Source organism: Streptomyces sp. NPDC104202 (assembly GCF_055584185.1).
Genome location: NZ_JBVJMN010000028.1, coordinates 55,730 through 96,490 on the forward strand (window position 1 = coordinate 55,730; position 40,761 = coordinate 96,490).

General features: G+C 75.0%; 36 protein-coding genes and 2 pseudogenes (1 of these 38 running past the window's edge). 24 read left to right on the forward strand and 14 right to left on the reverse strand.

The annotated features are described in order from the left end of the window. The 3 genes from ACZ60W_RS19535 to ACZ60W_RS19545 all read right to left on the reverse strand — a co-directional run. On the reverse strand, positions 1–1,126 hold the 5' portion of the coding sequence (locus ACZ60W_RS19535; protein ID WP_469756565.1) for a M4 family metallopeptidase. It extends 473 nt beyond the left edge of the window; 1,126 of the gene's 1,599 nt are visible here — the first part of the coding sequence; its start codon is at positions 1,124–1,126; the stop codon falls past the left edge of the window. Positions 1,127–1,279: 153 nt separating this feature from the next. After that, positions 1,280–2,260, reverse strand: a complete 981-nt coding sequence (locus ACZ60W_RS19540) for a LysR family transcriptional regulator (RefSeq protein ID WP_469756566.1) — start codon at positions 2,258–2,260, stop codon at positions 1,280–1,282. A 221-nt stretch (positions 2,261–2,481) separates the two neighbouring features. Next, positions 2,482–3,672, reverse strand: a complete 1,191-nt coding sequence (locus ACZ60W_RS19545) for a serine hydrolase domain-containing protein (RefSeq protein ID WP_469756567.1) — start codon at positions 3,670–3,672, stop codon at positions 2,482–2,484. Positions 3,673–3,901: 229 nt separating this feature from the next. Between ACZ60W_RS19545 and ACZ60W_RS19550 the strand changes: the two genes are divergently transcribed. From ACZ60W_RS19550 to ACZ60W_RS19560, 3 genes and pseudogenes are all read left to right on the forward strand, one after another. Then, positions 3,902–4,693: a class E sortase gene (locus ACZ60W_RS19550; RefSeq protein ID WP_469756568.1), complete on the forward strand. Its 792-nt coding sequence runs from the start codon at positions 3,902–3,904 to the stop codon at positions 4,691–4,693. A gap of 328 nt (positions 4,694–5,021) precedes the next feature. Beyond that, the gene (locus ACZ60W_RS19555; RefSeq protein WP_469756569.1) at positions 5,022–8,396 is read left to right on the forward strand and encodes a pyruvate carboxylase; all 3,375 of its coding nucleotides are present in this window, start codon (positions 5,022–5,024) and stop codon (positions 8,394–8,396) included. Between the two features lie 7 nt (positions 8,397–8,403). After that, a pseudogene (locus tag ACZ60W_RS19560) lies at positions 8,404–8,769 on the forward strand (rhodanese-like domain-containing protein); the annotation flags it as partial. A gap of 79 nt (positions 8,770–8,848) precedes the next feature. Here the strand turns inward: ACZ60W_RS19560 and ACZ60W_RS19565 are convergent. Beyond that, on the reverse strand, positions 8,849–10,252 hold the full coding sequence (locus tag ACZ60W_RS19565; RefSeq protein ID WP_469756570.1) for a sulfatase family protein: 1,404 nt from the start codon (positions 10,250–10,252) through the stop codon (positions 8,849–8,851). 429 nt (positions 10,253–10,681) lie between these two features. On the opposite strand from ACZ60W_RS19565, the gene ACZ60W_RS19570 reads away from it, so the two are divergent. From ACZ60W_RS19570 to ACZ60W_RS19590, 5 genes are all read left to right on the forward strand, one after another. Continuing rightward, entirely contained in the window at positions 10,682–11,299 is a 618-nt protein-coding gene (locus ACZ60W_RS19570) for a hypothetical protein (protein ID WP_469756571.1), read from the forward strand. Positions 11,300–11,388: 89 nt separating this feature from the next. Further along, positions 11,389–11,772 carry a VOC family protein gene (locus ACZ60W_RS19575; protein WP_469756572.1) on the forward strand — a complete coding sequence of 128 codons (384 nt, stop codon included), beginning with the start codon at positions 11,389–11,391 and terminating at the stop codon, positions 11,770–11,772. Positions 11,773–11,984: 212 nt separating this feature from the next. After that, complete coding sequence (locus tag ACZ60W_RS19580; protein ID WP_469756573.1) at positions 11,985–12,347, forward strand: hypothetical protein; 363 nt, start codon at positions 11,985–11,987, stop codon at positions 12,345–12,347. Continuing rightward, positions 12,344–14,179 carry a GMC family oxidoreductase gene (locus ACZ60W_RS19585; RefSeq protein WP_469756574.1) on the forward strand — a complete coding sequence of 612 codons (1,836 nt, stop codon included), beginning with the start codon at positions 12,344–12,346 and terminating at the stop codon, positions 14,177–14,179. Before ACZ60W_RS19580 ends, ACZ60W_RS19585 begins: the two co-directional genes overlap by 4 nt. Positions 14,180–14,184: 5 nt before the next feature. Continuing rightward, positions 14,185–15,042, forward strand: a complete 858-nt coding sequence (locus ACZ60W_RS19590) for a hypothetical protein (protein ID WP_469756602.1) — start codon at positions 14,185–14,187, stop codon at positions 15,040–15,042. A 44-nt stretch (positions 15,043–15,086) separates the two neighbouring features. Here ACZ60W_RS19590 and ACZ60W_RS19595 read toward each other — a convergent pair whose 3' ends face one another. Together ACZ60W_RS19595 and ACZ60W_RS19600 are read right to left on the reverse strand one after the other, a co-directional pair. Beyond that, on the reverse strand, positions 15,087–16,289 hold the full coding sequence (locus ACZ60W_RS19595; protein ID WP_469756575.1) for an amino acid aminotransferase: 1,203 nt from the start codon (positions 16,287–16,289) through the stop codon (positions 15,087–15,089). Further along, positions 16,282–17,289, reverse strand: a complete 1,008-nt coding sequence (locus tag ACZ60W_RS19600) for a DMT family transporter (protein ID WP_469756576.1) — start codon at positions 17,287–17,289, stop codon at positions 16,282–16,284. The genes ACZ60W_RS19595 and ACZ60W_RS19600 overlap by 8 nt, the downstream gene beginning before the upstream one ends. Positions 17,290–17,445: 156 nt before the next feature. Here ACZ60W_RS19600 and ACZ60W_RS19605 point away from each other — a divergent pair, with 156 nt between their 5' ends. Then, positions 17,446–17,946, forward strand: a complete 501-nt coding sequence (locus ACZ60W_RS19605) for an Lrp/AsnC family transcriptional regulator (RefSeq protein WP_469756577.1) — start codon at positions 17,446–17,448, stop codon at positions 17,944–17,946. A gap of 269 nt (positions 17,947–18,215) precedes the next feature. Next, a complete protein-coding gene (locus ACZ60W_RS19610; RefSeq protein WP_469756578.1) occupies positions 18,216–19,646 on the forward strand; it encodes a CBM96 family carbohydrate-binding protein in 1,431 nt (476 codons plus the stop codon). A 34-nt stretch (positions 19,647–19,680) separates the two neighbouring features. Here the strand turns inward: ACZ60W_RS19610 and ACZ60W_RS19615 are convergent, their stop codons facing one another. Continuing rightward, positions 19,681–20,181, reverse strand: coding sequence for a carboxymuconolactone decarboxylase family protein (locus ACZ60W_RS19615; RefSeq protein WP_469756579.1), 501 nt, complete (start codon positions 20,179–20,181; stop codon positions 19,681–19,683). A gap of 85 nt (positions 20,182–20,266) precedes the next feature. Here ACZ60W_RS19615 and ACZ60W_RS19620 point away from each other — a divergent pair, with 85 nt between their 5' ends. The 4 genes from ACZ60W_RS19620 (at position 20,267) to ACZ60W_RS19635 (ending at position 23,317) form a co-directional block, all read left to right on the forward strand. Next, a complete protein-coding gene (locus ACZ60W_RS19620) occupies positions 20,267–21,190 on the forward strand; it encodes a pirin family protein (protein ID WP_469756580.1) in 924 nt (307 codons plus the stop codon). Between the two features lie 75 nt (positions 21,191–21,265). Further along, the gene (locus tag ACZ60W_RS19625; RefSeq protein ID WP_469756581.1) at positions 21,266–21,619 is read left to right on the forward strand and encodes a GNAT family N-acetyltransferase; all 354 of its coding nucleotides are present in this window, start codon (positions 21,266–21,268) and stop codon (positions 21,617–21,619) included. Between the two features lie 111 nt (positions 21,620–21,730). Next, positions 21,731–22,303, forward strand: a complete 573-nt coding sequence (locus tag ACZ60W_RS19630) for an antibiotic biosynthesis monooxygenase (protein ID WP_469756582.1) — start codon at positions 21,731–21,733, stop codon at positions 22,301–22,303. Positions 22,304–22,342: 39 nt separating this feature from the next. Next, positions 22,343–23,317, forward strand: coding sequence for a Rieske (2Fe-2S) protein (locus tag ACZ60W_RS19635; protein WP_469756583.1), 975 nt, complete (start codon positions 22,343–22,345; stop codon positions 23,315–23,317). 15 nt (positions 23,318–23,332) lie between these two features. Here ACZ60W_RS19635 and ACZ60W_RS19640 read toward each other — a convergent pair whose 3' ends face one another. Further along, complete coding sequence (locus ACZ60W_RS19640; protein ID WP_469756584.1) at positions 23,333–24,256, reverse strand: UbiA family prenyltransferase; 924 nt, start codon at positions 24,254–24,256, stop codon at positions 23,333–23,335. A 78-nt stretch (positions 24,257–24,334) separates the two neighbouring features. Between ACZ60W_RS19640 and ACZ60W_RS19645 the strand changes: the two genes are divergently transcribed. From ACZ60W_RS19645 to ACZ60W_RS19655, 3 genes are read left to right on the forward strand one after another with little or no spacing between them, the layout of a single operon-like run. After that, entirely contained in the window at positions 24,335–25,405 is a 1,071-nt protein-coding gene (locus ACZ60W_RS19645; protein WP_469756585.1) for a type III polyketide synthase, read from the forward strand. A 7-nt stretch (positions 25,406–25,412) separates the two neighbouring features. Further along, entirely contained in the window at positions 25,413–25,961 is a 549-nt protein-coding gene (locus ACZ60W_RS19650) for an isoprenylcysteine carboxyl methyltransferase family protein (protein WP_469756586.1), read from the forward strand. Next, positions 25,958–26,986 carry an NAD(P)/FAD-dependent oxidoreductase gene (locus ACZ60W_RS19655; RefSeq protein ID WP_469756587.1) on the forward strand — a complete coding sequence of 343 codons (1,029 nt, stop codon included), beginning with the start codon at positions 25,958–25,960 and terminating at the stop codon, positions 26,984–26,986. Before ACZ60W_RS19650 ends, ACZ60W_RS19655 begins: the two co-directional genes overlap by 4 nt. Positions 26,987–27,041: 55 nt before the next feature. On the opposite strand, the gene ACZ60W_RS19660 is transcribed toward ACZ60W_RS19655, so the two are convergent. Then, a complete protein-coding gene (locus tag ACZ60W_RS19660; protein WP_469756588.1) occupies positions 27,042–27,575 on the reverse strand; it encodes a GtrA domain-containing protein in 534 nt (177 codons plus the stop codon). Positions 27,576–27,888: 313 nt separating this feature from the next. Here ACZ60W_RS19660 and ACZ60W_RS19665 point away from each other — a divergent pair, with 313 nt between their 5' ends. Further along, entirely contained in the window at positions 27,889–29,049 is a 1,161-nt protein-coding gene (locus ACZ60W_RS19665; protein WP_469756589.1) for a YihY/virulence factor BrkB family protein, read from the forward strand. Next, a pseudogene (locus ACZ60W_RS19670) lies at positions 29,033–30,011 on the forward strand (glutathione S-transferase family protein). The gene ACZ60W_RS19665 and the pseudogene ACZ60W_RS19670 overlap by 17 nt, the downstream one beginning before the upstream one ends. A 27-nt stretch (positions 30,012–30,038) precedes the next feature. Here the strand turns inward: ACZ60W_RS19670 and ACZ60W_RS19675 are convergent. Further along, complete coding sequence (locus tag ACZ60W_RS19675; protein WP_469756590.1) at positions 30,039–31,214, reverse strand: PP2C family protein-serine/threonine phosphatase; 1,176 nt, start codon at positions 31,212–31,214, stop codon at positions 30,039–30,041. A gap of 122 nt (positions 31,215–31,336) precedes the next feature. After that, entirely contained in the window at positions 31,337–32,545 is a 1,209-nt protein-coding gene (locus ACZ60W_RS19680; RefSeq protein WP_469756591.1) for an FUSC family protein, read from the reverse strand. A 269-nt stretch (positions 32,546–32,814) separates the two neighbouring features. Here ACZ60W_RS19680 and ACZ60W_RS19685 point away from each other — a divergent pair, with 269 nt between their 5' ends. From ACZ60W_RS19685 to ACZ60W_RS19695, 3 genes are all read left to right on the forward strand, one after another. Then, positions 32,815–33,279: an SRPBCC family protein gene (locus ACZ60W_RS19685; protein ID WP_469756592.1), complete on the forward strand. Its 465-nt coding sequence runs from the start codon at positions 32,815–32,817 to the stop codon at positions 33,277–33,279. Further along, positions 33,276–33,611: an ArsR/SmtB family transcription factor gene (locus ACZ60W_RS19690; RefSeq protein ID WP_469756593.1), complete on the forward strand. Its 336-nt coding sequence runs from the start codon at positions 33,276–33,278 to the stop codon at positions 33,609–33,611. Before ACZ60W_RS19685 ends, ACZ60W_RS19690 begins: the two co-directional genes overlap by 4 nt. A gap of 89 nt (positions 33,612–33,700) precedes the next feature. Further along, a complete protein-coding gene (locus tag ACZ60W_RS19695; RefSeq protein WP_469756594.1) occupies positions 33,701–34,141 on the forward strand; it encodes an SRPBCC family protein in 441 nt (146 codons plus the stop codon). Between the two features lie 76 nt (positions 34,142–34,217). On the opposite strand, the gene ACZ60W_RS19700 is transcribed toward ACZ60W_RS19695, so the two are convergent. Further along, positions 34,218–34,589, reverse strand: coding sequence for a DoxX family protein (locus tag ACZ60W_RS19700; protein WP_469756595.1), 372 nt, complete (start codon positions 34,587–34,589; stop codon positions 34,218–34,220). Between the two features lie 342 nt (positions 34,590–34,931). Here ACZ60W_RS19700 and ACZ60W_RS19705 point away from each other — a divergent pair, with 342 nt between their 5' ends. After that, entirely contained in the window at positions 34,932–37,307 is a 2,376-nt protein-coding gene (locus tag ACZ60W_RS19705; RefSeq protein ID WP_469756596.1) for an ATP-binding SpoIIE family protein phosphatase, read from the forward strand. 61 nt (positions 37,308–37,368) lie between these two features. Here the strand turns inward: ACZ60W_RS19705 and ACZ60W_RS19710 are convergent, their stop codons facing one another. Beyond that, entirely contained in the window at positions 37,369–38,025 is a 657-nt protein-coding gene (locus tag ACZ60W_RS19710) for an alpha-ketoglutarate-dependent dioxygenase AlkB (protein WP_469756597.1), read from the reverse strand. Between the two features lie 49 nt (positions 38,026–38,074). Continuing rightward, the gene (locus ACZ60W_RS19715) at positions 38,075–38,692 is read right to left on the reverse strand and encodes a TOPRIM nucleotidyl transferase/hydrolase domain-containing protein (RefSeq protein ID WP_469756598.1); all 618 of its coding nucleotides are present in this window, start codon (positions 38,690–38,692) and stop codon (positions 38,075–38,077) included. 214 nt (positions 38,693–38,906) lie between these two features. On the opposite strand from ACZ60W_RS19715, the gene ACZ60W_RS19720 reads away from it, so the two are divergent. After that, the gene (locus ACZ60W_RS19720) at positions 38,907–40,628 is read left to right on the forward strand and encodes a PP2C family protein-serine/threonine phosphatase (RefSeq protein WP_469756599.1); all 1,722 of its coding nucleotides are present in this window, start codon (positions 38,907–38,909) and stop codon (positions 40,626–40,628) included. Positions 40,629–40,761: the final 133 nt, after the last annotated feature.

Consider the following 40,761-nt stretch of genomic DNA (forward strand, 5'->3'; position numbering starts at 1 on the left):
TGGCCTCGTTCAGTCCGCCGGACTCCCCGCTGTAGCGCAGGTTCGCGGTGGCCGAGGTGACCCCGTGGGTCATCTCGTGGCCCATGGTGTCGAGGTCGACCTGCTCGGGGTCGACGCTGCCGTCGCCGTCGCCGGTCATCATGCAGAAGCAGGCGTCCGACCACTGGGCGTTGTCCCAGTCGGTGCCGACGTGGACGAAGACCGTGGCGCCCCGGCCGTCGTTCTTGATGCCGCTGCGGCCGAAGGTGCTCTTGTAGTAGTCGAAGGTCTTGGCGGTGTTGGCGTGCGCGTCGACGGCGGCCGTGGAGCGGTCGGAGGAGAACTTCCGGCCGTCGCCCCAAACGTTGTCGGCGTCGGTGAACAGGGTGCCGGAGGAGGCGTTCAGGGACGAGGACGAGACGTTGCGGGCGTCCTTGGTGACGTGGCCGCGGACCGGGTCGATCAGCGCGTAGGTGCCGTTCGCCTGGAGCGTGGTGTCGAGGGGGATGTCGCCGGTGTACTCGGAGTGCCCGGTGCCGGACGCCTCCCGCTCGGTGTCGTAGTTCTCGATGGCCGCGCCGGTCGCGGCGTCGGTGACGAAGACCTCGCCGTGCGGCTGCCCCTTGTCACCCAGGCCCTGCACCGTCGTGCGCCAGGCCAGACGGGGCACGCCGTCGGCCGCCCAGACGATCAGCTCGGGGGTGGAGCGAGCCTCGCTCACCAGCCCGTTCGAGCGCTTGAGGGCGCCGGCCGCGGTGCCCCGGGCGTCGACGGCGGGGGTGACGGACGCGAGCGCCACCGCGCGGGCCCTGGCGTGGGTGGATCCCTTCAGCGAGCCGTCGGCCTTCTGGTGGACGACGAAGTCGCCGCCGACGACGGGGAGGCCGCGGTAGGTCCGCTCGAAGCGGACGTGCTGGGTGCCGTCGGCGTCGACGACGACGTCCTTGACCCGGAGGGCCTGGCCCGCCCCGTATCCGAAGGTGCCGGCGTGCCGGGCCACGTTCGCCTCGGCCCGGGATATCGCGGTGTCGCGGACGGAGCCACCACCGGTGGCGTCGGGCCGCGCGTGGGCGGGCAGGGCCAGCACGCCGGTGGTGACGACCGCGGCGGCGACCATCGTGGAGAGGGCAAGGAGGGAACGGGGCATGACGGGGTGTTTCCTTCGCTCGTCGTGGGGGGTGACGACGTCCTGGGACGTTGCGCGAAGTGTTCACCAGGTGACATGTTCCTGACGTGATCCCAGGTGGGATACAACCCCGGGGTTATACGGCGCGCGGGGCACGCTCCCCGGACCGCGCGGTCAGCCGTCCGCGCCGAGCGCGAACTCCTTGCCGCCGTCCTCCCACCACGCCAGGTACTCCGGCCGCCGCCGCACCAGCGCCAGGTACTCCGCCAGCAGCCGGTCCCCCACCGCTCCCGCCAGCTCCGCCGGCACCGAGGCCGTGTTCCAGCCCAGCTGCAGCCGCCGGTGGAACGGGACCTCGGCCAGCGGGCGCAGTACGGTCCCCCGCGCCGGGACGTCGGCACTCGGCCACACCCCGCAGACGGCCCGCCGGCCCGCGACCAGGAGCTGCGCCACCGACAGGTCCGGCGTCACGTGGGCCACCTTCGGCGTGAACCCCGCCGCCCGGCAGGTGAGATGCAGGTAGGCGTGGACCCCGCTCTCGTCGGCCTCCGGCATCACCCACTCCTCGTCCCCCAGCTCGTGCAGCGCGACCCGCTCCGCGCGCGCGAGGGGATGGTCCTCGGCGAGCAGGACGAAGACCGGCTCGCGCAGCAGCGTGCGCGCCGCCACCGCCTCGCCGACCGGCAGGGGGAACCCGGGGAACTCGCCGTACACCGCGATGTCGCACCTGGACAGGCCCAGCGCCTTCACCAGCGCGTGCACGGACCGCCGGGCGTCGACGGTCACCCGGTGCTCCGGAACGAGGTCGAACAGCGCCGACATCAGCAGCGACACGAGCGGGCCCGCCGTGCCGCCGGCCCGCAGCGGGGCGGCCGCCCCGCCGTCCGTCTCCCCCGCCCCGCGCGCGTACTCCCTCAGACGGTCGAAGCCGACCACGAGATCACGCGCGCAGCGCAGCACGTACTGCCCGTTCTCGTTCGGTTCGACCCCCTCGGCGCTCCGCACGAACAGCGGGCCGCCCAGCTCGCCCTCGATCCGCTTCAGCTGGGCGCTCGTCGCCGGCTGCGACAGCTGCAGGCGCGCAGCCGCTTTGCGGATGCTCCCGGCCTCCGCGACGGTGAGCAGCACCCGGAGGTGCCGGAACTCGAGCTGCATGAACCTTCCCCGCTCAGGGCGAAGGGGCCCTCGGCACCCCCCGTGACCAGCAACACCCCTGCCCGAGGGCATGGTCACCCACACTCCGGCGCCCCCGCCCGCCCAGCAACCACGGGAGGGCAAAATCTCCGCGCCCGCGCCGCCCCCTTTGCACGGGCACCGCCCCGCCGCCCGGACGGGGCGGCGGGGCGGCGGGGGGCGGCGGGCACGGGCCCGCGCGGTCAGTTCTTCAGGAGGGCGCAGACGAAGTTCTCCTGGACGGCGCGGACCTTCGCCAGGAGTTCGGGCTTGACGGTCTTGCTGGTCTGCGTGGTGATCGAGAAGGTGAGCGAGCGCCTGCCGTCGGCGGTCGCGGCGGCGAACTGCGTGTAGCCGGGGAAGTTGCCCGTGTGGCCGTAGACCGTGCCGCAGCGGGTCCGGTAGCGGAAGACCGCGAGTCCGCCGGAGTTGACGCCCGGGCCGGCGGGCTCCGAGGCGGCCCCCGGGATGAAGGTCCGCTGCTGGCGGCGGGTCCGCTCCGACAGGAAGTGCGGGCCGCCGCCCCAGGCGCGGATGAAGGCGTTCAGGTCCTCGGGGGTGGAGACGATGCCGCCGGAGGCCCAGACCCCCGACGCGCCGATGGCCTCGCTGATGTCCTCCGGCGGGGCGGGCGGCGTCACGTCGTAGCCGTGCAGGTACGGCTCCGGAAGACGGTACCCCTGCGGAAGGCTGGTCCGGCGGAGGTCGAGCGGCCGGTACACGAGCCGGTCGAGGAGCCGCTCGTACGGGCGTCCCGTGACGGCCTCGGCCATCAGGGCCACGGCGATGTTGTCGGAGTTCGAGTAGGCGTACGTCGATCCCGGCGGGAACAGCAGCGGCCTGTCGGCGACGAAGTCGAGCAGCCGGCGCGAGTCGAAGTGGTGGCGGGGGTCCGCCTGCAGGATCTCCAGGAACGAGGGGGCCTGCGAGAAGTCGGGCAGCCCGCTGGTGTGGTTGAGCAGCTGGCGGAGGGTCACCCGGTGCCAGGCGACGGGCTGCGACGGGAGGATCTCGCCGATCGTGTCGTCGAGGTCCAGCTGGTGCCGGTCCACCAGGCGCAGCGCCACCGCCCCGCTGAACGCCTTGGCGACGCTCGCGATCCGCATGTGGTCGGCCGCGCGCGGGGGGCGGCCGGTCTCCGTGTCGGCGACGCCGGCCCGCAGGACGGTCGTCCGGCCGTCGCGCTGCATCACCGAGATCACGCCGGGCGGCCCTCCCGCCGTGCGGACGAGGTCGTCCAGCTGCTTGCGCAGGGACGCGTCGTGCGGAGTCGGCGTGGCCGTCGCCTGCGCGGGCTGGACGAGACCGGCGAGGGCCGCCGACGCGGCCAGGCCGGCGACGGTCAGCCGCAGACGGGCGCGCGGGCGGGACCGGACATGAGAGCGTGCCGACACGGGGACTCCTTCAGGGTGCTGCCGGGCGCTGGACGGTCACCCGGTTCGGACGGTCCGCCTCAGCATCGGACGCCCCGTCGTGGCCTGCCCCTCCGGTGCTCCATCCGGCCCAGACGCCGCGCGCGGCCCGGCCCGGGCCCGGCCCGGGGCCGGACCGGGCGTCCGGGTGCCCGCCGTGGGGTGCGGGGGCGTGGGTGCCGGGGCGCGGGGAGTGGGTCATCCTGGGGGTATGGGTGACACGCGGGACAGGTCCTTCCCTCCGGGGACGTCCGGGCGCCGGAGTCCCCGGCGGACGCCGGCCGCGGTCGTCGCCGCCCTCGTGCTGGGCGTCGGCGCGTCCGCGGGCTGTGCGGGCGCCGCCGGTACGGCCCCCGGGGCGCACGGGCCGGCGCCGGAGGCCGCGTCCCCCTCGGCCGCGCGGCCGTCGTCCCCGGTCCCGGCGGCCCCCTCGGGCGCCGCCGTCGCCGCGCCGCCCCCGTCTCCCGCGGCCACCGCGCCCGCGCCCCGCGCCCACGAGCCCGCCGAGCTCTCGCTGCCGTCGATAGGCGTCGAGGACCTGAAGGTCGTGCCGTACGAGGGCACGACCGACGACCGCGCGGGGACCCGGATACAGGACCGGGGGGTGGCGGCGAGCCCGTACGGCGAGCGGGGCGGCGTGGGACCGGGCGAGGTCGGCAACTACCTGGTGACGGCCCACCGGCTGTCGGCCGGCGGGCCGTTGCGCGACCTGCCCGCGGTGGAGGTCGGCGACCTGGTGCACGTCACCGCCGGTGGCGTCGTCTACACCTACGAGATCACCGGGACGCGCAGCACCTCCTTCCGCTCGGCCCGTTCGCTCGCCGAGCAGCGCGCCCCGGTGCCCGGCGAACCGGGCGAGCACCCCACCCGCGCGATGATCACGCTCTCCACCTGTGCGACGCCCGAGGACGACGCGGCGGGCAACCGCTGGCGCGACGCCCTGCACAACCCCGAGCACCGGATCGACAAGATAGGCGTGCTGACCTCGACGCGGCCCGCGTAGGGGGTGCCCGTCGGGCCGGGCGGCGGCGACCGCCCGCACGACCGCTCCGCACGACCGCTCCGCGCGTCCGCCCGCCGGTCCGCGACCGCGGCGGACCGGGGCCGTTCCGCGCCTCGTCCTCCTTCCTGCCGCGGGCCGTCGTACACCGTGTGGCGGCGATGATCCATGTCACTGTCGTGGGACCTTCAGAAGGCCACGACGCAGCCCTTAGCGTTGCCGAAACGAGCCGGGCGCGACGCGGGCGAGTGCCGCCTCACGGGGCGGCGCGGCCGCGTGAGAGGCGTCGTCGACCCGTAGTGCTCATCACCGGCAGGGTGAAGGGATCAGGATGTTCCGCAAGGTGCTGGTAGCGAACCGCGGGGAGATCGCGATTCGCGCGTTCCGCGCTGGCTACGAACTGGGTGCGCGCACGGTCGCCGTCTTCCCCCACGAGGACCGCAACTCTCTGCACCGGATGAAGGCCGACGAGGCGTACGAGATCGGTGAGGCCGGGCATCCCGTGCGGGCCTACCTCTCGGTGGAGGAGATCATCCGGGCGGCGCGCCTGGCGGGCGCCGACGCCGTCTACCCGGGGTACGGGTTCCTCTCCGAGAACCCGGAGCTGGCGCGCGCGTGCGAGGAGGCGGGCATCACGTTCGTCGGCCCGTCCGCGCAGACCCTGGAGCTGACCGGGAACAAGGCGCGGGCGGTGGCCGCCGCTCGCGAGGCCGGCGTGCCCGTGCTCGGCTCCTCGGCGCCCTCCACGGACGTGGACGAACTGGTCGCGGCCGCCGAGGACATCGGCTTCCCGGTGTTCGTGAAGGCCGTCGCGGGCGGCGGCGGGCGGGGCATGCGGCGGGTCGAGGACCGGGCGTCGCTGCGGGAGTCCATCGAGGCCGCGGCGCGCGAGGCGGAGTCGGCCTTCGGCGACGCGACCGTCTTCCTGGAGAAGGCCGTCGTCGACCCACGCCACATCGAGGTGCAGATCCTCGCCGACGGCGAGGGCGACGTCATCCACCTGTACGAGCGGGACTGCTCGCTCCAGCGCCGCCACCAGAAGGTGATCGAGCTCGCGCCCGCCCCGAACCTCGACCCGGAGCTGCGCCGCCGCATCTGCGACGACGCCGTGCGCTTCGCCCGCCGGATCGGCTACCGCAACGCGGGCACCGTGGAGTTCCTGCTCGACCCCGACGGCAACCACGTCTTCATCGAGATGAACCCGCGCATCCAGGTCGAGCACACGGTGACCGAGGAGGTCACCGACATCGACCTGGTGCAGTCGCAGCTGCGCATCGCCGCCGGGGCGACGCTCGCCGACCTCGGTCTGACGCAGGAGTCCGTCGTCCTGCACGGCGCCGCCCTGCAGTGCCGCATCACCACCGAGGACCCGGCCAACGGCTTCCGCCCGGACACCGGCATGATCAGCGCCTACCGCTCCCCCGGCGGCTCGGGCATCCGCCTCGACGGTGGCACCACCCACGCCGGTACGGAGGTCAGCGCCCACTTCGACTCGATGCTGGTCAAGCTGACCTGCCGGGGCCGGGACTTCGCGACAGCCGTCGACCGCGCCCGGCGCGCGGTGGCGGAGTTCCGCATCCGGGGCGTGTCCACGAACATCCCGTTCCTCCAGGCGGTCCTCGACGACCCCGACTTCCAGGCGGGCCGCGTCACGACCGCCTTCATCGAGCAGCGTCCGCACCTGCTCACGGCGCGCCACTCGGCCGACCGCGGCACGAAGCTGCTCACCTACCTCGCCGGCGTGACGGTGAACAAGCCGCACGGGCCCCGCCCCGACCTGATCGCACCGGCCACCAAGCTCCCCCGGCTCCCCGGCGGCGAACCGCCGGCCGGTTCGAGGCAGCGGCTCGCGGAGCTGGGCCCGGAGGGCTTCGCGCGCGCCCTGCGCGCGTCGCCGACCCTGGGGGTCACCGACACCACCTTCCGCGACGCCCACCAGTCGCTCCTCGCGACCCGGGTGCGGACGAAGGACCTGCTGACCGTCGCCCCGGCGGTGGCGCACACGATGCCCCAGCTGCTGTCCCTGGAGTGCTGGGGCGGCGCCACCTACGACGTCGCGCTGCGCTTCCTGGCCGAGGACCCGTGGGAGCGTCTCGCCGCGCTGCGCGAGGCCGTGCCGAACATCTGCCTGCAGATGCTGCTGCGGGGCCGCAACACCGTGGGCTACACCCCGTACCCGACGGAGGTGACCGACGCCTTCGTGCAGGAGGCCGCCGCCACCGGCATCGACATCTTCCGGATCTTCGACGCGCTCAACGACGTCGACCAGATGCGGCCCGCCATCGAGGCCGTACGGGAGACGGGCACGGCGGTGGCGGAGGTGGCGCTCTGCTACACCTCCGACCTGTCCGACCCGGCGGAGCGGCTGTACACGCTGGACTACTACCTGCGGCTGGCCGAGAAGATCGTGGCCGCCGGGGCCCACGTGCTGGCCGTCAAGGACATGGCCGGGCTGCTGCGCGCGCCCGCCGCGGCCACCCTGGTCTCGGCGCTGCGCCGGGAGTTCGACCTGCCGGTGCACCTGCACACCCACGACACGCCGGGCGGCCAGCTCGCCACGTACCTCGCGGCGATCCAGGCCGGGGCGGACGCGGTGGACGGCGCCGTGGCCTCCATGGCGGGCACCACCTCGCAGCCGTCGCTGTCGGCCATCGTCGCCGCGACCGACCACTCCGAGCGGCCCACCGGCCTGGACCTCCAGGCGGTCGGCGACCTGGAACCGTACTGGGAGGGCGTCCGCAGGATCTACGCCCCCTTCGAGGCGGGGCTCGACTCTCCGACGGGCCGCGTCTACCACCACGAGATCCCCGGCGGCCAGCTCTCCAACCTCCGCACGCAGGCGGTGGCGCTCGGGCTCGGCGACCGGTTCGAGGACGTCGAGTCGACGTACGCGGCGGCCGACCGCATGCTGGGCCGGCTGGTGAAGGTCACGCCGTCGTCGAAGGTCGTGGGCGACCTCGCGCTGCATCTCGTGGGCGCCGGGGTCGACCCCGCGGACTTCGAGGCGACGCCGAACCGGTTCGACATCCCCGACTCGGTCGTCGGCTTCCTCCACGGCGAGCTCGGCACGCCCCCCGGCGGCTGGCCGGAGCCCTTCCGCACCAAGGCCCTGGAGGGCCGCCCGGGCCCCAAGCCCCCGCAGGACCTCACGGCGGACGACCGCGCCGGCCTGGCCAAGGACCGCCGGGCGACGCTGAACCGCCTGCTCTTCCCCGGCCCGACCAAGGCGTTCGAGACGCACCGTCAGGCCTACGGCGACACCAGCGTGCTCGACAGCAAGGACTTCTTCTACGGGCTGCGCCCGGGCAAGGAGTACGCCGTCGACCTCGGCCCCGGCGTGCGGCTGCTCATCGAACTGGAGGCCGTCGGCGAGGCCGACGAGCGCGGCATGCGGACCGTCCTGTCCACCCTGAACGGCCAGCTGCGGCCGATCCAGGTCCGGGACGACGCGGTCGCGGCCGACCTGCCGGCGACGGAGAAGGCCGACCGGTCCGACCAGGGTCACGTCGCGGCACCGTTCGCCGGCGTGGTCACGCTCGCCGTCGCCGAGGGCGACGAGGTCGAGGCCGGTGCCACGGTCGCCACGATCGAGGCGATGAAGATGGAGGCGTCGATCACGGCCACGCGGAGCGGGCGGGTGTCCCGTCTCGCCATCACCCGCATCCAGCAGGTGGAGGGCGGCGACCTGCTCGTCGAGATCCGCTGACCGGCCGCTGCTGCTGGTCTGCGCCTCGGGTCCGCGCTCGGAGAGGGCCGCGGCCGCGCTCGCCGGCCACGGGATCGCGGCCGCGAGTCTGACCGGCGGCACCCGCGGCTGGGCGGGGGCCGGCCATGATCTCGAGTACCCGGCCGGGCCGGTGCGGGCGGTGTGGGGGATGGAGCGTCAGGTGCGGTTCACCGCGGGCTCCCTCGTCCTGCTCGGCCTCGTGCTCGGAGCGCTGGTCCACCCGGCGTTCCCGCCGCTGTCGGCGGGGATCGTCGGAGGGCTGGTGTTCTCGGCGGTCACCGACACCTGCGGGATGGCCGCGGTCCTCGGCCGGCCGCCCTTCAACCGGCGGGGCGCCGCGTCCCGGGCCTGACACGGAAGCGGCCTTTCCCGCGCGAGCGCGGTCCGGCCCCGCGCGGAGGCGGGGCCGGGACCGCGGTCGCCGGAGGCCGTCAGGCGGTGCGGTCGGCGGCGAGCCGGGCCGCCAGGGCGGGGATGCCGAGCTGCTGTTCCTGGGCGGGCGTGGCCCCGTGCAGCTTGTTCACCAGCTGGTGCGGGTCGTTCGTGAGGTCGTAGTACTCGCGGAACTTCACCTGTCCGGTGCCGGACACCGTGCCGTTCGCGTCGGTGGTCAGGTCGTAGTACTCCGTATATTGCTCGTCCTTGGCCACGTACGACGACCAGGTCGGCGCCCCGCCGGCGCCGGTGCCCTGCTTCCACCACTCCACGAGCAGGTGGTCGCGGCTCCGGGAGGAGAGCAGCGACGTGCCGTCGAGCGGGGCGGTCGGGGTGATGCCCGCGGCGTCGAGGAGGGTCGGCGCGATGTCGATGTTGGCGACGATGCGGTCGTCGACGGTGCCGGCGCCGAGTCCGCCGGCCGGCCAGGAGAGGTAGAAGGGCACCTCGTGGGCCTGGCGGTACGGCACGGACTTGGCGGTCCAGCCGTGGTCGCCCCAGCTGAAGCCGTTGTCGCCGATGTAGACGACGAGGGTGTTCTCCAGCTGGCCGAGGTCCTGGAGCCGGTCCCTGAACGCCTGGACGGCGTCGTCGACGGAGAGCAGCGTCCGCAGCTGTTCGGCGCGGATCCGCCGGCCGTCGGCGAGGGTGCCGGTGGCGTTCCTGATGTAGGCCGGCTTGTCGCTGCGGTCGCCCTCGGGGACGGAGGGTCGGCCGTTCCACTCGGGGACGGGCGTCCCGGCGTACTTCGGCTCGGGGGTTCGGGGGCCGTGCGAGGCGTACGGGGTGACGTACGCGAACCATGGACGGGGGTCGTCGGCGGCCTTGTCGAGGAAGGCCAGCGTGCGGTTCCTGACGATGGTGGTGGTGTATCCGGGGAGGGTGGCGACGGTGCCGTCGACGTTCCACCGGGCGTCGACGTAGCCGGGCTGGAGGAGCGCGAACTCCTCGAAGTGCGGCGGGTTGTCGGCCACGTCCCAGGCGTTGAGGTACTTGCCGAACAGTCCGGTGCGGTAGCCGGCCTGCCGGAGGTACTTCTGCACGGTGGTGCCCTGGTCGAGGGCGTGCGAGGCCTTGTTGTTGCGGACGCCGTGGTGGTGGGCGTGGCGGCCGGAGAACACGCTGGAGCGGGAGGGCGCGCACAGCGGGGTGGTGACGTGGCCGTCGGTGAACCGCACGCCTTGGCCGGCGAGCCAGGCGACGGTCTTGGGCAGGGCCCATTCGGTGTGCTTGGGCTGGTCGTCGGTGACGATCAGCAGGATGTTCGGCCGGGTGGCGGCCGCGGCGGGTCCGGCGCCGGCGAGCTGGGCGAGGCCGGGTACGGCGGTGGCGGCGGCCGCGGCGGCGGCTCCGCCGAGGAATCCACGGCGGCTCACGGCGGGGCGGCGGTTCTCTCGCATGGGTCCGTTCTCCTGGGGCGTCGTGGGACGGGGGCATGCCGGTCCGGCGGATCCGATCCGCCGGACCTCGCCGGGGACGAGAGGGGGTGGGGGCGGGAGCCGGGCGGAGGGCGCCGGGTGGGGGTCCCGCGGGGAGGGCGACGCGTTCAGCGCGGCCGGGCGGCCGTACAGAGGGCGCTCGCCGTGCGCCCGTGATCGAGGTGACGGCGCACCGTGAGGATGTCTGCTGCCATGACCACGACAATATGACGCCGCGAGCCCCGGTTCCATGTACGGCGCATGAAGCCTGCGCCCGCCCGGGCGCCCCGGAGGCGTCTCGCCGGCCCTTCGCGACCGGACCGACGACCGGAAGGGCACCCCAGGATGTGAGCACGGGTGCACTGACAGATTAAACTGTCGAAACCTTCTCTCGACAGTTATGCTTGTCGCATGAGTGATGTGAGTGCGCTTCCGACTCCCGACAGGAACGACGAGAACTTCTGGACCGCCGCCTCGGTCCTGGTGGAGCCTCCTTGGAGCGAACCCACCCAGGAGGAGACGTTCGCGATGGACGATCGCGTCCATGACGCCGCCCGCTCCCTGGCCGAGCGGATCTCGACCCGCGCCTCGGCCTATCGCGCCGCCGACAAGCCTCTCGACCCCGTGCTCATGGCGTCCCCCGACGTGCAGCTGGCACTGCTGCGCGCACTGTACGAGACCAGGCAGTCCGTCGAACGGCTGGCGGAGAGCGCTGCCACCGTCGCCGGTCGCAGTGGAGCCAGCTACGCCCAGCTCGGAGCCGCCTGGGGCGGCATCAAGCGCCAGTCCGCTCGTCTCAAGTGGCCCCACGCCGTCGTCAGGAGATCCGCCAGCGAGTCCATCCCGTTCCGTTACGCGGGTGGCACCGCCGTGGCGCACCACGATGCCGATGCCGACGCCTGGTGGTACACCGCGACCGGGGCGGACCACCAGGACACGGAGTCCGAGCCTGCCCACCGCACGTACGCCGAGGCGATCGCCGCAGCGACCGAGTACCTCCTTGCGCACTCGCCGACGGGCGGGCAGTGAGCCGTGGAGCGCAAGCATCCCTGTCGGCGCCCGACACCATCCGGGGCCGCGCTGGCCCTCGGGACCTGTGATCGGGCAAGCTCGGCCGCATGGTCTCGGTACTGCAGAACGTCGCGATCGACTGTGCGGACGCCTTCGGGCTGGCCCGGTTCTGGAGCGAGGTGACAGGACGTCCGCTCCACCCGGACGACCGCCCCGGCGACCACGAGGTGCGGGTGCTCCTCACGGAGGGGCCGGTGCTGTACTTCCAGCAGGTCCCGGAGCCCAGGACCGTGAAGAACCGCCTCCACCTGTGCCTGCGCCCGGAGACCTCCCGCGACCACGAGGTCACGCGTCTCCTCGGCCTCGGCGCCTCCCTGGTCTCCGACCACCGCGCCCCCGACGGCACGGGCTGGGCCGTCCTCGCCGACCCCGAGGGCAACGAGTTCTGCGTCCTGCGCGGCGCCACGGACCGCGCGGCCACGACGGACTGACGGCGCGGGACCCGGTGCGGGCCCGTCCGGCTCCCCGGTGCGGGCCCGTCCGCCTCGCCGTCGGCGAGGGCCGCGGCCTTTCCGTCACGCGTGCGCCCTCCGGAAGCGGGATCGAACGGAGTCGGCCGTGAGGGGGAGCGCCTCCGGTCGTGATCAGGCCGATCCGGGGGCGCGCGGCATGCGCGGCGGGGCGGCGGGGCAGCGAACTCGGCGTGTCCCACACAGACGAGACCGAGCAGTTCATCACCCTGTCCGCGCGGTTGACCGGCTTCGGCGTGGAGGACCTGACGGCCACCGGGCTCGTCGAGGTGTACCGGACGGTGGCCGTGGAGGAGCTCGGAGCCCGGCGGTACGAGCGGCTGCTGCGGCGCGCCGACGACGAGGCGGACGGCGAGCGGGCGGCGGCGCGGGCGGTGACGTACCTCTGGTACACGGGCAGTTGGCCCGGCCCGCCGCCGAGACTCGTGTCCCCGCGCGCGTACGCCGAGGCGCTGGTGTGGAGGGCGGCCGGTCTGACGGCCCCCGCCGCGGACCCCGGTGGGTACGGGAGCTGGGCCGGGGAGGGCGTCCGGTGACGCGGTACGACGTGATCGTGGTCGGCGCGGGGGTGGCGGGCTCGCTCGTCGCGCACCGGCTGGGCCGGGGCGGGCGGCGGGTCCTCGTCCTGGAGGCGGGCGCGCAGACCGCCGGCGACCGGGGCGACGCCGACCCGCTGACCGCGTACCTGTCGGCCGCCGGACGCCTGCCGGACGCCGCCCGCGGTGCCCATCCGGCCGCGTCCGCGCCGGAGACGACGGACCTCGTCGGCGCGGAGGGCGTCCCGGGGTTCCGCGCGACGGGCCATCTGCGGCAGGACGGCCCGCTCCCGTACGCCAGCGGGTACGTGCGGGCCAACGGCGGCACCGGCACCGTCTGGACCGGCCTCGCGCCCCGCATGCTGCCGGAGGACTTCGACACCGAGTCCTTCGGCTACGGGCGGAGCTGGCCGCTGGCCTACGACGACCTCGAACCGCACTACCGGGCCGCAGAGGAGCATCTGGGGGTGGCGGCCGACGCGGAGGAGCAGCGCGAGCGGCTGGGCCTGCGCTTCCCCGCGGGGTACGTGTTCCCCATGCGGCCGCTGCCCGCCGCGCACCTGGACCGCCTCGTCGCGGCGCGGCTCGACGGGCGCCGCGTCGAGGACCCCGTCGGCCGGCGCGAGGTCGAGCTGAGGGTGGTCGGCACCCCGCACGCGCGCAACGGCGTCCCCGACCCCCGCTTCGACGGCGGCCGCGGCTACGTGCCCCGGGGGCGGGACGGCAGGCCGGAGCCGGACAGCCGGTGCGTGGGGAGCGCGGGCTGCATCCCGCACTGCCCCTCGTACGCGAAGTACACCCCGCTCAAGACCCAGGGGCGGTGGAGCGCGTCCGTCACACTCCGGGACCGGTCCGTGGTGAGCCGCGTCCTGGTGGACGGGACCGGCCGCGCCACGGGCGTGGAGTACCGCTCGTACGACGGGGAGGCGTCCGTCGCGCACGCCGACGTCGTGGTGCTCGCCGCGCACGCGGTGGAGAACGCCCGGCTGCTGCTCCTGTCCGGTCTCGCCGGCCGCAGCGGCCAGGTGGGCCGCAACCTGATGGACCATCCGGTGCTGCTGACCTGGGGGCTGCTGCCGGAGGGCGAGCACGCCGGGTCGTACCGGGGGCCCGGTTCCGTCTCCGGTCTCGAAGGCTTCCGCGCGGGCCCGGCGCGGCGGCTGCGGGCGCCGTTCCGCGTCGAGTTCGGGACGTGGGGGTGGATCTGGGCGAAGGGCCCGGTGGAGACCGACGTGGACCACTTCCTCACCGGACGCGGGCTGTTCGGCAAGGAGCTGAGGGAGGCGGTCGGGAGCAGGCTGCGCCGCCAGTTCGCCCTCCAGTTCGAGATGGAGCAGGGCGCGGACCCCGCGAACCGGGTCACCCTGCACCCGTCCGCGCGGGACGCCCTGGGCCTCCCGCTCCCGCTGGTCACCTACGACCTCGACGACCACGTCAGGGAGGGAATGGCGGCGGCACGGGCCGTCTCCGACCGGCTCTTCGGGCTGCTCGGCGCCGAGGACCACACGGACTACACGCCCGCGGCCGCGTGGCCGGGGCGCTTCGAGCACCGCGGCCGCGCCTACGGCTACCGCGGCGCCGGCCACGCGGCCGGGACCCATGTCATGGGCGACTCGCCGGCCACGTCGGTGGTGGACGCCTGGCAGCGCTGCTGGGACCACCCCGGTCTCTACGCGGTGGGCTGCGGCAGCATGCCCTCGGTGGCCACCTCCAACCCGACGCTGACGATGGCCGCGCTGGCCCTGCGCAGCGCCGAGCGCGTCGAAGCGGACCTGACGGCCCGCGACCGTCCCCTCACCACCGGCCCGACCACCCCGGGAGTCCCCGCGTGACCACGATGGCCCTGCCGCCTGTGCCCGAGCCCTTCCGGCTCCCCTTCCACTACGGGGCGCTGCACCAGATCGGCGTCGACTGGCTGGTCGACCCCGAACCGGTGCGCACCCTGCTCGCGAAGCACCATCCGGGGCTGAGCGCGGCCGTGTTCGACGACGGACGGGCGCTGGTGTCGGTCGACTACCAGCTGTACTTCGCGCAGTACGCGTTCGGCGGCGGCGTGACCCAGGAGATCGAGTTCAACGTCGTCGCCTTCCCCGCCTCCGAGGCCGCCCGGCTGCCCCGGCTGACGTACGCCCAGTACGCGCAGGGCTGGGACCAGACCAAGCTCCTCGGGATCGCCCGGCTGCACGTCGTGTGCGACAACCCGTTCGCGATCCGGGCGGGGCGCGAGCTCTACGCGGAGCCCAAGTACCCGGGCTGGTTCGAGGTCGGCCTGCCGTCCCCCAACGGGCCGCCCGGCGCAACCTGGACCGTGCGGTGCGGGGCCGCCGAGGTCGGCCCGGACGACACCCTGGAGCGGGCACCGGCGCCGCTGCTCGACCTGGCGGCACGGCTGGACGGCCTGACCCCCGTCGCCGCCGCGTCCGCCCCCGTCACCGGCTACGGGACCGACCGCGAGGGACGGCTGCTCGCCGGCCCGATGAACGTCCACCAGCCGTACGCCTGGTACGACCTGGCCGCCGCGGCGCACTCCGGACGCACCCGGCTCGACGTCCGCGCGCCGGACGGCAACCTGGGCCGCGACCTGCGCGCCGTCCTGCCCGACGGCACGGCGGCGGCGGGCGCCTGGACCTGCCAGTCGCCGCCGGTGGCCGCCCACCAGCGCCCGTACTACCTGCCGGCGGGGCCGCGGGGCTGAACCGCGGCGGCCCCGCCGTCCGGCCGGTCCGCACCCGGGTCCGGTCAGCCGTCCGCGCCGTCCGGCGCCCGCAGGGCGTCGGCGATGCCCCGGGCCAGGAAGGGGATGCGGTGGGCGGGGACGCCCGCGATGTTGATGCGGCCGGCGGCGGTGCCGTAGACGCCGGACCGCCGGCGCATCCCCCGCATCCGCCCGGGGGTGAGGGGCAGCATCGAGAACATGCCCTTCTGCCCGGCGAGGGCCGCCGCCTCCCGCGCGTGCCCGAGGGCGGTCAGGTGAGCGACGAGCTCGGTGCGGTTGTCCGTGATGCGCCGTCGCATGACGTCGAGTTCGGCGAGCCAGAGCGCCTTCAGCCGCTCGTCGTCCAGGACGGTGGCGACGACGGCGGCGCCGTGGTCCGGCGGCATCGAGTAGAGGGTGCGGGCGGCGTTCTGCAGGGCGGTCTCGACGTGCCGGAGGGCCCGCGCCGAGGAGCCGACGACGAGGGCGCAGCCGGTGCGGTCGCTGTAGAGGCCGAAGTTCTTGGAGCAGCTGACGGCGATCAGCACCTCGGGGAGCCGCTCGGCCAGCATCCGGGTGGGGCGCAGGTCGGCGTCGAGGCCGTCGCCGAGGCCGTGGTAGGCGAGGTCGACGAAGGGGATCCAGCCGTTGGTCCCGGCGAGCGCGGCCAGTTCCTCCCAGGTCTCGGCGGAGGGGTCGGCCCCGGTGGGGTTGTGGCAGCAGCCCTGGAGGAGGACGACGTCGCCGGGCCCCGCGGCGCGGAGTTCCGCCGGCAGGTCGGCTCCGCCGGCCGGCCCGGAGGGGTCGAGCCACCGGTAGGGGCGGACGGTGAGGCCGGCGCCTTCGAGGATGGGACGGTGGTTGACGTACGCGGGGTCGCTGATCCACACGGTGGTGCCGGGCCGGGTCTGGCGTACGAGGTCGGCGAGGAGCCGCAGGGCGCCGGTGCCCGCCACGGTCTGGACGGCCGTCGCCCGCGCGGTGAGGGCGTCGGTGCCGAGGACGGTGGAGAGCATCGCGCGGTTGAAGGCGGTGTTGCCCGACAGGCCGAGGTACTCCTTGGAGCCGGAGCGCTCCGCGAGGCGTATCTCGGCCTCCTTGACCGCCGCCATCACGGGGGTGACGCCGGTGTGGTCGCGGTAGACGCCGAGCACGAGGTCGAGGCGCTCGGGGCGCGGGTCCGCCGCGTACTCGGCGGTGAGGTCCCAGAGCGGGTCGGCGGGCGGGGCGGGGAGGAGCTCAAGCATCGGCGGACACCTCGGTTCGCGGGGACCGGCGCCGGTTGGCGAGCGCGACACCGAGGGTGATCAGGGGGACGCCGACCACGACGGGCAGCGTCGGGGTCTCGTCGAGGAGGGGCACGGCCAGCAGGACGACGGCGACCGGGCTGAGGCTGCCGACGACCGAGCTGCGCTCGGGGCCGAGCCGCCGGATGGCGAAGGCGTACAGCAGGCCCGCGCAGAGCCCGACGCCCAGGCCCTGGACGACGAGGAAGAGCGCGATGTCGGCGCCCTCGGCGCGGGCGAGGCCGGTGGGCAGGACTCCGGTCAGGCTGAGCAGCGCGATGACGGTGAAGGAGGGCAGGCAGAGCAGCCCGATCGAGCCGACCGGGTCGAGGTCCACCTCCCGCAGGCCCACGGTGTAGAGGGCCCAGAGGCCGCTGGCGACGAGCAGGGTTCCGGTGCCGAGCAGGACGTCCGCGTCGAGGGCGGCGGTGTGGCGCCACACCAGGGCGGCGACGCCGGCGACGATGAGCGCGAGGCCGGCCGCCTGGGTGCCGCGCGGGGCGCTCTTGCCGCCGGCGACCATGAGGGCGGAGACGAAGAGCGGGACCATGCCGGGCACGATCGCGCCGACGAACGCGGCCGAGGTGAGGGAGCCGCCGTACATCGCGGCGAGGAAGAACGGGACACCGGCGCCGCAGACGATCTTGGCGGCCGGGCCGAACCGGACGGCGGCGAGCCGGCGCCTGCGCCGCCAGAGCGCCGGGGCCAGGACCACGAGGGGCACACCGAAGCGCAGCAGCGCGGCGTCCGCGGGCAGCAGCGTGGAGGTGCTCAGCGCACGGGCGCTGAGAGCGAACGCGGCCCAGATGGCCACGGTCAGCAGCAGGGCGGTCATGCCCACGGCGTTCGGCGACAGCCCGCCGAAGCGGCCGGTGCCCCGCGCCTCCCCGGCTCCCGTGGGCGGGGCCGGCGGACCGGCCGCTTCCGCCGTGCGCGTCCCCGCCGATTGCGTTGCGGCCACCGACCGTCCTCCTGCTCGTAGCCGTTCGGGCGTACCGACGCCCGGCTTTGCCCCGGGAAGCAACGCTAGACCCATGTCCGGGGCAGGCGATTGCCAGTTATGCCCTCCAGGCATAGCCTGAGGGCAGAATCTGCCAAGAACCGCCAAGGAGAGCCGATGGACTCCGTGGACTTCCGGATCATCCACGAGCTGCAGGCGGACGGGCGCCTCTCGAACCAGGACCTCGCCGACCGGATCAGCCTCTCCCCGTCGCCCTGTCTGCGCCGGGTGCGCCGCCTGGAGGAGTCGGGACTCATCGGCGGCTACACGGCGACGGTGGACCAGGTCGCCTTCGGCCTGCCGATCACCGTCTTCGTGCGGATCCGGCTGGAGCGCCACACCGCCGAGGCGGTCAACGTCTTCGAGCGGCACGTCGGCCTCATCGACCACATCCAGGACTGCTATCTGATGGCGGGCAGCAGCGACTACCTGCTGAGGGTCGTCATCGAGAGCCTGGAGGCGTACGAGGCCCTCGTCCGGACCCGTATCCACGCCATCCCGGGCATCGCCTCGATCGAGTCCAGTTTCGCCTTCGGCAGCGTCAAGCAGTCCCGCGTCTACCCGCGGCCGGGTGTCCCCTCCCGGCCGCGGACGGACGGCGGCGGCCCGGGCCGGTGAGGAGTCCGGTCCCGGACGGGATCCGGGCCGGGGAGGAGTCCGGTCCCGGACGAGATCCGGGCCGGGGAGGAGTCCGGTCCCGGACGGGATCCGGGCCGGGGAGGAGTCCGGTCCCGGACGGGATCCGGGCCGGGGGAGGCGGGGCGCCGGTCCGCGCCCGGATCGGCGGGCCTCGGGGGCGGCGGCCCGACCGGGTGAGGGGCGGTCGGACCCGGCGTAAGCTGAATCGACCGTGATCGCCGTCGTCCCGCGATCGGAAGAGGTTCGACATGCCCCTACGGAAGGGCAGAGCGGCCCTCGTGGGCGCCCTCGCCACGGCGACCCTGGCCGCGACGGCACCGGTCGGCCCCGCCCCCAGCGCGTCGGCGACGAGCACCTCCTTCACCGCGACCGCGGACACCACCGTGGGCGGCGAGGACACCGCGGACGCCCCCGGCACGTCGCCCCGGCTCGGTGTGGACGGCGACCCGCCGACACGGACGCTGCTGCGGTTCGACGTCGCCGGTCTCACCCAGCCGGTGACCCGCGCGAAGCTGCGGATCCGCGTCGCCGGCACGGACGGCGCCGGGAGCGTCAACGGCGGTGAGGTCCGCGGCGTGTCCGACACCTCCTGGTCCGAGGCGTCCGTCGGCGACGGCGACGGTCCGGCGGTGGACGGGCCCGTCCTGGGCTCGCTCGGCGCGGTCACCCCCGGCCGGTGGTACGAGGTCGACGTGACCCCGTACGTGACGGGCGACGGCACGTTCGCCTTCGGCGTCACCTCGCCGAACGACGACGGCGCCGACTACGACGCCCGCGAGACCGGCCCGGACGGACCGCAGCTGGTGGTCGAGACGGCCGCCGGGCCGGCCCCCTCGCGCACCCCGACGACGGCTCCGACGCCTCCCTCCCCCGCCGCGCGGGCGGGGCAGGACCTGGTGCCCGTGCTCGTCGGGGCGGGTGACATCGCCGCCTCGAACGACGGCGACTCGGCCACCGCGGAGCTGCTCGACCACATCTCCGGCACGGTCTTCACCGTCGGCGACAACGTCTATCCCACCGGCAGCGCCGCGGACTTCGCCGACTTCTACGCGCCGACCTGGGGCCGCCAGCGGGACCGCACCCGGCCGTCGCCGGGGAACCACGACTACGAGACCCCCGGCGCGGCCGCGTACTTCGACTACTTCGGCATCGCGGCGGGCCCCGACCGCCGGGGCTACTACTCGTACGACCTCGGGAACTGGCACGTGGTCTCGCTCGACTCCGAGATCTCCATGGCCCGGGGTTCGGCCCAGGAGAAGTGGCTGCGCGCGGACCTCGCCGCGAGCGGGAAGCCCTGCACGGTGGCGTACTGGCACCGGCCGCGCTGGACCTCCGGCGCCTCGCACCCTCCCGACCTCGCGACGGACCCGCTGGTGCGGGCGCTGTACGACCACGGAGCCGAGGTCGTCATCGGCGGCCACAACCACCAGTACGAGCGCTTCGCCCCGCAGGACCCGGACGGCCGGCTCGACACCGCCCGCGGACTGCGTCAGTTCGTCGTCGGCACGGGCGGCGCGGACCACTACGCGTTCGGCACCGTGCTGCCCCACAGCGAGGCCCGCAACGACGACACCTCCGGCGTCCTGAAGCTGACGCTCCGGGCCGACGGATACGACTGGCGCTTCGTGCCGGAGGCGGGGAAGTCCTACGACGACAGCGGTTCGGGCAGCTGCCACTGACCTCCCGCCGGCGGGCGGCACCGGCCGGACGCCGTCAGCGGGCGGGCGTCTCCCGCACGGGGTGCTTGCTGAGGATCGACACCCGGTTGAAGGCGTTGATCGCGATCGCCACCCAGATCACGGCCGAGATCCCGGCCTCGTCGAGCACCTCGCGCGCGTCGGCGTACGCCCGGTCCTGGGCGAGGGCGTCGGCGGGGTGGGTGGTGGCCTCGGCGAGGGCGAGGGCGGCGCGCTCGCGGGCGGTGAAGAGCTCGGTGTCGCGCCAGGCGGCGAGGACACCGAGGCGCCGCGTGGTCTCGCCGGCCCGCAGCGCGGCCCGGGTGTGCACGTCGAGGCAGGAGGCGCAGCCGTTGAGCTGGGAGACGCGGAGGTTGACGAGTTCGACGAGGATCCGGTCGAGACCGGCGTCGGCGGCCGTCGCGCGGACGGTCTCGGCGGTCTTCACCAGCGCCTGGTAGGCGGCGGGGCTCGCCTTGTCGACGTAGACCCTGCCGGAGGTCCGGGGCACCGTCGTGGTCCGTACCGTCTCGCTCACCCTGCGCTCCTTCGCTGTTGTCTTCCGGACTATGATCAACCATACTAGTTGAAAGCGAAACTACATGCGGGAGAAGGACCGGACCATGGGCGACACGGAGATCGAGATCCTCACCGCGCGGGACGTCCCCCTGGGCGGTCCGCGGGCGATGACCGTACGACGCACCCTGCCACAGCGGGCGCGCACGCTCATCGGCGCCTGGTGCTTCGCCGATCACTACGGTCCCGACCGGGTGGCCGACTCCGGCGGCATGGACGTCGCCCCGCACCCGCACACCGGACTCCAGACCGTCAGCTGGCTGTTCTCCGGGGAGATCGAGCACCGCGACAGCCTCGGCACCCACGCCTTCGTGCGCCCGGGCGAGATCAACCTCATGACCGGCGGCCACGGCATCAGCCACACCGAGGTCTCCACCCCCGGCACCACCGTCCTGCACGGCGTCCAGCTCTGGGTCGCGCTCCCCGGCGAACACCGCCACGCACCGCGCGACTTCCAGCACCACGCGCCGGCGCCGCTCCGCGTCGACGGGGCGGAGATCCGGGTCTTCCTCGGCACGCTCGCCGGCCGGACCTCCCCGGTGCGCACCTTCACCCCGCTCCTGGGCGCCGAGATCCTGATCGACGCCGGGGCCACCGTCACCCTCGACGTCGACCCGGAGTTCGAGCACGGCCTGCTCGTCGACGAGGGCGACGTCCGGCTCGAGGACGTCCCCGTCCTGCCCGCCCAGCTCGGCCACACGCCGCCCGGCCGCACCACGCTGACCCTCGCCAACTCCTCGGACCGTCCGGCCCGGACGGTCCTGCTCGGCGGTCCGCCGTTCGAGGAGGAGATCGTGATGTGGTGGAACTTCATCGGCCGCAGCCACCAGGACATCGTCGAGGCCCGGGAGGAGTGGGAACGGTCCTCCGACCGCTTCGGCTCCGTCGAGGGCTACCCCGGCGACCGGCTGCCCGCCCCCGTCCTGCCGAACGCCGTCATCACCCCGCGCCGGAACCCCGCCCGCCCCTGAGCCCCGCACGACCCCCGCGGCAACCGCCCCTCACCCCGGCCCGTCCCCCGGCGCCGGCACCCCCGAAGGACCGCCATGAGCGAGCAGCCCCCGACCGACACCTCCGCCCCCGTCGTCCGCCGCGTCGACGCACGCCACCGCTACGAGATCCTCGTCGGCGACCGGCGCGCCGGACTGACCGCCTACCGCGACCGCGACGACCGGCGGGTCTTCTTCCACACCGAGATCGACGACGCCTACGCAGGGCAGGGCCTCGCCTCGGTCCTCGTCGAGCAGGCCCTCGCCGACGTCCGCGCCGCCGGCCTGCGGATCGTCCCCGTCTGCCCGTACGTGGCCAAGTTCCTCAGGAAGCACGAGGAGTTCGCCGACATCACCGACCCCGTGACCCCCGAGGTCCTGACCTGGCTCGACGCCCGGCTCGGCCGCTGACTCCCCGGCCGCGCGCGGCTCCCTCGCGGGGCCGCGCCGGCGGCCCGTGGTCCCCCGCGCCCGAGGACGCGTACAGTGCGCACGGGCGCGCTGAGATCACGAGGAGTCCGTGTGACCGCGGTCAGTCCGGAACACACCACCGTCCCCGCCGACACCGGCGAGGTGACCCTGCTGATAGCCCGCCGGGTACGGCCCGGCCACGAGGCGTCCTTCGAGCGGTGGGCGAAGGGCATCCTGGAGAGCGCGGCCACCTTCCCCGGCCACCTCGGCTACGGACTCTTCCGCTCCTCGGGCGGCGACGCCCCCTGGTTCCTCGTCCACCGCTTCCGCGACACCGAGGCGTGCCGCGCCTGGCAGGAGTCGCCCGAGCGCGCGGCCTGGTTCGCCGACTGCGACGGCCACCACCACACCGAGATCGCCCGCCGCACCCTGACCGGCATGGAGACCTGGTTCGCCCCGCCGGGTTCCACCCAGCCCGCTCCGCCCCGCTGGAAGATGGCCGTCAGCGCCACCCTGGCGATCTACCCCATCTCCGTCCTCGGCGCCCTCTTCCTCCTCCCCCACCTCACCCCGCTCCCCCTTCTCCTCAGCACCGCGGTCACCGCCTGCGTGTTCAACGTCCTCATGACCTACGCGGCCATGCCCGCCGTGAGCCGCCTCCTGCGGGGGTGGCTGACCTCCTGAGGGTCGTTTCAGGCGGGCCCCACGGGTCAGACGCCCGGCATGGCCACTCACGAGATACGCCGCCGCACCCTCGCACTCGCCCGGGCGTCGCTGCCGTCGGCCGGGGGACCCGGACGGGTGCTGTCCACGATGGAACGACTGGAGACCTCGACCCGGCTCGACGGAGCGGCCGGCGCCGTGCGCAAGGCCGTGCGGGCGCTGCCGCTGGGGCGGGCCAGGGACGTCCTGCACGGGCGGTGGCTGGGGCACCCGGTCCATCCGCTGCTGGTGCAGGTGCCGGTCGGGGCCTGGCTGTCGGCCGCCGTCCTCGACCTGCTGCCCGGGGAGCGCAAGGCGGCCCGCGCCCTGATCGGCGTCGGGCTCGCGGGAGCCGTCCCGGCGGCCCTGTCGGGGTGGACCGACTGGGCGGAGTTGCGGCGTCCGCACCTGCGGGTCGGGCTCGTGCACGCGGCGGCCAACGCCACCGGCGTGGCGCTCTACGGCGCCTCGTTCGCCGCCCGGTGCCGCGGCCGGCACTGGCGCGGGAAGGCGTGGGCCTTCTGCGGGCTGGCCGCGGTGGGCGTCGGCGGGGCGATCGGCGGGCACCTGGCGTACCGGCAGGGCGCGGGGGCGAACCACGTCGAGGAGGTCGCCGACCTGGTCGGCCCGGACTGGCACGACCTCGGCGCGGAAGCGGTGCTGCCCGTCGACCGGCCACGGCTGGGGCACGTCGACGACGTGCCCGTCGTCATCGTCCGCCGGGAGAACGGGGACGTGCACGTCCTGGCGGCCCGGTGCAGCCACATGGGCGGCCCGCTCGCCGAGGGCGAGGTCGTCGACGACTGCCTCCGCTGCCCGTGGCACGGCAGCGCCTTCCGGCTGTCCGACGGATGGAACGTCACAGGGCCCGCCACCGCTCCGCAGCCCGTCTTCGAGACCCGGATCGTCGACGGCCGCGTCGAGGCACGACTCGCCGGCCGTCCCCTGTCCGCCGCCCGCGACCGCTCCGCCCAGGCGCCGCCGTCGGCGGCCTGACCGGCACCGGCCGGGTCACGGCGGCAGGTGTCCGGCGATCCCCGCGCCGCTGCCCGCCACGACCAGCAGGGCCGCGTCGACCCCCGCCATCACCATGACGGCGAGGAACGGGAGGCGGCTCCGGGCGGGGGCCCAGCGGCCCGCCACCGCGAGCAGGCAGAGCAGACAGAGGGCGACGGTCACCCCGACGGCGCCCAGGCCGAGCGGGGTCACCGGCCCGGGCGGCCCCACCGTCAGGACCAGGCAGGCGGCGAGGGCGAGGAGGGCGGCCAGGACGGCGGAGGCCGGCCTGCCCAGGCGGTGCGGGAGGCCGACCACGCCGTGCGCGAGGTCGTCCTCGATGTCCGGCAGCACGTTGGCGAAGTGGGCGCCGGTCCCGAGGAGCGCCGCCGCCGCGCTCCACCACAGCGGCGGCCAGGCCCGGCCGGGCAGGGACAGGGTCAGGAACGCGGGCAGGAACCCGAAGGCGAGCGCGTAGGGCAGCCAGGACAGGACCGTCCGCTTCAGCCGGAGGTTGTACGCCCATCCGGCGGCGACGCAGCCCAGGTGGACGCCGCCGGCGGGCACGCCGCACGCCAGGGACAGGGGGACGCAGGCGAGCAGGGCCGCGCAGGCCGCCGCGCCGACCGCGCCGGGCCGGACGGCGCCGAGGGCCACGGGCTTGTCCCGGCGGCCCGCGGCCCGGTCGCGCCGCAGGTCCAGGAGGTCGTTGGACCAGCCGATGGACAACTGGCCCGCTGCGACGGCGGCGACGGCCGTGACGGCGGTGCCGGGAGCGAGTCCGACGGCCACCGACAGGAGGGCCGCGAGGACGGTCACGGCCGCCGCCGGCGCGGGATGACAGGACCGCAGGAGCCCGGCGACCGCCCGCGCCCCCGAGGGCCGGGCGAGCGGCGGGTCGGACAGCCGGGCGGGTCCTTGACCGGTGGTGGCGGGCACCGCACCACGCTAGGCGACGGCGCGCCCGTGAGTGCGCGGTTGAGGGGGTCGGCGCCCCGCTGTCCCTATGTTGGACGAATGACGCGCGTCCTCGCGGTGAGCACTGCGTTCCCGCCCCACCGCTATCCGCAGCAGGAGATCACCGACGACCTCGTCGCGGGCCTGCCGCCGGGGGCCGACGGGGGTCTGCTGCGCCGGCTGCACGCGGGCACCTCCGTGGAGACCCGTCATCTGGCCCTGCCCCTCGGCCGCTACCGCGACCTCGGCACGTTCGGGGAGACGAACCGTCTCTTCGTCGAGCTGGCCACGGACCTGGGCGTGGCGGCGGCCGAGCGGGCCCTCGACGCGGCGGGAACACGGCCGGAGGAGATCGACCTCGTCGTCTCCACGACCGTGACCGGCATCGCGACGCCGTCCCTGGACGCCGGCGTGGCCGCGCGGCTCGGGCTGCGGGCCGACGTCCGGCGGATGCCGCTGTTCGGTCTCGGCTGCGCCGCGGGCGCCGCGGGGCTGGCCCGGGTCCACGACCACCTCGGCCTCCGGCCCGGCGCGACCGCGCTGCTGCTCTCCACCGAGCTCTGTTCGCTCACCCTCCAGCGCGGGGACACGTCGACGGCGAACCTGGTGGCGGGCGGCCTGTTCGGGGACGGGGCCGCCGCTCTGGTCGCCGCCCACGAGGACCGCACGCCCCCGCCGGGGGACGGGGCGGGACATCCCTGGCCGAGGATCGTGGCCACCCGGAGCCGGCTGTACCCGGGGACGGGGCACCTGCTGGGCTGGGACATCGGCGAGTGGGGCTTCCGGATGGTGCTCGGTCCCGAACTCCCCGACCTGGTGCGGCTGCACGTGACGGAGGAGGTCGAGTCCTTCCTCGCCGCGCACGACCTCAAGCCCGGGGACGTCGGCGCCTGGATCTGCCATCCGGGCGGTCCCCGCATCCTGGACGCCCTCGGCGAGGAGCTGGGGCTGCCGGAGCCCGCCCTCGCGGCGAGCCGGCGCGCGCTGGCGGCCACCGGGAACCTCTCCTCCGCCTCGGTGCTCCAGATCCTCGGCGACACCCGGGCCGCGCCGCCGCCGCCCGGGACGACGGGTCTGATGATCGGCCTGGGGCCGGGCTTCACGTCCGAACTCGTCCTGCTGGCCTGGTGAGGACCGGATGACGCCGTACACGCTCCTGATCCTGCTCGTCGTCGCCGAACGCTTCGCGGAGCTCGCCGTGGCGCGGCGCAACGGCGCCTGGAGCCGCGCGCTCGGGGCGCGGGAGCACGGGGCCGGGCACTACCCCGTGATGGTCGCCCTGCACACCGCGCTCCTCGTGGGGTGCCTTCTCGAACCGTGGGTCGCCGACCGGCCCTTCGTCCCGCTCGTCGGCTGGCCCGCCCTGGCCCTGGCGCTGGCCGCGCAGGGGCTGCGCTGGTGGTGCATCGGCACGCTGGGCCGGCGCTGGCACACCCGCGTCCTGATCGTGCCCGGCCTTCCGCTGGTCGCCGCCGGCCCCTACCGGTACCTGCGCCACCCCAACTACGTGGCCGTCGTCGTCGAGGGCGCGGCCCTGCCGCTGGTGCACGGAGCCTGGGTGACCGCGCTGGGCTTCTCGCTCCTGAACGCGGCGCTGCTGACCGTCCGCGTCCGCTGCGAGAACACGGCGCTGGCGCCCTCGCTCTCCCTCCCGCCCACCGGTGCGGCCCCCGGTCCCGCGTCGTGATCGACCTGCTCGTCGTCGGGGGCGGCCCGGCGGGTCTGGCGACGGCGATCCACGCGGCGCGGCGCGGGCTCGACGTGGTGGTCGCCGAACCGCGCCCCGGTCCCGTGGACAAGGCGTGCGGCGAGGGGATGATGCCGGCGGCCGTCCGCGCCCTCGAAGCGCTCGACGTCCGGGTGCCCGGGCACGAACTCCGCGGCATCCGCTACGTGGACGCCGACGGCGGGCGCCGCGCCGAGGCCCTGTTCGGCGCGGGGACGGGCCTCGGGGCGCGCCGGACGGCGCTGCACGGGGCGCTCGCGGAACGGGCCGCCGCGCTCGGCGTCCGGGTCGTCCCGCACCGCGTGCGCCGGGTGAGCCAGTCCGACGCGTGCGTCACCGCGGACGGCATGACCGCCCGCTATCTCGTGGCCGCCGACGGGCTGCACTCCCCGACCCGGCGCGCGCTCGGTCTGGCCGTGCGTCCGGAGCCGGGCCGGCACCCGCTCCGGTACGGACTGCGGCGGCACTTCGCCGTCGCGCCGTGGAGCGACCTGGTGGAGGTGTACTGGTCGGCCGACTGCGAGGCGTACGTGACGCCGCTGGGGCCGCGGCAGGTCGGCGTCGCGCTCCTGACCTCCCGACGCGTCTCCTACGACGAGCAGTTGGCGCGCTTCCCCGCCCTCGTCCCCCTCCTGGGCGGCGCCGAGGGGTCGCCGGTGCGGGGCGCGGGCCCGCTGCGCCAGCGGAGCCGAGCCCGGGTGGCGGGCCGGGTGCTCTTCGTCGGCGACGCCGCCGGGTACGTCGACGCGCTGACGGGTGAGGGGATCGCGCTGGCCCTGACGTCGGCCGACGCCCTGGTCCGCTGTCTGCGCGAGGGCCGCCCGGAGGCGTACGAGCACGCCTGGCGGCGGCTCTCCCGCGGCTATCGCCTGTTGACCGGCTCCCTCCTCTGGACCCGGAACCAGCCGCGGCTGGCCCCGCTGATCACGCCGGCGGCCGCCCGCTTCCCCGGTCTGTTCCGCCGCGCGGTGGATCTGCTCGGCTGACCCTCCGCGGCGGTCGGCCGGCGCGGCGGACATGCCCGGGCGGGCGAGGGGACCGTCAGGCGGCGCGGCAGAGCTCCTCGGTGCGGGGTGCCGAGGAGCCGGGCACCACGGCCGGGCCCACGGGGTGCCGGTGGGCGGGGGCGAGGGGTGCGCACCGCGCGCGGTCGCGGCGTGCGAAGACGACGAGCCGCAGGACCGCGAATCGCGCGACCCCGGCGAACGCGGAGGCCGACAGGTAGACGACCTGCCGGAGCATGGGGCCCGGCGCGGCGACCAGCCCGTCCAGGACGAGCATCGCCGCACAGGTCACCGCGTACGCGGCGGCCGCCGATCCGGCGGACTGGGCGTGCTGGGCCCGGGTCGCGCGTCGCCCCGCGCCGAAGGTGAATCGGGCGTGCAGCTCGGTGGCGAGCAGCGTGGAGACCACGGTGACCAGGGCGTTGGCCAGGGCCCAGGGCAGCCGGTCGGCGAGGGCGGCGACGGCGAAGCTGGAGGCGACCCCCACGCCGCCGCCGCACAGGACGAAGCGGAGGAAGGCGAGGACGGCGCCGCGCGCCGCCGGTTCCTTCCGGTTCCGTGCCGATTCCATGACCCGCCCCCTCGGATGTCCCATCCCGTCGGCCGCGCCTTCCCGGGTGGACCGGGGGCGCGGCGCCGATGGTGCCATCATGGCGCACTCTTGGCGCCACAGTGAGCCATTATTGGCGCCTCGCAGGCCAGCGCGAGGAGCGTCGGCGTCGCATGCGGGTCGAATGCGCTGCTCAGAGCCGCTGCGAAGACGGCGCCACGCCGATCGAATCCGTGGCACCCGCGCCCGGCGCCGGGCGCCTCCTGGCTCCGGCCCTTCGGCGGTGGTGGCCCCGTGACGCGTAGGACCACGACACCCGGGTACCCGCCGGGGCATGGTCGATCGCGAAGCCCCTCAGAAGTCCCTGACGACGGACGGCACGCCCCCCGGTCCGGCCGGCGGCCGGCGGGCGGACGCGCCGGAGCCGGAGGACGTCGGACCGGGACCGGAGGTAGAGGAACGCTCGCCGGACTCCCCCACCCGGCTGCCGCGGGGCGCCTGGCGCGCGGTGCTCAAAGGCTCTGTAAGGGAGTTCACCTCCGACGAACTGACGGACCGGGCCGCCGCGCTCACCTACTACGGCGTCCTCGCGCTCTTCCCCGGACTGCTCGTGCTCGTCTCCCTGCTGGGGCTGAGCGGGCGGTCCACGACGGACAAGGTGCTCGACAGCCTGCGTGACCTCGCGCCGGGACCGGCCCGCGACGTGCTCGGTCAGGCCGTGGAGAACCTGCAGGGCAGCGGTGGTGCGGGAGCGGTCATGGCGGTGGTGGGCCTCGTCCTGGCCCTCTGGTCGGCCTCCGGTTACGTGGGGGCCTTCATGCGGGCCGCGAACCACATCCACGACGTGCCGGAGGGCCGCCCGGTCTGGAAGGTCCTCCCGATCCGGCTGGGGATGACCGCGGTGCTCATGCTGATGGCCACCGCGAGCGCCCTCATCGTCGTCTTCACCGGCGACGTGGCCCGGCGGGCGGGTGACGTGCTGGGGGTCGGCGACACCGCCCTCGACGTGTGGGCGATCGCCAAGTGGCCCGTGCTCGTGGTCCTCGTGACGGCGATGATCGCGCTCCTGTACTGGGGAAGCCCCAACGCCAAGGGCCGCGGCTGGCGCTGGGTCACTCCCGGCAGTGCCCTGGCGCTGCTGATCTGGCTCCTCGCGTCCGCCGGTTTCGCCCTGTACGTGGCGCAGTTCGGCTCGTACAACAAGACCTACGGGACCATGGCCGGCGTCATCGTCTTCCTCGTCTGGCTGTGGATCAGCAACCTGGCCGTGCTGCTCGGCCTGGAGTTCGACGCCGAGGCGCTGCGCCAGCGGGCGATCGCCGGCGGCCTGCCTCCGGACGAGGAGCCGTACGTCGAACCCCGCGACACGCGTGCGTGGACCGAGGAGGACCTGCGCAGGATGGGCGAGGGGCGGGACGGGGAGACGGGGCCGGCCGACGGCCCGGTGCGCGCGACACGGGAAGGCGGGACGCACGGCCATGACGGGCGACGGTGAGTTCGAGCGGGACCGGCACTACCTGACGACACGGATCACGGCCGACGGCCGGGACGGCTACCCGGTGGAGCCCGGGCGGTACCGGCTGGTCATCGCCCGGGCCTGTCCCTGGGCGAACCGGGCGGCCATCGTCCGGCGCCTGATGGGCCTGGAGGACGTGCTCTCGATGGGCATCGCGGGGCCGGTGCACGACGAGCGCAGCTGGTCCTTCGACCTCGACCCCGGCGGCCGGGACCCGGTCCTGGGCGTGGAACGGCTCCAGGAGGCGTTCCTGCGGCGCGACCCCGAGTACGCGTACGGCATCACGGTGCCCGCGATCGTCGACGTGCCGAGCGGGACGGTCGTGACCAACGACTTCGCGCGCATCACGCTCGACCTGGGCAGCCAGTGGGCGGCGCACCAGCGCGCCGGACCTCTACCCGGAGCGGTGGCGCGACGAGATCGACGACGTGGCGGAGGCCGTGTACCGGGACGTCAACAACGGCGTCTACCGGTGCGGTTTCGCCACCGGCCAGCAGGCGTACGACCGGGCGTACCGCGCCCTGTGGGAGCGGCTCGACGCGCTGGAGGAGCGGCTCGCCGGGCGGCGGTACCTGGTCGGCGACACCCTCACCGAGGCCGACGTCCGCCTCTTCCCCACCCTCGTGCGGTTCGACGCGGTGTACCACGGCCACTTCAAGTGCAACCGGCGCAAGCTGGCCGAGCTGCCGGCCCTGTGGGGGTACGCGCGCGACCTGTTCCAGACGCCGGGGTTCGGCGACACCGTCGACTTCGCGCAGATCAAGGAGCACTACTACGTCGTGCACCGGCAGCTGAACCCCTCGGGGATCGTCCCCCGCGGTCCGGCGACCCGCGACTGGCTCTCGCCGCACGGCCGGGAGGAGCTGGGCGGCCGCCCGTTCGGCGACGGCACGCCGCCCGGACCGCCGCCGGCCGCGGAGCGGGTCCCGGCCCTCGGCTGAGCCGCCCGACGCGGGAGCGGCCCCGGGTCAGCGGCTGCTCGGATGCCACTCCGTGAGGAGGATCGTGGCGTCGTCCCGCAGCTTGTGGTCCTGGTGGGCGCGCAGGCCCTGGACGAGCCGCCGCAGGGCCTCGGGGGCCGGGGCGCCCGCCGCGGTGGCGCGGATGACGGTGTCGGCGAGCCGCTCCTCGCCGTAGAGGTCGCCCTGCGGGGAGCGCGCCTCGGTGACGCCGTCGCTGTGGAGGAGGACGCGGTCGCCGGGCTGGAGCCGCGCGGTGTGCTCGGTGGGCGGCGACTCCACGAGGAACCCCCAGCCGAGGGGGAGGTCGGGCTCGCGGGCCAGCACCTGCGGCAGGACTCTTCCGTGACGGATGAGGAGCGGCGGCGGGTGACCGCAGTTGATCCAGGTCAACCGCCCGTCGATGGTGTCCAGATGGGCCACGACGGCGGTCATGAGCCGGTCGGCGAACCAGGTGTCCAGGATCCGGTCGATCGCGGTGACGATGTCGGTGAGCGACCCGCCCGCACGGCGCGTCGCCCGGCACGCGGCGAGCCCCGCCGCACTGGCCCCGCCCGACGCGAGGTCGTGGCCCATGGAGTCGATGACGGTCAGGTGCAGGCCCCGGTCGTCCAGGGTGTGGTCGAAGGTGTCGCCGCCGATGTCGTACGCGGGTTCCAGCACCGCCGACGAGGTCACGTCCGCCGTGCCGATGGTCCGCGGCGGCAGGAAGGCCCACAGCAGCTCGGCCTGCACCGTCATCGCCCGCGACCGTTCGGTCTCGACGAGCACGTCGCTGTGGGACGACTTCGACACCACCAGCAGGGCGGCCACGGCGGCCAGCGTCCGGCCGCGCTCCAGCAGCGTGTCGTCCAGCGCCGCCGCCGTCACCATGAGGACGCCGACCCGCTCCACCCCGTCGATCATCGGCACCCAGGCCGTGGCTCCGTCCCTGGACCGCTGCACCGACTGCGTCCGGTACGCCAGGCCCGCCAGCGACGTGTCGACGTCGAGCGCGGGCTGTCCGACGGGTTCGGCCCGCGGCAGGGCCACCAGCCTGATCTGCTGGAGGTCCGTCACGTACATGACGGCCTCGGTGAACCCCATGCCCCGGCCGGCGTCCCGCACCAGTCCGGCCAGCTGCCGCCCGGTCAGCAGCCGGGAGCGCGCCAGCATCTCGGCGAGGACACCCTCGTACGTCGACACCCGACCTCCGGTCCATCGTTGAGGCGACGTGCGGCGCGAAGGCGCGGTCCGGCCCGTCTCCCGCAGAAGGTGGGTCTCACGTTACGCAGCCTCCCCGGTGATCGCTCCCCGGGAGGCCCCCCTCAGGCGTTCGCCGAGGTCCGGCGGGAGCGCAGGGGGGTCAGGCGGCGGGGCCGTTCGCGGGCGTGCCGGTCGAGTTCCTCCATGAGGCGGCGGCCGCGGTGCTCGGGGTCGAGTTCGTCGAGGACGCGGTCGAACTCGGCGAGCATGGCTCCGTACAACTGCCAGCGGTCGGGTTCCTTCAGGGCGAGGGCGAGGAGCAGGTCGGCGGCGCTGACGCGGCAGGCGCGGGCCGCCCGCAGCTCGCCGGCGAGCCGCTCCTCGGCGGCCTCGGCGGCCTCGCTGCCGGAGGAGGTGACGAGCACGGCGAAGCTGACGAACGCGTCGGCGGTGTGCTGGGCGGTGTCCTGAAGGGCGACGGCGGTCCGGCGGGGCAGGAGGTCGTCGCCCTCCCTCGCCTTCGCCAGGTCGGTGAGCGTGCGGCTGAGGACGCGCAGCACGACGGCGCAGATCTCCAGGGTGTCCAGTCCCGTGCGCAGCACGATCCGGTGGAGCAGCCCCTCCTTGACGCGCGGATTGAGGCGCAGGCTGTCCTCGGCGGTGCGGAGGGCGCCGTCGACGTCGGCCACGTCGTTGTCGAGACGGCGCGCCTCGTGCAGGCGCGCCGCGGCGCGCTCGACCGGCGGCGCCCCGGCGAACTCCTCGGCCACGTCGAGGAGCAGCCTGCGCATCCTGCGGGCGAGGTCCTCGATGGACTCGCCCGCCGTGTCCACCCAGACGGGCGGGGCGAGCAGCAGGTTGAAGAGCAGTCCGACGACGGCCCCGATGAGCGTCTCCAGGACCCGGTCCCAGGCCGTGTGGGCGACCTGGGTGACGCCGAGCACCAGCATGGCGCTGATGGCGACCTCGGGGACGAACTCCCCCACCTTGACCAGCCGTCCCACGAGGAGCGACGCCAGGATGATCAGGGCGAGGCTCCACCACGACAGGCCGACGATGGCGCTGAACGCGATGGCGATGAGCACGCCGACGACGACGGAGTTGACGCGGCGCAGGCTCGTGGTGAGGGTCGAGTAGAGGGTGACCTGCACGACGAGGAGCGCGGTGAGGGGCGCGGTCAGCGGCGCGGGCTCACTGCTGAGCCAGAGCGCGACGACGTACGACAGTGTGGCCGCCGCCGTCGACCGCACCGACTGCACCACGAACGGATCCCGCCGCAGCCGGCTCGCGAGCTCCGCGTACCGGGCGGTCCGACTGCTGTCCCGCGTCACGTTCTCCCTCTCCTCGCCCCGCCGTCCCGCCCCGTCCGACCCTGCCACCCCTCCCCCTTCCCCGGCCCCCGGGCACACCGGGCCGCCGTCACCACCCTCCGGACGGCGCCATCGCCCCGCGCCTTCCCTGGGGCGCCCGGACCACACGGACCGCAGCCGGCGGGGGGGCGAGCCGGCGCCTCCCGCTCGCGCAACCAGGTGTTGCGCGAGACGACGGGCGGGGCTACCGTGGATATGCAACCAAAGGTTGCAAGAGACGGGAGAGCGGCATGGAGACCGGCAGCATCGAGCGCGAGATCCACATCGACGCACGGCCCGAGGTGGTCTATGAGGTCGTCAGCAGGCCCGAGCACCTGCGCGCGTGGTGGCCGGACGAGGCGGAGCTCGACCCGGTGCCCGGCGGCACCGGCGTCCTCACCTTCGGCGAACGGAACGCGCCGGACGCGCACGTCGTCCCGATGACCGTGGTCGAGGCGGACCCGCCCCGCCGGTTCTCGTTCCGCTGGGTCTACGACCCGTCGGTGCCCGCCACGCCCGCGAACTCCCTGCTGGTGGTCCTCGACATCGTCCCGTCCGGCGACGGCACGCTGCTGCGCCTGACCGAGACCGGGTTCCGGGAGAAGGGCTGGGAGGCCGCCGTGCTGGAGGAGCAGTACCGCGCGCACGTCACCGGCTGGGACCACTACCTGCCCCGCCTCGCGGCCTACGCCGTGAAGGCGGTGCCGACGCCGTGAGCGCCGCCGTCGACGACGAGCTGTGGACCGCGGTGGGCGACCCGACCCGGCGGCGGATGCTCGACCTGCTGCTGACCGGCGGCGGGACGGCCACGACGCTGAGCGAGCACCTGCCGATCACCCGCCAGGCCGTCGCCAAGCACCTCGGCGTCCTCCACCGGGTCGGGCTCGTGCGGGTGAAGCCCGCCGGACGCGAACGCCGCTACGAGGTGGACGAGGCCCAGCTCGCCCGCGCCGTCGCCCAGCTGTCCTCGGTCGGCGCCGCGTGGGACGCCCGACTGCGGCGCATCAAGAGCATCGCCGAGGCGATCGAGCGCGACCGGCGGGCCTGACCCTCCCGCCCGCACCCCTCCCGCCCGCGACCGGGCGGCGAGCCACCCCGCGCCCCGCGACCGGGCGCCCATCCGAGAAAGGCAGCGCCATGTCGGACATCCTGCACCGCATCGGAGTCACCGCCTCCCCCGCCGCCGTCCACGCCGCCCTGACCACGATCGACGGGCTCGCGAGCTGGTGGACCGAGGACACCGACGGCGACGCCGGCGTCGGAGGAGTGATCCGCTTCCGCTTCGAGCCCGGCGGGTTCGACATGAAGGTCCTCGACGCCAGGCCCGCGGAGCACGTCCTCTGGGAGGTCGTCGACGGCCCCGACGAGTGGATCGGCACCCAGGTCCGGTTCGACCTCTCGCGGGAGGACGACTACACGATCGTCCTCTTCCGCCACTCCGGCTGGAGGGAGCCCGTGGAGTTCATGTACCACTGCAGCACGAAGTGGGCGACCTTCCTGATGAGCCTCAAGAACCGCCTGGAGACCGGCAAGGGCGAGCCCGCGCCGCACGACGTCAGGATCGGCAACTGGCACTGACCAGGGCCCGCGAGCGGCTCCGGGCCGGTCACGGGGTGCTCTCACCCCCCGCGAACGGCCCGGAGCCGCCGGGCGCTCAGCGCTCGGTGCGGGAGACGGAGCGGGCCCAGAGGACGAGGGGGACCTGGAGGGGGAGGCGGGCGTACGCCGCCGCCTTGGCGGGGGTGGGGCGGTGCCGCCAGTCGTAGGCCATCTTGACGTTGGCGGGGAAGACGCCGGCGAAGAAGACGGCCGCGGCCCGGGCGCTGGCCCGGCGGGTCGCGGGGACGGCGAGCCCCGCGGCGAGGGCGAGTTCGACGGCGCCGCTGGCGGCGGTCCAGGCGCGGGGGCTGCCGGGCAGGGCCTCGGGGACGATGGCGTCGAACTGCTTCGGGGCGACGAAGTGGGCGACGCCCGCCGTCCCGAGCAGGCCGGCGAGCAGCAGGGCGGAACGGGCGGATCGGGCCATGGGGGCGCTCCTTCGGACGGGGCGGACGGCGCGGGCGCGGGGCGCCGACCGTGTTACCGGGCGGTAAGTATGCCGTACCGGAGTCCGTCGCGGGCCCTCCGGGCCGATGCGGACGGCTGCCGGACGGGTGGCGGTGACCCCGCCTCCCGGGGAGGGCCGGGAGCAGGGCCCGCCCGACGGCACGGCACCACCGCCCCGCGGACCCACCGCGGCCCGGGCGCGGAGGCGGCCCGGCCGTCGGCCGTTCGGAGGTGTACCGGGTGCCGAGGGGCGGCGGTCCGGGCAGAGTGGCAGGGAGCGGCGACGCAGGCCGCCGAGGCGCCGAACGGAGTGGGGAGTCCGATGACACCCGGGAGCGACGATCCCCTCGACGCGGGGCACTCGGCCGGGCTCGTCGTGGACGCGCGGGGGACGATCCTCCGGTGCACGCCGGCCGCGGAGGGTCTGCTGCGGCGGACGGCGGCGGAGCTGCACGGCCGGCAGATCCGGGACCTCCTCGCGGTGCCGGAGAGCTGGCCGGAGGTCCTCGAACAGCGCGACGGCCCGATCTGGGAGGGGCGCGCGGTGCTGGCCCCGGACGGCGGGGGCGAGGTGGAGTTCCGCGTGCTGCCGCTCGTCGACGGTCAGGGAGCCGCCGGGGCGACCGAGTTCCTGGTGCTCGGCGCGCCGCGCGCGCTGGTCGCGCAGTGGCGCCAGGGCCACGCCTTCATGCGGGAGCTGTTCCTCCAGGACCGCATCGGCCTCGCGGTCCTCGACAACGAGCTGCGGCTGGTGCGGACGAACACGCACCTCCTCCCCTACTCGGGTGTGCCGGCCGAGCTCTACGGCGCCCGGCTGGGGGACTTCCTGCGGGAGTCGGACGCCCGGGTGATCGACACCCGGCTGCAGGAGGTCCTGACGACGGGGGTCCCTCTGGTCGGTCTCGACGTGGACGTCCACACGCAGGTCGACGCGGGCGCGGGGCGGACCATGACGCTCTCGGCCTTCCGCCTCCAGGGGGCGCAGGGGGTCGTCATGGGCGTCACGGCGCTGTTCGTCGACGTGACGGACCAGCGGCTGTCGCGCCGCCGGCTCGATCTGCTGCACCGGGCGACGACCGTGCTCAGCACCAACCTCTCCGCCGAGGAGATCACCCGGGACCTGGCCGACGTCCTCGTCCCGGCACTGGCGGACGTGGCGGTCGTCGACGTGGCCGAGGCGGTCTTCACGTACGAGGAACCGGCTCCCGAGCACCACGACGAGCACGCGCTGCGCCGCACGGCGGTGGCCGGCGCCTCCGCCGGCGGGGTCGCGCCCGGCGCCATGGTCGAGGTCGACGCGGGCGGGGTGCTGTCGGGCCGGGTGTGGTCGCACCGTGCGGAGGAGGGCGTCGGGCCCGGCGACGCGCTCGACCGGGTGCACGGGATGAGCGCGTGGCTGCGGGCGCGGGGGTCGCTGCTCGGCCGCATCCGGGTGGGCCGCGGGGCGGACCGGCCGCCGTTCACCGGCGACGACCTCGCCATGCTGGAGCAGATCGCCTCGCGGGCCGCACTGGTCGTGGACAACGCACGCCGCTACGCCCGCGAGCGGAACGCCGCGGTGGGCCTGCAGCGCAGCCTGCTGCCGTCGTCGACGACCGACACCTCCACGGTGCACACGGCGAGCGTCTATCTGCCGACGGACACGGCGACGGGGGTCAGCGGCGACTGGTTCGACGTCATCCCGCTGTCCTCGGCCCGGGTCGCGCTGGTCGTCGGCGACGTGGTGGGGCACGGCCTCCAGGCGACGGCGACGATGGCGCGCCTGCGCACCGCGGTGCGGACGCTGGCGGACCTCGACCTGGAGCCCGACGAACTGCTGACACACCTGGACGACCTCGTCTCCCAGTTCGCCATCGACGCCGACGGCGCCGCGCAGGCGATGCGGCCGCCGGGCACGGAGATCGCCTTCGGGTCGTTCGGCGCGACCTGTCTGTACCTGACGTACGACCCGGTCACGCGCCAGTGTCTGGTGGCGAGCGCAGGGCACCCTCCGCCCGTGCTGGTGGCACCGGACGGCGGGGCGTCGTTCATCGACCTGAGCCCCGGTCCGCCGCTCGGCGTCGGCGGTCTGCCGTTCGAGCCCGCCGAGGTGGAGGTGACGGACGGCAGCGTCCTCGCGCTGTACACGGACGGGCTGATCGAGCGCGGTCACGCCGATCTGGACGAGGGGATGGCGGCGTTCCGACGGGCGCTCTCGGCGGCGCTCGTCCCCGGCCGGCCCCTGGAGGAGATCGGTCCGGAGGTGGTCAGGGGGCTGGTGCCCGGTCCCCTGTCGGACGACGTGACGCTGCTGCTCGCGTCGGTGCGCGGGGTGCCGGTGGCGGACAGCGCCTCCTGGGACTTCGCGGCGGATCCGTCGGTGGTGTCGGAGGCACGCGCGCGGGTGCTGCACCAGTTGTCGCTGTGGGGCCTGGACGAGCTGGCCTTCACCACCGAGCTGGTCGCCAGCGAGCTGGTCACCAACGCCATCCGGTACGCGGGGGGTCCCCTCGTCCTGCGGCTGATCCGGGCGGCCTCGCTGATCTGCGAGGTCTCCGACGGCAGCGGCACCCAGCCCCGGATGCGCCGGGCCCACGCCACGGAGGAGGGCGGCCGCGGTCTCTTCCTGATCGCCCAGCTCACCGACCGGTGGGGCAGCCGGTACACCCGCTCGGGCAAGACCATCTGGACGGAACAGGCCCTGCCGACGCTGCCGTGACGTCGCGCGTCCGGGCACGACCCGACGGCGCCCGCCGCCCGCTCCCGGGAGGGGCGCCGGGTCAGCGCACCCCGCGGGGCCGGAACTGGACGCTGATGCGCGGTCCCACCGCGCGGCTCGTCTTGGGCACGGCGTGTTCCCAGGTCCGCTGGCAGGACCCGCCCATCACCACGAGGTCGCCGTGCCCGAGCGGGAGCCGCAGTGCCGTGGGTCCGCCGGAGCGGGGCCGGAAGGCGAGGTCGCGCGGATCGCCGAGGGACAGGATGGCGACCATCGTGTCCCGCGTGGCGGAGCGCCCGGTACGGTCCCCGTGCCAGGCGACGCTGTCCCGGCCGTCGCGGTAGAGGCAGAGGCCGGCCGTCGCGAAGGGCTCGCCGAGTTCGGCCGCGTAGTGCCGGCTCAACGTGTCGCGCGCCTCGGCCAGGGCCGGGTGCGGCAGCGGCGCCCGCTCCCCGTAGTGCGCCAGGAGCCGGGGTACGGCGACGACGCTGTCGTACATCTCCCGCTCCTCCGCCCGCCACGGCACCCGCCCCACCAGCGCGTCGAAGAGCGCGTCGGCCCCCGCCAGCCACCCCGGCAGCCGGTCGACCCACGCCCCCGCCCCCAGCTCGGTCCGCCGGAGCCCCCCGAGCGGGCCGTACCGGATGTCGTCGCCCTGGTCGAACAGGGATCCCTGGAGTCCGGGCAGGTCGGGCAGATCGGGTCGGGCTGGGGTCATGGGTCCAGCGTAGACCAAGAACCGAACAGATGAGCGAATACCGGGGGTCTCACAGGCTCGCCAGCAGGTCGTCCAGGGGCGCGGGGGCCTGTCCGGGTCCCAGGGCCTGCACCAGAAGGGTGCCGTAGCGGATCTTGCGGCCCTTCTTGGTGCCGAGGAAACGCCGGAGCTGCTGATGGCGGGGGCGGGTGAGCTGGGCGGGCTGGTGGAGGAAGGTCTGCCAGGCGCGGAGGTCGCCCTCGGCGGCGACGATCTCCTCGACGGCCGGGGTGCCGAGGGCCCGGATGAATTCGTCCTCCAGGTCGGCGGCGCAGACGAAGAAGGCGCGGTGGGGCGCGCCCGCGCGCAGGAAGGCGCGCTCGTAGTAGGACTGTTCGCGCTCGTCGCACAGTCCGGTGAGGCGCAGGCCGAGTCCGGGCGGGCCGAGGAGGGAGGCGTAACGGGCGACGTTCATCGCTCCGCCCATCGACACGACGGCGACCCCTTCCGCGGCGAGGTCACGGCCGCGGCGGGCGGCCAGGGCGTCCACGGCCGCCCGGTCGCTGAGCCCCTCCAGGAGCACCGCCGTCCGCAGGCCCAGGCCCTCGGCCAGCTCCCTCGCCGTGTCGCCGGGCCCGCCCGCCGCCCAGCCGCCGATCTCGTCCTGGAACGTCCTCGTGTCCGTCATGGGGCGAGTCTGCCCCGGCGCCGCCCGGCGCCGCACCGGATATTCGCGCACCTCGCGGGGGCATGACGGGGCCGGCGGCGGGCAGCCGCCTCGTGGCGGCCGGGGCCCGCGCTCCGCGTGGTCCGCCCGTCCGCCGCGTGGTCAGCGGAGCCGAACGACGCGCCTGTGGTGCCCGGGGGACGGCGGCGCGTCACGGGATGCGCGGAGGAGCACCATGAGCTTTCCCCTGCCCGACAGCGTCGACGCCCTCAAGGACATGATCGGCCGGGAGATCTCGGCCCTGCGCGCGGCCGTGCGACGGGCCGCCGAGCGGTCGCTCGCCGGTACGCCCGGCACGGACCTGGCGTCGCCGGTCCGGTCGCTCGCCGTGCCCACGCCCTCGGCCGAGACCGACGGGCCGCAGCGCTGCCGCTGCGGCACGCACGAGCCGGGCGGCAGCGGGGTCTGCTCGGTGCTCCCGGCGATCCCGGCCTCGGCCGTGCTCCTGGAACCGGTGCGGGACGAGGCGGACACCCTCCTGGACTTCCGGATCGTGGCCGGCAACCACGTCCGGTCGGCCGACTGGCTGGAGGCCCCCGACCGCCTCGTCGGCCAGCGCTTCCTGGAAGCGCGGCCCGGGGCGGCGTACTCCGGGCTGCTGACGGCGCTGACGGACGTCGTGGACACCGGGAAGCCGCTGGACGGGCTGGTGGTCGACTACACCGAGCAGCGGCTCGGGCGGATCCACCGCACTCCGCTGCTGTACTCGGCGGCCCCGTGCGCCGGCCAGGTGCTGGCGACCTGGCGGCCGGTGCGCAACCAGGCCGAACTGCTCACCGTCGACGCACAGTTCCTCGCCTCGATGGGCTGGGGGAACTGGGACCTGCTCTCCGGCAAGGTCACCTGGTCGGAGGGGCTCAACCGGATCTTCCACGCCGACGTGAGCATGCCGTGGACGCTGGAGCAGCTCTGCGACGCGCTGCTCCCGGACGATCTGACGGCGTTCGCCGAGTTCCTCACCTCGGTCCTGGCGGGCGAGGAGCCGGCCTGGACCCGGATCCGCTTCATCGTGCTGGGCGAGCTGCGCACCCTCGATCTGCTCGGGCGGCCGGTCACCGGGACGGACGGCCGGGCGTGGGCGGTCAACCTGGTGGCCCGTGACCTCACGCCGCAGATCCGCAGCCGGCGGCGGCTCGCCGAGACCGAGCGGGAGTCCGACCGGCTGCGGCGGCGGACGGAGGCGGAGCGGCGGGTCGCGGACGCGCTGCGCGAGGCGCTCCTGCCCACGCACTCGGAGGCCCTGGCCGCGGTCGGCCTGACGGTGGCGGCCTCGTACCGGCCCGCCGAGCCCGACGCGGCGGTCGGCGGCGACTGGTACAAGTGCCGGCTGCTGCCCGACGGGCGGGTGCTGGTCGCGATCGGCGACGCCTCGGGCCACGGCCTGGACGCGGTGGCCCGGATGGCGCAGCAGCGGCACGCCCTCGCCGGCCTGGCGCAGACCGGCGCGTCCGCCGGGGAGATCACGACCTGGCTCAACGAGCTCGTGTGCAGCGATCCGGCGGGCCGGACGGCCACCATGGTCGCCGGCCACCTCGACGAGGAGAAGGTCCTGCACTGGGCGGACGCCGGCCATCCCGCGCCGCTGCTGCTGCGCGACGGCCGCGCCGAACCGCTGGACGCCGGGCAGCGCGGCCCGCTCCTCGGGGCGCTGCCGGGGTACGCGTACGAGACCTCCTCGACGCCGCTGCGCACCGGCGATCTGCTGGTCCTCTACACCGACGGGATGGTCGAGCGCCGCGGCGAGGACGTCACCGAGGGCATCGCCCGTCTGGCGGACGCGGTGTCGGCCGCCTCTCCCACGGAGCCCTGCGGGGTCATCGAGACCCTGCTGGCCGACCCGGAGATCACCGGGCACGGCGAGGACGACGCCTGTCTCCTGGGGATACGGGTGGACTGAGCGCGCGGCCGCGGGGGGGGGCGGGGGGGGGTGGGCGGGAGGGTGAGTTTGGTGGGCTGGAGGCAGGGGGGGTGGGGGGGATAGGGGAGACGACCGAAGAATCCCTTGGTTGGGGTGGACAAGAGATTCGCTC

Bases quoted from the DNA above. Each gene is read 5' to 3' on its own strand.
- ACZ60W_RS19660 (WP_469756588.1), bottom strand. From the start codon at position 27,575: ATGGAATCGGCACGGAACCGGAAGGAACCGGCGGCGCGCGGCGCCGTC.
- ACZ60W_RS19645 (WP_469756585.1), top strand. From the start codon at position 24,335: ATGACGCGCGTCCTCGCGGTGAGCACTGCGTTCCCGCCCCACCGCTAT.
- ACZ60W_RS19595 (WP_469756575.1), bottom strand. From the start codon at position 16,289: ATGCTTGAGCTCCTCCCCGCCCCGCCCGCCGACCCGCTCTGGGACCTC.
- ACZ60W_RS19605 (WP_469756577.1), top strand. From the start codon at position 17,446: ATGGACTCCGTGGACTTCCGGATCATCCACGAGCTGCAGGCGGACGGG.
- ACZ60W_RS19540 (WP_469756566.1), bottom strand. From the start codon at position 2,260: ATGCAGCTCGAGTTCCGGCACCTCCGGGTGCTGCTCACCGTCGCGGAG.
- ACZ60W_RS19550 (WP_469756568.1), top strand. From the start codon at position 3,902: ATGGGTGACACGCGGGACAGGTCCTTCCCTCCGGGGACGTCCGGGCGC.
- ACZ60W_RS19575 (WP_469756572.1), top strand. From the start codon at position 11,389: ATGGTCTCGGTACTGCAGAACGTCGCGATCGACTGTGCGGACGCCTTC.
- ACZ60W_RS19635 (WP_469756583.1), top strand. From the start codon at position 22,343: ATGGCCACTCACGAGATACGCCGCCGCACCCTCGCACTCGCCCGGGCG.
- ACZ60W_RS19570 (WP_469756571.1), top strand. From the start codon at position 10,682: ATGAGTGATGTGAGTGCGCTTCCGACTCCCGACAGGAACGACGAGAAC.
- ACZ60W_RS19665 (WP_469756589.1), top strand. From the start codon at position 27,889: ATGGTCGATCGCGAAGCCCCTCAGAAGTCCCTGACGACGGACGGCACG.
- ACZ60W_RS19625 (WP_469756581.1), top strand. From the start codon at position 21,266: ATGAGCGAGCAGCCCCCGACCGACACCTCCGCCCCCGTCGTCCGCCGC.
- ACZ60W_RS19590 (WP_469756602.1), top strand. From the start codon at position 14,185: ATGGCCCTGCCGCCTGTGCCCGAGCCCTTCCGGCTCCCCTTCCACTAC.
- ACZ60W_RS19620 (WP_469756580.1), top strand. From the start codon at position 20,267: ATGGGCGACACGGAGATCGAGATCCTCACCGCGCGGGACGTCCCCCTG.
- ACZ60W_RS19555 (WP_469756569.1), top strand. From the start codon at position 5,022: ATGTTCCGCAAGGTGCTGGTAGCGAACCGCGGGGAGATCGCGATTCGC.
- ACZ60W_RS19650 (WP_469756586.1), top strand. From the start codon at position 25,413: ATGACGCCGTACACGCTCCTGATCCTGCTCGTCGTCGCCGAACGCTTC.
- ACZ60W_RS19720 (WP_469756599.1), top strand. From the start codon at position 38,907: ATGAGCTTTCCCCTGCCCGACAGCGTCGACGCCCTCAAGGACATGATC.
- ACZ60W_RS19685 (WP_469756592.1), top strand. From the start codon at position 32,815: ATGGAGACCGGCAGCATCGAGCGCGAGATCCACATCGACGCACGGCCC.
- ACZ60W_RS19700 (WP_469756595.1), bottom strand. From the start codon at position 34,589: ATGGCCCGATCCGCCCGTTCCGCCCTGCTGCTCGCCGGCCTGCTCGGG.
- ACZ60W_RS19715 (WP_469756598.1), bottom strand. From the start codon at position 38,692: ATGACGGACACGAGGACGTTCCAGGACGAGATCGGCGGCTGGGCGGCG.
- ACZ60W_RS19710 (WP_469756597.1), bottom strand. From the start codon at position 38,025: ATGACCCCAGCCCGACCCGATCTGCCCGACCTGCCCGGACTCCAGGGA.
- ACZ60W_RS19610 (WP_469756578.1), top strand. From the start codon at position 18,216: ATGCCCCTACGGAAGGGCAGAGCGGCCCTCGTGGGCGCCCTCGCCACG.
- ACZ60W_RS19695 (WP_469756594.1), top strand. From the start codon at position 33,701: ATGTCGGACATCCTGCACCGCATCGGAGTCACCGCCTCCCCCGCCGCC.
- ACZ60W_RS19565 (WP_469756570.1), bottom strand. From the start codon at position 10,252: ATGCGAGAGAACCGCCGCCCCGCCGTGAGCCGCCGTGGATTCCTCGGC.
- ACZ60W_RS19705 (WP_469756596.1), top strand. From the start codon at position 34,932: ATGACACCCGGGAGCGACGATCCCCTCGACGCGGGGCACTCGGCCGGG.